The sequence below is a fragment of the Bradyrhizobium sp. OAE829 genome, from assembly GCF_040546575.1.
GTDB lineage: Bacteria > Pseudomonadota > Alphaproteobacteria > Rhizobiales > Xanthobacteraceae > Bradyrhizobium.
In genome coordinates this window covers 4,131,067-4,188,737 of record NZ_JBEPOE010000001.1, presented here as the reverse complement: position 1 = coordinate 4,188,737, position 57,671 = coordinate 4,131,067, and the positions used below count along the sequence as shown (strand labels likewise).

Below are 57,671 nucleotides of genomic sequence, written 5' to 3'. Positions count from 1 at the left end.
TCCGTCATCGCGGCCGGGTCCGAGTTCGACGTTGTAACCGTTCCTTACGAGCCACTCCGCGGTGAGCCCCTCGAATTGACGCCAATTGATCTCCTGCAAGACTTCAGGCTTTGCCGACAGGTAGTTGACAAAGCGCTGATCGAAGAAGCCGCCCGTGATCGGGAGCTGTTCGCTTTCGAACAGCGAGGTCAGGGCAACCGGATCACCTGTTCGCTCGATGCGCGTGAAATAGGGGGACTGCGCCAGCTCGACTGACATTACGGCCAAGAGATCGTCCATGATCGCTTTACGACGCCCGCCGATTACGTTTTCGAGATCGGTATTGAGGGCGTCGTGGTCGAGCTTGCCAGTCTCGTTGCGGCGGTGGAGGTGGTGCAGGGCGACCGCCTCGACTTCGAGCATCGCTTCTAAGTTGAGCCGCGACATCCAATCTGGTCCCAACTTTCCGATCAGGCGCTCCCCGAGGGTCGGCATCCCCGGCTGGTCTGCCGCGCCGAGCGCGAACAGTAGGTCCCCTACCGTGTCCGCATACTCGTCGCTCCCAATGCGCAGTAAGTCGTCTTCTCCAGTGAGGGCGATTTGAAAGGGATGATCCTTGTCGAGGTGCTCGATAAGCTGCTGCCTACTAAGCGCGAGACCAGAGCGCTCACCAGCGTCCTCGCTCAGCGCGACGGCGAACGAGGATGCAAGCATGTTTATGTGTCCCATGACCGACCGATTATAGCAGACCGTGGCGCAACGCCAGCGCAGATGAATGCGTAACCAAGCGCCGAAGTCTGAGAGAAGGCCAGACATCACCACCCGGCTCGCGATCCCGCCACGTTGTTTCTTTTCTTTGGGCTCGCGAGCGAGCCAATATCTGTCTTTTGCTCCAATTCGGTCTGAACCCGACAACGCGACCACCTTGACAAGTTTTCGCGGCCCACGTTGATTTTGTGCATCGCGAGGCGGGGGGGGGCTTTGGTGGTGAAAATGTTGTTCTGCAATATCGGCTGGATGAGCCGCTATGAGGGCCTAGTAGAGCCGGACACGATTGTAGGCGGCGGAAAATGGGTCGATCGCCACAAGACCGGCCTCGAAGTTTGCAATTTTTTGGCTTGCCCCGATGGAAATGTCTACGGTCACGTAGAAACCGTTCGAGGAAGCAAGGAACGACAAATTCGCATTGAAGCCATCGGTGGGAGCGGCGATTATGTCGATGGCGTGGACGTCGTATGGACTGCAACTGATCGGGACAAAGGTGGCCGCAGGGTTATTGGCTTCTATCGACAAGCAAGAGTTTATCGTCGACGGCAAAAGTTTGCTAAGCCGCCTACTCAGCAACATGCACGAGATAGGATTGTGACCTTTCGGATCGTTGCCTTGGCGAAGAATGCAATTCGTCTCGATCTGGAAGATAGAACATTGGTCATGGGCCGGGGGCGCGGCTGGATGGGGCAGACGCCGTGGTGGGTACCATCATCTCAGACATGGCCCGGGGTTCGCAAGTTTGAGAGACAAACGCGTACCCTGTTGGACGGTTTGTCGCGTCCCGGCAAGACGAAGTTGAACAAGAGCAAACCAGGGTTGAACAGCGCCGGTGCAACTGGTGATGACTACTTGCGATATGTGGAAGCACACGAGGTGGAGATCACACCGAGACACAACATTCTACAGGCCAAGTTCGAACGCTTCATTGCGAGCGATGGAGCAACCGAACTTCGGCCCAACGTCGCGAGCGTTGATCTGCGCTATCGCGATGCCGCTAAAGGGCAGGTCTTGGTGGAAGTCAAACCTTGCGAACGACCAAGCGTTCGGTACGCAATCCGAACCGCAATTGGTCAGTTACTCGACTATAAGCAGCGGGCGAATGAAGAGGCGTCGCTTCTGATCGTACTTGAGATAAAGCCGTCGGATGAGGATTGTCTCCTCGCGACGTCCAACGGCTTCGGCATCGCCTATCTCATCAAAACTAGGTTCGAGTTTCTATGGCCGATGGTCAAGACGGCGAGCTGATGGGCGGCGCTGGGATATGCCCCTACGATCCAACCACCACGCCTTCCTGATCGTTGTGAATGGGGGTGCCGGTGCTGTTCACTTCTCGGTACCGAAACGCGTTGGCCGTTTCGGCAAAGAACGCACCATCCTCCTGTCGTCTCATTTGGATCTCCTTGATCGGGTCGTCGCTAGGCTAGAAAAATTACCGTGCCTTTTTCTCGAACGAGGGCGCGCAGTTTCCTTCCGCTCAGCCGTGATCCGCTCCAGCAACACGCTTGCGGGTTCGTCGTTCGGGTCTTGCGGCACAAGTTCGCCACGAAATGCTTTGGCGAGTATGGCTTGGTCGAGGTGATCGATTAGCTTGCGGGCGCTTGTGGCTTCAGAAGCGAGCCGGTCAATCCAAGAGAACGCAACGCCAATAACGCGCACAATTTCGCGCTGCTCGTCCATGCTCGGTCGCAAGAACGGAAGTTCTTGAAGTTGAGTGCTGTTGATGTTGTTAACGCCGCTCGTTGACTTTGCGAGCCGCTCAACCAATTCTCGGACCGTTGTTGCTTGAAGATAGAGTTGTGCGTACTCTGGAATGACAAGGTTGGCGTCAAGTCTTAACCGAATTAGATATCCCGCAAACAACATTCCCACCGCAGCATCATCGACTACCGCTGAACGACCAACGAGATCAAGGCTCCCATTTGAACGGATAATGAGGATATCGCCTTTCTCAAGACGTAGCTTCCTTAACTCGTCGCTGGTGAAGTCCGCAGACTTAAGATCATCGATCTGTAACTTTCCAAGTTGCACATTGGGAATGCGGAGAACTCCGACAGCGCCGCCCTCGTAATCGCACTTCTTTGCAGTACCGTAGCGAATATCGACTAATTGCTGGCCCAGTGTGGTGCTCTCACAATCGAAACGGCGTCCCGTTCGATTTCTCCAGTTTTTCGTCAGTTCGCCCCGAAACGCTGCCGCTAGGATCGCCTGCTTGTACTTCTCAACAAGCCGAGGAATGTGATCGAGACGTTCGCGAGCGCGTCGAGATTTTGCAGACAGGCTGTCGATCGTCGCCACGATCCGCCGCTGTTCGGGAAGCGGCGGGAGAGCCATCAGGGATTTGTTTAAGGCCGCCTGGTTGATTTTTGGCAGCACGGTCCGGCCCTGCTCATGAGCGATCACCTCTCGGAACTCGGGTGACGTTAGCCAGTAGAGCAAATACTTCGGCTCTGCCGTATCCTTTGTCCAAAGTGGGTACATGTCCGCACTACAGACGCCGTCGAAATCCACGAGGACAGATTTGAGCAGATACGGGCGTATCTTGGTGAAGAGTATTTGACCGGGGTAGAAGCGCTGCTTGGAGCTAATAACGGCATCGGCGCGGACGGTCGAATATGGAAGCAATTGGCGGTTACCCGAACCGATGTGGTTGGGCGCGATATGAGGTAAATCCGGTACTTTCGATGGTGAGACTAAGTTCTGTGCAATTTCCGCAACGTCTTCAAAACGGACGCATGCCCACCCTTTCGGCAGAGGCCAACTCTCAAACCGCTCTTGGGTCATTCCGCGGCTTCCCCAATAGATGCGATCTCTTGCACGCCTTCTTGCTCTAATTCATCAGAGAGAGTGTCAACCTCTTCGAGTGCCGCCTTCAGGTGACCGATGATCGCGGCAGCGATGTCTTCCGGCTCTGTTAAGTGTTCCTCGGCATCTACTTCCGTATCTCGGAGCCAAGCGATGTCAAGGTTGTCATTTCGAGCCTTGATCGCGTCCCGGCTGAAGCAGCGCCAGCGACCTTCCTCGCCCTGGTCCTTGCGCTTGGCTCCGCCGTTTGGATCGTTGCCGTAAATCTTCTCGAAATCCGCAAAGTCTTGCACCGTGAGCGGACGAGTTTTGCCAAAAGCTGGAGCATCAGCCCGCATGTCATAGACCCAAACAGCTTTAGTATTAGCTTTGTCGGTCTTTCCACGCTGAAGGAACAGCAGGTTGGTCTTGACACCCTGCGCATAGAAGATGCCGGTTGGTAACCTTAGGATGGTGTGCAGATCGCACAGGTCCATCAGCCATGAACGCAGGCGCTGCCCTGTATTGTCCTCAAACAGAACGTTATCGGGCACTATCACCGCCGCCCGCCCACCCGCTTTCAAGCCGCGCACAACGTGCTCGACAAAGGCCAATTGCTTGTTTGATGTGTCGGCGGTGATGGAAAAGTCTGGGCGCGTTGGCCGCCCGCCGCCTTTCTTAGTTCCGAACGGTGGGTTGGTCAGGATTAGGTCGGCCTTGGGTAGGCGCTCGCCATCAGGGCTGAGTGTATCTCCTACAGACACGCCTGTCCCTTCGATGCCATGAAGCATCAGGTTCATCAGGAGCAATCGATGGGTATCAAGTACGAGTTCCAGCCCGACGAAAGCCTGCGCTCGTTGGAATGCTTGCTGCGTTGGCGTTAAGTTGAACAGGTCGTCTGTGGCGTCCTTGATGTAGCGGTCTGCGGCCACAAGAAAGCCGCCCGTTCCGGCTGCAGGGTCCTGAACAATTTCGCCGGGCTGTGGTTTGAGAAGACGCACGGCGCAATCGATCAAGGGACGGGGCGTGAAATATTGTCCTGCCCCGGATTTCTTTTCGCCAGCGTTTTTTTGCAGAAGTCCCTCATAGAGGTCGCCCAATCCTTCGCGCCGGGCAGAGAACCAATCCAGCTTGTCGATTTCCGAGACCAGCGTTCTTAGGTTCGCTGGCTTATGCAAAGAAGTCTGCGCGTCGGTAAAGATGTCGCGCACCATACCCGTACCGCTGGTGCCGAGCTTGAGCAGTAAGGCTCGGTAATGGGTAAGCAAGTCTTCGCCTTCGCGTTTAGTCAGGTCGCTCCAGCGATATCCCTTGGGAAGAGCGTCCTCGCGCTTCGTTTCCTGCATCATCTTTAAGAAAAGCAGAAACGTAAGCTCAGTTACGTAGGCTTGGTACGTGATACCGTCATCGCGTAGAACGTTGCACAGGCCCCAGAGCTTCTGCACGATATCGCGTGTCACGTGCCGGTCGGTCATGCGGATTTGCTCCAAAGTTCGCTATTTATGTCGCCCAGGATGGCGTCAAGTTTTCCATCGAAGATGCGGTTCAACCTGGTGAACCCACCAGTGTCCTCGCGAAATTGCTCTTCATCTAGCACAGCACGATCAGCAACGCCCACCTGTGCAACGGCCTTGCCAATACGTTCAAGCCATTTGCGTTGCGGCTCGGTCCAGTTGCCGCGCTTCACAATCCGATCCATCGCCGCCTTGACGCGTTCCGTCCACGGGACCAGCGGGTCACCAATTGCAGCCTGTCGGATGAAGCCGACAATCGATGCCGCAATGTCCTCATTCTTCGTTTGCTTCCATGCATTGCGTAGCGCGGCTTCGGAGAACCCTTGGCGGTCAAGCTCCATTCGGACGGCCTTTAGTGTTTCTCTGGTCAACTCCCGTGGACGCTGCACGACAGCTTGTAAAGCCGCGACCTTGTTGATGTTATCCCGGATAAACTGAGTAAATGAACTGAGGAAGTCCTCAGGCCGGACCATCGCCGCCCCATACCCGATTGTTGTGGAAACAATCTTGTCCGGGTGTTCCGAGATCGGCAGCGGAATTGGTCTTCCGCCTTCCGGCTTCCAATCCAAGATCGGGCCAATTCCTGGCTTGTCTTTGAACCAATTAGCCATTGCGTCCAGAGGTTCATTCCGGAGACGAGTGGCAGTTTCTTGGACCGTTTCGCCCGCCAAGTTCTGGAAAGCCTCTTGCGCGTCGGCGGTTAACTTACCGATCCTTCGGCCCAATTTGACAAGTATCTCATCACGCAATTGGACCCGATGGGCAGGATCGGTAACGCGTGCGAATTGTTCAAGCAGCTGTGTCAATGTAATCGTGGGATTGACAACAACCGGCTTCATTGCGGTCAAGGGCTGCAATGCGTCGTAGATACCGACAGCATCGAAGATGCGGAACGTTTCCTTCGTGATTTCGGGGCAGAGCCGTGTCGCGCGGCCCAGCATCTGCTCGTACAAGATACGGCTGTTTACGCGGCGAATGAAAACGAGGTTCACTATCTTCGGAACATCAATCCCTGTCGTCAGCAGATCAACTGTGACAGCCACCGTCGGCATGGCATCGTTCCGATAGCGCCGGATCATTTTGCCGGGGGCATCAATGCTCCCGGTAATCTTTGCCACTGCCGCATCATCGACTTCCCCATAGCGGTCGAAAAAAGCCTTCTTTAGCTCGGCGACAACAATGTCTGCATGCCCATCGGTCGAGGCAAAGATCAATGTCTTACCCGGCAGCGACGGATCGATGTGTTTAGCTAACTCTTCACATACGACCCGGTTGAAGGAACGGGTGATCACTCGGCGATTGAAGTCCTCGATCTCGAAATCGAGGTCATCAGGGGCATGGGTAAGATCAATTTCCCCGGTGATTGGGTTCAGCAAAGGCAGTTGATCACCGCGCGCGAAATGAATGCCGTCGCGCGATAACTCGGTTTCGATGCGTAGGGGCGGTTCGTGGTCGATCAGAAATCCGTCGATCACTGCCTCTCGGTATGGATACATGAATATCGGATCGCCGAATATTTGGGCCGTGTGCAGCGCTGGCGTTGCCGTTAAACCAATCTTTACCGCGTCGAAGTGCTCCAAAACCCGTCGATATTTCGATACGTAATCTGCCTCGTTGCGGAACGACATTTCGGCATCAGACAACTCGCGGTCGAGCAGATAACCGCGATGACATTCATCGACAACAATCAGGTCATACTGATCGACAGGCGGCACATCCTCATTTTCATTTGCAAATAGCACACGCTTTACCAATCCTTGGATGGTGCAGATGTGCACTTTCGTCGCGGTCTCGGGGAAGATGTCGCCGAGTTCCTTCAAGCCAAAGATGTCTGCAAATGTTCGAGCGCTCACGATCCGTGTTGTCTTGAATTCGTTGGCTGCCTGCTCGCCGAGCGCATGACGATCAACGACGAAACAAATTCGACGGAAGCGCTTCGTCTCCAGCAGGCGATACAGAAGGGCAATCGCGAGCTTCGTCTTGCCCGTTCCAGTCGCCATCGCCAGCAGCATGGTGCGGTTGGCATCATTGGCGAGAGTATTCTCGACGGCGTGGATGGCTCGCTTTTGGTAATCGCGAAGCGGAAAGCCAAATTCAATCGGCAGTGATGCAAGGCGTTCTTGGGCAGCCTGCCGGTCGATATTGAGCTGCGCCATCAATCCTTCGGGCGTCGGCCAATCAGTGAGGGCCCGTCGATGATTGGTCGGATTGCGCGCATCGCGAAACCAGATGCCGCTCTGCGTCTCGACTTGCTTGAGATACGGACGGCCATTGGTCGCAAACAGATATGGCACACGAAACGGCGGCTCCTTGGTGCCGCCAGTGCTAAATCGCCATGGACCGCCCTCGGGAAGTTCTACACCGTCAATGGGGTTAAACGCTTGAGCGTAGCGACCTGTCTGGTCGATTGCCGCTTGGACATTCTTGCGCTTACGCTTGGCTTCTACCAGGGCGATGCATGTCATGCCGACGAAGAGCGCATAGTCGGCGGGACCGTTGGAAGTGGGCCATTCGGCAATGGCAATCGATCTGCCCTTGACTGGTCGAGCACCCTTCGCATACCGCAGGTTTACGGTGTCGGCGTCCCAGCCGCGTTGCCGTAGTTGTTCGTCGATGAGCTGACGTGTGTCGGCTTCGTCGAGATCGATGGCATCTGCTGCGGCGGATGCGGATTTGAGAACTTCTTGCTTTTCGGACGCTGGACTGAAGGTTGCAGCTGCCTGCCATTCGACCAATTGTTCGGCGAGTTCGCCGTGTGTCCTGAAAACAGTGCCGCTTTCCGCCAGATGACTTAGAGGTATTTCAAAGCGCTCTTCGAGTGCATCTGATCGGTCGATGTGATCGCGAGCAGCAGGTTCAGTGTACCTCGGAGAAATGGTCCGTTGTAACCGAGCAAGCAGTTGCCCTAGCTCGGCTTTGGCGGCTTCCGCCTCGGCCGCCAATGTTGCATAGATGTCTCGCTCCTCGATGACACCTCGAACCCCGTCTTCAGCAAGCAACCGCGCGGCCTCGGCTTCTTCTGCTCGCTCCCTTGCGCGTTGCGCGTCTGTTAGCGCAGCTTCTTTCTCGGCTCTCAGCCTCTCTAGCTCGATCATAAGTTCGGCGCTTGCATCGACGGGAGCGTGCGGCGGTTGAAACGGGCCAGGCTTCAAATTCTGATCATCGAACGTGCGGTAGAACCAGATAGCCAGCTGACGCGCCATTTTGAGGCACGAGAGTGCGGTGGCATGGTCACCGTCGCGATCATGGGTCGCCGCATTCCCCAACTTACGGAGCTGATGGAATAGGTCCATGACCGAGGAGGGGTAGTTCCCCTCTATCCGGAGCCGCCGAAGTAGGTCTGCTTGCAACTCCCGCGCATCGGTTAAGAGACCGGATCGCGCGGCTAACATTTGGGCCAGCACTTCACCGAACTGGCGAAGCAAAATCAGTGCGACGACGGGATCGTCCGAGAAATAGCGCTCGCTCCCCGCGCCTATCCGGTCCAAGTCCGGGTATCGCTTGGCAAGGAAGCGGAAATTGGCTGATTTCGGCTGCCTGTTGGCATTCATTCGTTTGGCCGACCGCCCCCAAATCCGGCTTGAAATCCCCCCGTCAACAGGTGGGCCAGTTTACGTGTGACGGTCCAGAATGCTCGACTTAAACGTCGGGTTCAATACGAAACCGCTCGCAATCTTAACGTTTAGGTCTAATTGCTTAGCTGATCAGTTGGATTTCCGCATTAGGAGCGCCAAGCTCTGGTGGCCGCGCCGTTGCGTTAGACTGGCCTGATATTCGACAGGCCGGCATAGGGCTAAGTGATGTCCTAATTTGATCTGCTTTGCCAACTTGGTAACTTTGACCATTTGTTCTCAAAGCGATGTGGGGCCGTCCAATTGAACCCGCCGGTTCGACTTTTCTGATTTGGGTGTTCTTCGCCATATTGATTGACTAGGCCATCCCACTCGCTTTGACTAAGAATAAAAAATCGATCATTTGCGCGCGTCGGGCAGACCAAGACGAGGATATAAAACAAATTCTTGCGTGGTGCCTTCGTCCCACCGCCCGGCCATGACGTGGGCTTAGCCAGCCCCTTTACATCAACCCAGAACTGCTTCCCGGTCTCTTCGTGACCCACCATCAAGTCAGCGGCCTTTGTAGCGTGTCCCATTGTGAACGAGACCACATATCCGTTCCGCTCAAGCTCCGCCGCGACGAGAAACTGTGCTGCCCACTGAGTAGTCATCCCCCACCTCGATATTCAACGCACCATAGGCTCTTGCGACCATATTCATGCTGATAGGAAACGAGGATCACCTTTAGCCCATCCAAAATGAAGGGTGCGCCCGTCAGGCAATCGCTTGCTCGCGAGTTGCCCAGGTTGCGCGGCCAGAGCAAACAGGTTGAGAAACGCCGGCATAAGCATCGAACCATTTGTTTTCCGGCGAGAAGGAGTGGACGATCATCGCCGCGTCATCGGTCTTAAAACGCTCGGCTTCGATGACGGCGGACGCTGTGCGGTGAAACAATTGATACTGGACTTCATCCGGAGGTGGGCACTTAACGCCGAGCAAATCGCACAAGAACGCCAACCGCTGTCGCTTTCCGGGAGATGGGTCCACGTACCAATCTTTGATTACCGGCCCGAACGTTTCATTGACCTTGCCTTCAACGGCAACGGCGATTGTGCGATTGTTTGACTTTACCAGAGCGAAAACATCCGTCTGGCTGTCTCTGCCAGTATCGCGAAGAGATACCTTGTGCTCTGGGAGCGCAATTAGCAGTTCAGCGTTTGATCCGAATAGCGCCGCGACCTCCGGCGGCAATCCGTCTGCGGCTTCCCAGCAATGCGCGAGTGTTCGCGCAGAATAGCCAATGCGCCACTGCTTTGCCGGATCAGCGAGAAGAGCTTGCCAGCTTTCAGTCCCTGATGTCGGAATATACAGTTTTGACATAATGATTGTCCCCCGCCACTCCGGAAGATGCCAGAAGGCAACGCCGTTTGCTATCGTGTAAGCTAACAATGTGCTGGCCGGATTAGGATTTAAGCAAATAATGGATCACCGGCTGGAGCCTTCGATCAGGTGGCCGCCCGATGCCAATGCAGCCTGGCGACTTCAAGGATGGCTGGGGAGCGGTCGGCCCAATCATGGCCTCCGCGCGTGAAGCAGCGGACCCGCGCGCCATCCCGGCGCACCATCACCCGGTAGCCGTCATGCTTGATTTCGTGGACCCACAGCGGGCCGGACGGTGGTGGCCGCGCCACCTTCGACGGCTGGCACGGTTCGATGAAGCCGAAGGCCGCCGCTGCTGCTGGACCATGACCGGAGGATAAGGCAGCGGGCGACGGGCGCAATCCGCGAGAAAGCGCCTGCGCGTTAACCCTCAACCTGCGGCGGTGTGGTAGTGCTCCTGTTAGGGGGCTGCTGCAATGGCCAAAAAGGTAGACAAATTCGATCCTGAGGACGGCTTGATCGTCAGCGAAGTCGGCGCTTGGGCAACTGAAAAGCACGAGCGGCTTCGCAAGTATGTCGATGCGTCACGGGGCGCGCGGGCTAAGTTTCTGCCGCCACGAGGCACCGGCGGCGCGACCTACATAGATTTGTTTTCAGGCCCCGGCAGGTCGGTGATTGAGAAAACGTCGAACTTCATCGATGGCAGTCCGCTTATTGCCTACAAGGCAGCACGACAAAGCGACACCCGCTTCTCCGAACTCTACCTAAATGATATCGACCCGGACAACACGGCAGCGCTGGACAGGCGTGTCAAGGCGCTGGGGGGAGCCGCGCGCATCTACACCAAGCCAGCCGAGCGGGCTGTTGACGACATCGTTGCCTCCGTGAACCCGAGCGGGCTGCACTTCGCATTCCTCGATCCATATAATATTGAGACGTTGCCATTTTCGATCATTCGAAAGCTGACATCGCTGACACACATTGACCTGCTTATTCACGTCAGCGTGTTCGATTTGCAACGAAATCTTCGCCGGTATGTTGCACCAGAGGCTCCACAGTTGGATGCCTTCATGCCCGGCTGGCGTGATGCCGTTGATGTTGATGTAAACAGGCCCGATCAAGCGGTACGACACTCACTGTTGCAGTATTGGCTCGGCGAGATAAGGCGGCTCGGCACAAGTCCGGCAGAGGGCATCGAACTGGTGTCGGGACCGGGCGGCCAGCGATTGTACTGGCTCGTTTTTGTCAGCGCGCACGAGTTGGCGCGTCGGTTGTGGGACGACATCAGGAACGTGCACGTCCAAACGCGAATGGACCTCTGAAAGGCGCATCGGCATGGCTGACACCTCAATCGAATGGACCGACGCGACGTGGAACCCAGTTGCGGGTTGCACTGTGCTCTCGCCCGGCTGCACCAACTGCTATGCAATGCGGATGGCAGCGCGGCTCGATGCCATGGGTATGAAGAAATATCGCGGGCTAACGCGCAAGAGTGGCAAGCGGGCGGTCTGGACTGGCAAGGTGAGGCTAGATCACGGCGCGCTTGGCATTCCGGCAGGCTGGAAGAAGCCGCGTCGAATTTTCGTGAACTCGATGTCAGACCTGTTTCACGAAGCGGTGCCAGCCGAGTTCGTCGCCGCCGTCTGGTATACGATGCAGACAACGCCGCAGCACACCTATCAGATTTTGACCAAGCGACCGGATCGGATGGCGGCGATTACCGCCTCGCTGCCGTTGCTACCAAACGTGTGGCTCGGGACCAGCGTCGAGAGCGCCGACTATCTCGGGCGCATCGACAATTTGCGCAAGGTCGCTGCCGCCGTCAGGTTCGTCTCGTTCGAACCGTTGCTCGGATCGGTGGATCGCGCCGATCTGCGCGGCATCCAGTGGGCCATCGTTGGCGGCGAGAGTGGCCCGCGTTCGCGTCCAATGGCCGAGCAGTGGGTCGCTGAGATTGAAGCCGCCTGTCGCAAGGCAAAGACAGCGTTCTTCTTCAAGCAGTGGGGCGGCGTTCGCAAGAAGAGTACCGGCAGGCACTATCGCGGGCGCACGTTCGATGAGATGCCGCGACCCATCGCGATGTCTTGATTAGCAAGACCCCGCGCGTCTGCGTGCTACAGCGCGACCATGGTCGAACCACTGCGCTCGGCGGTCCTTCGTCACGGCGATGCTTATCTGGATGGAAACAGTGCAGCGGCTACATCGCGAAAAATCTGTTCTACCAAATCGTCGTACTGCGAAATGATAGCGGCAGGTTTTACAGGTATCATCGGATACCGAGCGTAACTTATAACGCTCAGTTCGGCGAGATGGGGTAGGTCTTTGGCTATCTCCGGTCGGTCGGTCAGACCATACTTGATCGCGTACGCGTACAGCGCTGCCAGATCGTGATTGTGCGGCTGCGGCCCAACTGGTTGTTGAACGCCGCGTTGCCCGAACGAAACAATCGCTGCCTTCAACGCAAGTTCGATAGCGTGAAAGACGAGCGCCCATTTTGGCCAGTTCGGCTGACTATTGATCATGACCGGCATCGGCATGGCCGCGTTGCGAAACTGCCATGCGCGTGCGAACAGTTCTTCCGGATGAAACGGTAATTGCGGTTCGCTGAATGGAACCCTGTTCGCCATTAGTCTTCCCCTATTTGGTACGCAGCCACCTTGTCTTCTTTATCGGCCCCACGAGCCACGATCCTGAGCGCGTCATCCGGCAACGGCCGCTGCAAAGCCTTTGCCTCACCCCACGGCGCGCGCGTCCATACATCCCGCTCTTCGTCCGTCGTCAGGATCACTGGCATTGCCTTCGGATGGATCGGCTCGACCACCGCATTCGGCGATGTCGTCAGAAACGCATAGACTTGATGTGGTCCGGGTACCGGCTTCGACTTGGTGCCGCGATCACCGTTAAACGTCGTCCAGATGCCCGCGAAGGCAAATAGCGGCCGGTCTTCGTTAAGCGCGAACCAAACCACGTCTTTCTTTTTGGTCTCAGGGTTCGGTTCCGGCGCATATTCGGCAAAGCTGTTGGCCGGGACGAGGCATCGGTTCTCTGGTTTGAGCCAGCCGCGCCAGTGCGGTGATGACGTGTTGCGGATGTTTGTGACCGGCGGGCCTCCCGTGCGCGGAGGTGGCGGCATGCCCCAGCGCATCATGGTCAGCTCGCGGCCAGTGTCGTTTTTGCGGACCACTGGAGCCGGATAGTCCGGAAACACGCCAGGCATCGGCGGGAGGTTGCCGACGTAGCGATTGACGACGCGGAACAGCGCAGCAATTGCGGCTTGGTTCGTCGTGATGCTGTAGAGGTTGCACATCGGTCGCTACGGCTAGGACCAGAACAGTGCGAAGTAGATCACGTATAGCCAGCCCAGAATACCGTGGATGATCGCCCAGAGGATCGACTTGTTGGTGGTGTAGCTGATGGCGATAGCAAGCGCGCTGCCAAAGCCTATGCCGTATTTCGTGCCCTCTGATCGCACCACGTAATAGCGACTTCCGTTCATCGTCGTTCCCTCATCAACATTCACCGCTCGCCCGGCCACCACGTTGACGGCGGATCGTCGGCTGAAATCTTGTTCGGTCGCAACGCTACCAGATGACTGCGCTTATATGGATAGCCTCGAATTTCCGAGCAGTCCTTGCACCGCATGTAGCGTTCCAATTCATGGATTGGCGTCGTCTTCGGCCGTCGCACGATATTCAGCGCAACCGCCTGATGCGTGTTGCAGCCAAGGCATTTGACTTCAAGATAGCGGTAACCGGCGTTGAGCGCATCACCTAGTGCGGGCGACGGCTGCGCAGGACCTTGAAAGCCGAGCATGCGATTATTCCAGGCTACGCAGGCGAGCCGGTCGGCTTGTTTGCGCGCTTCCGTCGCCCGCTCGGCAGAAGCCCGAACCGATGCGCCGTAGATGGTTTCTCGGGATTTGGTGCCCATATAGGACATCAAAGCGCGTTATGGACCCGCGCGCAAACTATCAAGCCCTTGGGCTTGTCGCGACGCGAAACCACTGTGCGTCGTGGCTAAGTATTGTTTGAATTTGCATCAAGGGTTCCGCCCGACTACTAATTCGGTAAAGCGCGGATCGAGCTGCCGTACTGCAAGGCGAATCGTGAATTACATGGTTCATAATCTATTTGGATTTGGCGTGAGAACGCCGCTGCATCTCGCGAACGTTGGAACGCCTGCGAAGGGTCAATCCGGGGAGGCCACGCGGGCGAGCTTACAGGCGTATGTTGATGGTAGCGGGACGGGTGACGCGAGGGCCCTTATCATAGCTGGATATATAGCTGCCCCTGACACTTGGGCGGCTCTTGCCAACGAATGGCGGGCACACCTGGAAGACCTGAGAATGTCGTGCTTCAAGATGTCTGCGACGACCTTGCGCCCGGAGATCGGCGCATCATTTTATCGCATTATCGAGAAGCATAATGTGCTTAGCGGAATTTCCATAACGGTCGATACCGCGGCACTCCGCAAGGTCGTGCACGAAGTTGTGCCGCCGGAAGAGATCAAAGCTCAAAAGCTCGAAAATCCCTACTTCTTTGCAGTGCGTGGGTTGGTCTTGGGCTTGGCTGCGTTGCATCATGAGATTGGAATTTCAGCATCGGTTGATTTTGTTTTTGATGAAGACACTGAAAAGGACGGCTTCTTATCGGTGTGGCCGTTCGTGGTGAAAGACGCCACAGAAGAGATCAGAAGAATGCTGGGCGCGACGCCCGTGTTCGGGCGGGATCATCTATTGATGCCGTTGCAGGCTGCCGATCTGCTTGCGTATTGGATACGACACTGGCATCTCGCGGGCCGTCAGGAAACGAAGATGTCATCGCCGTTTCCGTGGCAACCAAAGAAGCGAATGAATTACTTACACATGCTAATCGGAGAGAAAGAAGCGCGAACGAGTTTTGAGCACGCCAAGAGAGTAATGCCATTTGCGGAGGTGAGAGCGCGGAGAGGCACCAACTTGAGCCTTCCCGATCCCTCATCGCCACTTCAATGGGCTCATTAAAAATAAGCCGACAATGCTGCATTCCATTACTGAGCGCGACGGCTTTATTGGAGAAGTCTGACAGGACTTTTGGCATTCACTGGAATAGGCTTATGCAATTTCGGCGGCGTACTTACGGTGCGTGCCGCACGGCTCGCTCGCCCAGTTTCTGGTCCGATGAACTTTGGTCAGGTGATCTGCCATGCAGAAGTCCGCTATCACGATGATAAGAAATGCGGAGCATACATACGATCCACCAGGACGTTGTATTTATTGCCCGTCAAAAGGCGATCCAAAATTGCACCGAGAGCATATCATCCCGAAGAGGATGCGTGGGAGACTCGTGTTTCGAAAGGCCAGTTGTGCAAAATGTGGGTCAGAAACTCACGCATTCGAAGGGCGTGTGATCAGTCGATTATTTGGCGCTGCTCGTCACGTAACCGGAATGCAGCCTACTAGAGACGGTTCATTGAAAGTGTTTTCCAAGCGCGGCTCCGGAGAACAGCAACAAGCATTTGAAATTCACGACGACCTAAACGAATTCATTGATAGCGATGTCCCGCCAGATGAACATCCCGGCGGATGTGTGGGATACGAGCTGCCTGACCGGGCAGGAATTATGAGAGGCGAACCGCTGAGGGACGATGATGAGTTCGTTATGACGGGTCCAAAGATTTACGTTCCTCATGATTTCCAGCAGCGAGGCCGGGCTCTTGGATTGGCAGGCCGCAGCATCATAATAGGCGGAACGAGCAAGCAACCATTCACGACCGAAGATTTCGGACGATTCCTAGCTAAGATCGCGCACTCCCATGCCGTGGCAGTTCACGGTCTAGGCGCATTCGTCCCATTCTTAACGGATGCAATTCGCGGGATAAGGCCGATGTACCTATCTCATTATATTGGCAAGATTGATCCTCGCGTGCCGCTAAAGGACTACAATCACCTTCACGTCCTTGAGGATGGCTTTGTTCGTAGCGGTAATCGACAGTTGCTGGTCGTGAGAGTGAGATTACTTGCTGTGGATGACTATCCCGCATATGAAGTCGTCGTCGGCGAAAAACCTCTGCTGAATTATTTGCCGAGGTTAGCGGTATGATCAAGCCGCCTGACAAGATGGAATGGAATACGGCAGCTCTTTCAGCCAAGGGGCGGACCTATCTTGATGATAATCTCTCATTTGAGAAGATCGCGGCCCAGGTGATCAAGTACGCAACGGTCATTAGCACCTTGATTGAGCCTTACCACGATGCTCCTCACGGCGAGGAAGATGGGCGCCAGATCATCTTTGTCGTTCACGTAGGGCTGAAAACGTGTGACCTACTGTACAACGCTCCCGATGGCATGCGCGGTCGATACTGGCAAAGTCCTGACCACGGTTTCGCTGCAACCAAACAGCTCATCGCTGGCTTGACGCCGAAGCTGATATCTTGCGCCGATGCACACCGCCCAATGCCTCCCGACGGAGTGGGGCCGATGAGTGCCGAGTGCATCAAGGTTTCGCTTGGGAGTGTTTCAGCAAAGATGTGGCCTCGGGAATACGACGGCAAATGGCTTTTCGAGGACGATCAGCTCGATGTGCCGCGCTGGAAAAACAACGAGGATCGCGCCAAAACTCACGTTGGATGGTGGCGGCAGTCTCCGATCAGCGGCGACCTTGAAGTTAAAGGTGCCCTTATCGGGATCGATAAGACCGAATACATCCCGCCACGAAAGCGCGACCGTTCTTGGCAGATTTACACATACGGTTTTACCTGAATTCAAAGCGTCGAGCGCCCGTGCCTGCTCTGAGTGTATGTTGAGGTGTATGTAGATAGAGCAATTGATTAAAAAACTTAGAAAGTACAGTGAGATAGTCACCTATTGGGCGGACTCCCTCTCCGCCACATTAAAACGGCTTTGAGAAAGCCCCGTAAAATAAGGCCTTTTTGCACAACCGGAGCTGCCGGTGTAGCCCCTAGGTGTAGCCCCAAGGGTGGCTCGTAATCTGTCACGGCGCGGGTCCCCGTGGCAACAGTTCTCTTCAGCACATTGTCGAGGCCCGGGTTGAACCGGGCCACGAAGCGTCGTTCTGAGGACCTCCTCAGGAGCTACTTCCCGAAGCCAGCAACGGGCTGCGAAAAGGACGACCGCGGCTGAGGGCGCAGTCGCGCCGTGCGGAGATTCAAAAGGAATTTTCAGAGCCGAAGGCGCTCAGCCCCTCGCGGTCTCACCGTACACTTCCTCCCGAACCACTCCGCGTCGGCTTTCTCGTGGCGGAGTATGAGGCACCAGACTTCGAGGCCCTCGCGCCTTACAAGGGTTCGCACCGCACGGAGCACGGATACTCGATGCTTCTTCTGCACCCTTTGTCTTGGATAGACGTGTCGGCATAGTTCCGAAGTCGAAAACGACTGGCTCGGATGCCTGTCCCATAGCTGCTTCAGTCGAATTGCGACCGTTCCCAATCCTCTGCTCACTCGTGCGTCCCACGTTAAGTGTTTCCCAACCCTAGCGAGTTGCCAGTAAGTAGCACAGCTGTTTGATCGCTCGATAATGGGCGCCGATGCTGAGCAATGGGGGGAGAATGCTACAACTGATCCGAGACACGGAGTGCCAGACCTTCAAAACCTTCGAAGAAGCGGGGCACTGGTTGCTTGCGCAGGCCGGCGTGAGAAGCGTGCGGACAAAGCGGCTTGGAGGAAGATGGGCGCTTTGCGAGGACCTCGCAGACGGTCCTTGCTCAGTTATGGCTACAACCAGCGTGGACGACACTAGGCCAATTCAGGCCCGGCTCCTGCAGTTGTTCTGCGAAGAATGGTCCACCGCATTGGGCTTTGAATTGGCCGGAATGCCGATCAAAAGCCCTTCGCCACGGCCATCGCTGCGAAGTTCCAGGCTGCCATCGTATATGATCAGCGAGCGGGCGCATATTGCAACCTTTGGTTATTGACCTCACCTGCCTATTCAGTACTCCCTAAAGAATGAACCCTTCTGACTTCGACTCTATAAAACCCGGCAGCGTCGTCCTGGGACTGGATGCCGCTGGCCCTGCGGATATCGTTCAGGTCTCGGACTTTGGTCCGGACGCCAAGAACATCACATTCCGGGCGGCCGGTCGTGTCGGCGAACGGCTGCTCTACAGAGGCGAAGAAGCCACTCTTGAGCTGGTCAAGCAGGGACGATCGTACGCCTTTGACGCAGACGGCAACCTTTTGCGTCTTGCCTCAGAAGCCTATCGCATCCGCTTGGCACATCTCTTCGATCCGTATCTGGCTGTCAGTGCATCGCAGATCGAGGCCCTCCCTCACCAAATCACTGCCGTCTATGGCGAAATGCTGCCACGCCAACCGCTTCGATTCTTGCTTGCCGACGATCCGGGTGCAGGCAAGACGATCATGGCCGGCCTGCTCATCAAGGAGTTGATGATCCGCGGCGATCTCGATCGATGCTTGATCGTTGCGCCGGGCAGCCTCGTCGAACAATGGCAGGAGGAACTGGCTGAGAAGTTCGGTCTGGGTTTCGACCTGCTGACAAGAGATCAGATCGAGGCTTCGATCACCGGTAATCCTTTTGTGGAAAAGCACCGCTTGATCATGCGGCTGGACATGGCCGCGCGGTCGGACGAGTTGAAGACTAAGTTGGCCGCGGCACCGGATTGGGACCTCATCATCTGCGATGAAGCCCATCGCATGGCAGCTTCCTATTTCGGTGGTGAAGTGAAGGAAACCCAACGTCACAAACTTGGTAAGTTGCTGGGCACGCGGACACGCAACTTCCTTCTTATGTCGGCTACTCCTCACAACGGCAAGGAAGCCGATTTCCAGCTTTTCATGGGCTTGCTGGACGCAGACCGCTTCGAGGGGCGATTTCGCGAAGGAGTTCACAAGGCCGACGTGTCCGACATGATGCGACGGCTTACCAAGGAAGAACTATACAGGTTCGACGGCACACCGCTGTTTCCGGAACGCCGTGCCTATACCGCCAGCTATGCACTGTCGCCGGTGGAGGCCGATCTCTACCAGGCGGTCACAACCTACGTGCGCGAAGAGATGAACCGCGCAGATCGAACCGGCGACGACAAGCGAAGGTCGAGCGTGGGCTTCGCGTTACAGATTTTGCAGCGGCGATTGGCGTCATCTCCCGCAGCCATTCATCGCTCGCTTGAGCGGCGACGCAAGCGGCTGGAAGAGAGATTGCGGGAAGAGACGTTAATGCGGCAATCCGGTTCCGCTTCTCTGCGGCGCACCCCCGAATTGCCGAGTTACGACCCCGACGACGCCGATGAAATTCCAGGCGCCGAGGTTGAAGAGGCGGAGGATCAAATTGCCGATCAGGCAACCGCAGCTGCAACTCTGGCTGAGCTGGAAGCCGAAATCCTTACCTTGAAGGACCTCGAAGGGCGCGCTCTTCGCCTCAAGCTGTCTGGCCTAGACGCCAAGTGGCGTGAACTGGAGTCGATCCTCGATGAGCCGATGATGCTGGATCAGGCAACAGGCCTTCGGCGAAAGGTCCTGATATTTACGGAGCCGAAGGACACACTTGAATATCTGCAGCAAAAGATCGTCGCCCGGGTCGGCGATCCGGCAGCGGTGGTTGTCATCCATGGCGGCGTTGCCCGTGAAGCCCGTCGCGCTGCCATTGCAGCATTCAATTCTGATCCGGTGGTCCGCGTCATGATCGCAAATGATGCCGCCGGCGAAGGTGTAAACCTTCAGCGCGGTGCGCACCTCATGATCAACTATGATCTTCCTTGGAACCCCAACCGACTTGAGCAGCGCTTCGGCCGGATTCACCGTATCGGTCAAACAGAAGTCTGCCATCTATGGAATCTCTGCGCGGCGAATACGCGCGAGGGCGAAGTCTATCGTCGCTTGCTTGAAAAGCTGGAGGAGGCGCGCACCGCTCTTGGCGGCAAGGTCTACGACGTTCTCGGCGAACTCTTTGAGGGCCAAGCCTTACGGGACCTCCTCGTTGACGCAATTCGCTACGGTGATCGCCCCCGAGAAGAAGGCCGAACTACTTCGGAAGGTGGACGGGGCGGTTGATGTCGAGGCGATTGAAAAGCTCGTCGCTGAACGCAAGCTTACGTCCGAAGGCATGAGTGCCAGTTCCGTCGCTGAGGTGCGAGAGCAGATGGAGCGTGCACAGGCACGCCGGCTTCAGCCGCATTTCGTTGGCGCATTCTTTCGTGAAGCCTTCACCTTGCTTGGCGGGCGGATTGCGGAACGTGAAAAAGGTCGTTTCGAAATCCTTCGTGTGCCCTCGATCCTCAAGGAGCGCGACAGGCTGATTGGCCGATCTGATCCCGTGCTCGATCGGTACGCGCGGATCACGTTTGAGAAGGCGCTTATCGTTGGCAAACCGCAGGCTGAGCTGGTTGCGCCCGGGCACCCGCTTCTGGAAGCGCTTGTGGATGTCGTTCTCGAACGTTTCCAACCTTTGTTGTCCCAAGGCGGCGTCCTTGTGGACGAAGCCGACGAAATCCAAGCGCCACGATTGCTCGTATATCTTGAACACGCCGTCCGTGACGCGCGGACAGGTCGCTCAGGAGAGCCGCACACGATCTCGCAGCGGCTTCAATTCCTCTTCTTGAAGGAGGACGGGACTGCGACCGACGGTGGCCCGGCACCTTATCTCGATTGTCGACCCATTACGCCCGAAGAGCGCTTGGTCGTTGCAGATTCGATTTCCGCGCCGTGGTTGGCGGGAAACGTGGAGACGCAGGCGCTGGGCTATGCGGTGCGAGCGCTAGTCCCGGAGCACTTGAATGAGGTCCGTTCGCGCCGGATTGCCGAAATTGACAAGGTTGAACGAGAGGTGCGCGCCCGACTCAACCGGGAAATCAACTACTGGGATGCCCGGTCCGCGCGATTGCGGGAGGAGGAGCGTGCCGGCAAGGAGCAGCGTATCAATGCGCAGAACGCGGAAGCGACAGCAGCGCGGCTCGTGGAACGGCTCCATCGTCGTCAAACTGAGCTAGATCGAGAACGTCAGATCTCAGCCTTGCCTCCCGTTTTGAAAGGTGCCGCCCTCGTGATTCCCGGAGGTCTCCTGAGGGTGCAAACCGCAAGCACGCCTGCGGCGCAGCCGGATGGCTTCTCGGAGGATCCGGTGGCCCGCGCTGAAATCGAAAGGCTGGCCATGGATGCGGTGTTTGCGTCAGAGCGTGCTCTTGGTCACGATCCTCGTGACGTATCGGCTGAGAAGAAAGGTTGGGACATCGAGAGCCGCGACCGCAAGGCGGGTCATCTTCGCTTCATTGAGGTGAAGGGAAGGCAGGCCGACGGTCGCGAGGTCATCGTGACCAAGAATGAGATACTCGCATCACTGAACGCGGCTGAGGCCTTTATTCTTGCAATTGTTCAGGTCGATGGAGGCTTCGCGCGAGAGCCGGTCTACGTCAGGCGCTTCTTTGGCAGGGAGCTGGGCTTTGCAGAAACGGCCGTGGTTTTTGATATTGCAACATTGATGGCATCGGGTTTGCCGCCTGGATGAGATAACTATCAACGAAGGGAAGTAACGCTGAGCATGAAAGCAATCGTAATTCGGGAGCCATATGTCAGTCTCATTCTCACGGGTGAGAAAACATGGGAAATGCGCAAGGCTGCCTGTCGCTATCGAGGACCTGTCGCCTTGATTAGCAAGGGCAGCGGCACTGTCGTGGGGACAGCCGAGATTGTCGATTCGCTTCCGATTATCGAATCCCCCGAGGCATACGCTGAAGCTGAGCCAAAGCACTGTGTTCCTCCGAATCTACAACCACGGGCGTTTTCAGATGGCTGGCGAACCCCATGGGTGCTGACCAAGGGACGTCGTCTGGCTTCTCCGGTTCCTTACAAGCATCCTTATGGAGCGGTAATCTGGGTCAGCCTTGAAGAGAATGTAGCGGCCCAGGTTAGCGCTCAACTTGAGCAAGAGACCCCAAGCTCGGAGCCTTGTATGGCGCACGAGACACCGGAGAAGGTCGAGCTTCCTTCTGGCTCGATGCGGTCGCACACGGTAGCCTTGAATGAGGCCCTTACTCTCCCGCAGCGCGCTTTGAAGGAAAATGCTGTTGGAAGAGGCGATTTGTCTGACGAGATAAGAAAGGTGACCGTCACCGGCGGAAATATCCGCAATAATCATATTTATTTGCCGCTGGATTTCTTTCCTCAGGAAGTCATTGGTGGCAACAACAAGTTCGAATCAGCTGCGCGGACGATTTCGGTGACCTTCAGGCCCGGTCAGGCAATCGAGACCGATATTGACCGTACAAAGAGAATCTTGCGGGCGCGGAGTGCCGTTGGCGAGTTTTTCGCTGCAGCGGATGTCGTAGAGGGCGACGTGGTTTGTATCCTGAAAACCAGCCACTTCTGCTATGAAATATCGAAAGAGGCCAATGGCTGACATACCGCAGCGCGTGCGCAAGAAGCTGATCGAAGTTTCTATTCCCCTTGAGGCAATAAACGTAGCCTCGGCTCGGGAAAAATCGATTAGGCACGGACATCCGTCTACCTTGCACCTGTGGTGGGCGCGGCGTCCGTTAGCGGCGTGCCGGGCGGTGTTGTTCGCGCAGTTGGTGGATGATCCATCAAGCTGGCCCGATCGTTTCCAAACCGAGGAAGCTCAGGATATCGAACGGCGACGTCTACATCGCGTCATCGAGGCGATGGTGCCGTGGGACGCTTTGAACAATGAAACGATCCTGAACGCTGCACGCTGGGAAATCGCGCGTTCAGTCGCATGGGGCCTCGGCGAAGAGCCGCCGCCCAAAGGCGATGGCGGGGCAATCCTCAAGTATCTGCAAACCAATGCACCTCCGGTCTATGACCCATTCTCTGGTGGAGGCTCTATTCCACTGGAAGCGCAACGCCTGGGGCTTCGCGCGTATGGTTCGGATCTCAATCCGGTCGCGGTCCTCATCGGGAAGGCGCTGGTAGAGATCCCTCCGACATTTGCCGGTTGTCAGCCGATCAATCCGATTTCTCGTGATGAGGCAAAGAATGGCTCGCTTCGTGGCTGGAAGGGCGCGCAAGGTCTGGCCGAGGACGTGCGCTATTACGGCCAGTGGATGCGTGACGAAGCCGAAAGACGTATTGGTCATCTCTATCCGAAAGCAACGTTGACTGACGGCTCGGAAGCCACCGTTCTCGCTTGGATTTGGGCCCGCACGGTACGCTCGCCCGATCCTGCGGCAAAGGGCGCGATGGTCCCTTTGGTCTCGACCTTTATGCTATCGACCAAAGAGGGAAAGAAGGCTTGGGTCGAGGCGGTAATTGACCCGAATGCTCCTAGCGGCTGGAGATTTGAAGTGCGGACAGGCGCACTGTCGAAGTCTGACGAGGAGCGCCTTAAGAAGGGTACGAAATCGGCTAAAGGGGCTGCCTTTGTTTGCGTTCTGACTGGATCTGCGATCGACCGGAAGTACGCGCAGATCGAAGGGAAGTCTAATCGATTGGGCCAGAGATTGATGGCTATCGTTGCAGAGGGAAGACGAGGGCGACACTACATAAGCCCCGAAAATGCGGTCGAGGAAATTGCAAAAGACGTTAATAACTACCCTCAGGTTGGCGATACCCGAAATACCTTCCTTGGTGAGTCCACTCCGACCCGCGCGATGATAACAGGCGGAGTATGCTCCGCCTACGGACTCCGGACTTGGGCAGACCTTTTCACAGCAAGACAGCTGCTTGCCTTGAACACGTTTGTAGAGTTGATTGACTCTACTAGAGAACGAGTTCGTTTGGACGCATCGGCTGGCGGCCTAGCGAGCAGCGCAGAACGTCTTCGTAGCGGCGGTCGCGGCTCCGCCGCTTATGCAGATGCTATCGCTACTTATCTGGGCTTAGCTATTGATCGGGCAGCAATGGCCGGCAACAGCCTAGTTCGATGGAATGCTGTCGGAGAAAAGGCGCAGCACGCCTTCGGTAGACAGGCGTTCGGAATGGTTTGGGACTTTGCTGAGCCCAACTTCTTCGCTGACGCGACTGGAAGCTTCTCATCGTGCTATGAAATGGCCGCTAATAGTCTCATGTTCGCGAATGTCACTCCTGGCAGCATTTCCGCTCTTGCCGCCCAGAAGAACGGGTACCCTGCTCGGCCTGTCGTTATTTCTACTGATCCACCATACTATGACAACATTGCTTATGCGGAACTCTCTGCATTCTTCTATCCGTGGCTACGGAGATCGGTATCGAGCATATGGCCAGATGAGTTTCGCCGACTGACGGTGCCGAGGGATGATGAGCTTGTTGCGGCTCCCTTTAGGCATGGAGGCAAGAGCGAAGCTGAGACATTCTTCATGCAAGGCATGGGCGACGCGCTCAAAGCGATGCAAGACGCAGCGTCTGACGATCAGCCGCTGGTCGTCTATTATGCTTTCAAACAATCTGAGGCCGCAGAAGATGGCGTTACCTCTGCAGGCTGGGCCTCCTTCATACAAGCAATTGTGGATGCTGGATTAGGAATTGACGGCACTTGGCCCTTGCGCACAGAGATGGCGACTCGCATGGTGGGCCAGGGAGCCAATGCTCTCGCCTCTTCAATCGTCTTGGTCTGCCGAAAGCGCGCTCTGTCCGCCTCAGTCATAATCCGCGCGGATTTCATTCGTGCGCTCAAACGCGAAATGCCGAAGGCTATTGAAGATATTCGACGGGCTGGCGTCGGCCCGGTGGACATGCAGCAATCAGTGATCGGGCCCGGTATGGGCATCTTTACGCGCTATTCCAAGGTGCTTGAGGATGACGACAATCCTATGCCGGTGAAGACGGCGCTGTCGTTGATCAATCGTGTCTGGGAGGAAATTGATCAGGAGCTTGATGCCGCCTTCGATGCGGAAACACAGGTAGCGCTCGCTTGGTTTGCGACCTACGGCTTTGACGCGCGAGCCTCCGGTGAGCTTATTACACTCGCCAATGCCAAGAACATTGCCTCCGACACGCTCTTTGAAACTGGCGTGTTCAAAGATTTGAGGGGCAAAGCGGCGCTTACACCGCGCGACGAATTACCGAAGGGTTGGACACCTGCCACAGACAAGTCTCTCACCGTTTGGGAGTGCGTTCAGCATACTGCTCGCGTACTAAGCGCGGAGGATGGTGGTGGAACGGCGGCGGGACAGCTTGTTGCTGGGATGGGTTCCAAGGCGGCGGAAGCTCGGGCGCTTGCCTATCGCCTGTTCGAAATCGCTACGCAGAAGGGGTGGGCCGCCGAAGCGCTGATCTATAATGAGCTGGCGCAGGAATGGCCAAAGCTCGAGGATCTTGCAGCGACGGCTGACGCGCGACCTTCACCTGTAGCAGAACAGGCGGAACTCTTTTGATCGGGCGGGAGGATCGTATGTCGGCCGAAAAGGAAACGCTGCAACGAGTTCAAGGTGGCCTTTATCACCTTCAAAGGGGACTGGCTCCGTTCGTTGAAGCGCGCATGAAGACGGTTCATGGCGCAGGCTGGCTGAATTATGCAAGTCGCGCTTCCGGTGGGGCGCCAAATGCTCCGCTGGATGCGTACGGTCTCGTCAAGACGATGATTGATCGGTGGCGCGAGACCTTTGACGATGCGTTTGGTCGTGGTGACAAACACAAAGCGCGCAATTTCGCGTCCATGGCACTTGAAGCACGAAACGCCATCTCACATCTCGCCATTGGCCTGCAGGATGATGAGGCGTTGCGATACATCGATGCTATGCATCAGCTTCTCAAGCTTGTGAAAGCGCCGGCCGCTGAGGTTGCTGAGCTAAAGAAGTTGTACGATGCGCAACGCCAGTCGGGATTGGCCAGAGCACCAACCCCGGATGCGACCGTCCCGCCTTCTGCGGCCTCCAAGCCTACCCAAGCTACGTTGACTTTGCCGCAAGCGAATCCGCCTGAGGACCGTTTAGGCAAGGCGCTTAAGCCTTGGATTGAAGTTGCGCTGCCTCATCCAGATGTGATCGCGAACAGATTCAAAGAGGCTGAGTTCGCTGCGGACCTTTTTGCGGTGGATACGGGTCACGCAAGCGACGCTTACTCTACTCCCACAAACTTCTTCGGCATCACGTTCCTAACTGAAGGACTGCGGAGGGTGCTAACCTCGGCGGTGCAGCGTCTGGGCGACACTGGTGGCGATCCTGTGATTGGTCTTCAGACGTCGTTCGGTGGCGGCAAGACCCACACGATGCTCGCGATTTTTCATTTGGCGCGCCATCTCAGTGAAGGTGGTGACCCCGGTCGTCTAGCGGGAGTGGCCGAGATCGTGGAGAAGGTCGGTGCACAAACGTTGCCGAAGCCTAAGATAGCGGTCTTCGTGGGCTCGGCTGACGGGCCAGATGTGAGTTTGAAGATAGACAAGGGACCCAAAGTTCACACAGTTTGGGGTTACATAGCTTGGCGACTTGCGGGGGATAAAGGGTTGGCGCTCGTCGCTGAGGCCGAGGCGGCCCGGACCAGCCCGGGCTCGCGAGTTCTGGTTGAAGTCTTCAAACTTGCCGGGCCGAGCGTTATCCTTCTCGACGAACTCACGATGTTTGCCCGACAACTTGATGATGATCGGTTCGAAGCCTTCTTGTCCTTCATTCAATCGCTGACTGAAGCAGCGAAGATGGTGCCTGGTATTTTGATTATTGGTTCTTTGCCGGAAAGCGATGCTGAGGCAGGAGGCGAGCGCGGAAAAGCCGCACTGCGGCGACTTGAGAAAGTTTTTGGTCGTGTGCAGTCGCCATGGCTGCCAGCTTCCGGTGATGAGACCTACGAAATCATTCGCCGTCGCCTCTTTCAGGCGCTCGACTCCGAAGGAGAGAAGGCGCGGGAAGAGACCGTGAAGGCCTTCCACGATTTGTACAAGAAGAACGCAGCGGAGTTTCCGCCAGAAGCGAAAGAGCAGCGATATCTGGAGCTATTGCGTCTTTCTTACCCAATTCACCCCGAGCTTTTCGATCGGTTATCGAAAGATTGGGCAAGTCTAGAGAAATTCCAGCGAACACGAGGCGTTCTCCGTTTCATGGCCAATGTGGTAGGTGTTCTCTGGCACTCACAAACACATGATCCGATGATCACGCCAGCCCGCATTCCCGTGGCGCATGAGCGTGTTCGCGCAAGCGTACTGTATCCGCTCGATCCCCAATTCGGTTCCGTGGTTGACAAGGAAGTCGATGGTGACGGTTCTTTACCCAACCGGATGGAAGCAAATCCGTCACGCAGGATTTCACAGTTGCGAGCAGCCACTCGTTCCGCGCGGGCGGTTTTTCTATGCTCAGCGCCATTGGTGGGGCAGCCAAATGCAGGACTTACCGGTCAAGGTCTTCGGCTGGCGTGCGCCGAACCTGGGGATCAGCTTGCCATCTTCGGGGAGGCGCTTCGGGAACTTAGCGAGCGAGCCACCTACCTCTATGAAGAAGCCGGTCGCTATTGGTTCTCGACGCAGCCCACGCTGAATCGTCTCGCGGATGATCGTGCTAAGGCGTTAGCAGATCATGACGTCGACGAGGCCATTGCCGATGTCCTTCGCAAGGATGCGTCTACCAAAGGCGGATTTGATCGCGTCCACGCGGCACCGGACGACCCGGTGACGATTGACGAAGCCCAGGCCTTGGCTCTCGTGATACTCGCTCCTGCCACGCCCCATGCTGGAAAGGGACCCTCGAAATCGGGCGCGACGGATGCCGCGAGCGACGCCTTGATGCGTTGTCGTTCATCCCAACGGCGGTTCCGAAATACGCTCGTCTTTGTGGCGGCCGACGAAGCCGGCCTCGGAACAGCCCGAGACGTCATGCGCAAGGCGATGGCGTGGAAGCAAATTGTCGAGGACAAACGCCTGCACGATGCCATGACGACTGCGCAGATTGCAGACGCAGAGGATAAGGCAAGGACAAATCGGGATTCTGCCCAGAAGGCCGTTCGTAGTGCGTGGAGCCATGTCCTCTACGGCGTTAAGAGCGAAACAGCGGGCAGGGCGTTCGAACTAGAGCACAGCTTGATCTCGTCGCGCGACCGAGCCGCCATTCCATCCGTTGTCTACGATAAGGCGAAGGCGGACGGAATCGCGCTGGAGAAGCTGGGGACGGAACGCCTTTGGCACGCCCTGAAGCCGATCTGGCCAGAGGACAAGGAGCAACTGCCTGTATCGGAACTCACCGATTGGTTTGCGTCCTACGTTTATATGCCGAAATTGCGTGATCGCGTGGTCCTGGAAACGTCAATCAGGGATGCCGTCGCAAAGCTGGATCCTCAGTTCGGTTACGCCGACGGATTTGACGAGACGAGTGGAAAATATCGTGGACTGATCTGGGCGAAGGACCCGCCCCAGCCGTTTCCTTCAACGGCGGTGCTGGTCAGTGACGCCGCCGCGAAGAGGCAACTCGCCGAGAAGGCAGCTGCTGACCACCCTGCACCCGCCGGAGCGCCTGATGCACCAACGGGCTCACCGAGCCCATCCGACAGTCCCTCGGTGCCTGCGCAGCCCCGCAAGTCCCGCCGGTTCTATGGATCGATCGAACTCGATATGGTGCGACCGGTGAAGGCCTTCGACGCGGTTCTAAACGCCGTCGTCATGGAGCTTCAGCGAACCCAGGGAGCGAAGGTGAAGCTAACGCTGGAGATCGAGGCGGTGGCTGACGAGGGATTTGCTGACAACGACGTGAGCGTGGTGAGGGACAACGCCCGGCAGCTCAAGTTCAAGGCGGAATCGACTGGGTTCGAGGAGTGAAACGGCACGGACGTTCATAAGAGCGACTTCATAAATGTAATCAGGTGGTTACATAGAAAACTAATTCCGGTAAAATTCTCGAAAATTCCATTTTTGGCTAACCCCCTTTGGCAATTCTTCCTCTAATTGGCGCGGCCCGCCGCGTGTGCGTTCGGCTCCGCGAGTCCAGGCGCCTGGGCCCGTCGCAGTGCTAGGCGCACATCATCTGGATCGGCCAGAACAACATGTTGCTCTCTGGCTGGCCGATTCTCCTCATAGAAATCAAGATTGAGCCGCTTAAGCAGATAATAGAGAAGCGCAAGACGGGTCTTAATTTCGATGCGCCCGCCCTTCATCCCGAAATCCTGCGCGACGACGTGCTTCTGGTCATCGGACAGGCCGGGATGAGGCTTCAGCGCGACAGTTACAATTTCATTCCAGACCGCGTCCCGCTCAGGCGTTGCTTCCGCCGGCGCGGTTGCCCGCGTCTTCAAGAATCGGGGCAGCAGGAAATCTTTAAACGAGTGATCGATGTGGCAGAATGCCCGGACATGCCAGCGCTGCCCGTCGTGAGCGACCGCATGGGGCGATATCCAGCGCCACGTCGCCTGCGGACGGCTTCCGGATAAAGACTGGTACCGAACTTCCAGCGCCTGATGTTCACGAATCGCCGCGAGCGTGTGCCTCAGCACTTCGGGATCGACATGGCGGCGCGGCATCGGGAGCGTCTCGAACGGAGGAGGGCGGGATACCCAGCTCTCTTCACGGCTGACGGCGCCCTCGGCGATCATTCGCAACTGCGACAGGTAGCGGTCGGGGTCCGGTTTCAGGAAGCGCGGCGTGAAATTCTTTGCCGCGAAATACCGCTTTTCACTGCGGTCATAGACGACGTTATCTGGCGCCAGTTCCTGATACTGGCTCAGGTCCTTGGAAGCCTGCGGCACGGAGACGCCGAAGTAGCGGGTGATGTCGGCCCGATTCAGCCGACCCTCCCAGAAGAGTTGGAATTCGATGAATTCGAGGCGCTGCTCAACGCCCCAGCGCAGATCGGCTGCTTCCTTGCCCATGAGACCCTGTAGATACGGATAGAAACTATATTGACCGCGAAAGGCGATCCGTATAGTTTCTTAGCTAACAGACGGAGAATCGTCAACGGCGAAAGCCGAGTTACCCACAACAGGCCCGCGGGCCTGATCCATGGAGACTGCCCAAATGGTTGCGAAATTTCACTTTTTCCCTCTCGGCAATGCCGATACGCTCCGCCTCGACCTCGCAGACGGCCGCAAGGTGCTGGTCGACTACGCCGACATGCGCTGCGCTGACGACGATGAAGACCTTCGCTGCGACCTCCCGTCGGCGCTCCGGCGCGATCTGGCGAAGGCGCGGCGCAATCACTACGATGCCGTTTGCATCACCCACCTCGACGACGACCACTGCTGCGGCTTCGGTGAATTCTTCTGGCTTGAGCATGCGAAGGTGTACCAGGACGACGACCGCGTCCGCATTACCGAGCTTTGGGTGCCTGCCGCGGCGATCTGCGAGGAGGGCCTTGATGGCGATGCGCGGCTGGTGCGCGCGGAGGCCATTCACCGGCTGAAGCAAGGCAAGGGCGTTCGGGTGTTTTCCCGTCCCGAACGTCTCAAGGAGTGCTTTGCGAAGCTGGGCATCGACGTCGAAAGCCGCAAGCATCTGATCGTCAACGCCGGCAAGCTCGTGCCGGGCTACACCAAGGAAGGGCCGGCGCAGGCCGAGTTCTTCGTCCACAGCCCGTTCGGCTGGCGGCAGGACGAGCAGACGGTGATCGACCGCAACCAGGACTCCATCGTCATGCAGGTGACGTTCCGCGAGGGCGGCAACGACACCTATGCGATCCTCGGGTCGGATGTCGATTACGAGAGCATTTCGACGATCGTGCAGGTAACGCGCGGGAAGGGCAACGACGACCGACTGCTCTGGGATTTAATGAAGCTCCCCCACCATTGCTCGTATCTCTCGCTCGGCCCGGACCGGGGAACGGATGAGACCAAGGCCGTCCCGAACGTGAAGTGGCTGTTCGAAACGCAGGGACGGAGCGGCGGAATCATCGTATCGCCCAGCTGGCCAATCCCGGCGAAGGGATCGAAGGAAGATGATGACGTGCAGCCGCCTCACCGGCAGGCCGCCAATCACCATCGCCGCGTAACGAGCAACATCGGCGGCCAGTTCACGGTCACGATGGAGTATCCGTCGAGGGCAAGGCCCGCACCGTTTGGCTATGAGATCACCGCCTACGGGATCGCGATGATCATCGCGGCGCCGATGGTCAGCACCTTCGCCGCAGCGAGCACGCCGCGGGCCGGCTGATGACCATGGAATCCTGGCTGGCCACCTTCGAGGAGACGATCGACGGCTCCGGTTTCCGCCATGCGGCAGCCGGAGCCGTTGCGGACTTTATGCGCCGCTACGGCGCGCCCGCCGGCGCCTTTGTGGAAGGCCGCCGCCGCGGCGGGCAGGAACTCGTCATTCTCAATCTTCTGACGGGCGCGCCGCAACGACCCGTCTATCCGATCCTGCATAGCGAGCGCGTCGGTGTCCTATTCGCGCGGGAGAACGCGCAGCCCCTTGTCACGATGTTGCGCGAGGACTTTCCCGACACCGAACACCAGCAGCTTGTGCCCGAGGGCTTCCCGGCCACGATCTGCATCGACGATCGGCCCTGGGCCGAGGCGCGGTTGACGTGGACGCCGGCGGAACTGATCGAGCGGATCGTGTCTTGGTTTCGCCGGGCAGGGCGCGGCGAGCTGCACGACGCCCGCCAGCCGCTCGACCCGGTGCTGATGGGCAGCCCTCTCAGTTTCTTCATTGCCCGGTCGGTGCTCGATGCCGGCCAGGCGCAGGACCTTATCGCCGAGCATGATCCGGGCGACGGCGCGATTCTGCGCGTACGCAAAGCGGAGCCGGGCGAACTTCCGTCCACCGCCGAGCCATTCTGCATCGTTACCTACAAGGTGCCGCCCGAGCACATGAAGCGCCTGAAGTTTGCGCCTCATAGTCTTGCCAGCCTTGCGGCGATGCTCGGCGAACGCCGAATCAATCTATTCGATGATCTCAGGACGCGGCTTGGCGCCTGGATTGCCGAAGGACCTTCCGCGGCATGGCGTCTCAATGGCCGTTTTGCCGTGATCGTGGAAATGCCGATCGTCTCGCCGCGCGGGGTGCAGCAGGACGGGCTGGATCACCGCGCCTTTGTCACCGCGCGCAGCGCGGGCGACATCGCGGTGGCGCTCGGCATCGCGCAACCGTCCCAGGGACTCGGAAAGGTCGGCTACGTAAGAATGATCGGGGGGACGACTCCCGACGAGGCGACTATCGCGGCCATAGAGGTACAGATCGCCGAAGTGCATCTCGCATTCGAGGCTGACTTCGCGGCGCGGCTCACGGGCCGCAGCTCACCCGACGAAAGGAACGCGATTCTCGCCGGCGCGGGCGCCATCGGCTCGCATGTCGCCGATGCCCTTGCGCGCGAAGGTCGCTTTCGCTGGACGGTGGTCGATGATGACCGGCTCCTGCCGCACAACCTTGCGCGACACGTTGCACGGGGAGACGCGGTGACCCGCCCCAAGGCGAGAATTCTCGCGGACCACATCAACGCCACTCTTGCCGGGCCACCGCGCGCGACGGCGATCCCGGCCAATCTCTTCGCGGCAGGAGACAAGGGCGCCGCAATTGAAACCGCGCTTCGCGGCGCGGACCTGATTATCGACGCGACGGCCTCCGTGGTCGCCGCGCGGCATCTCTCGGACCATGCGGCGCCGGGCCGGCGGGCGAGCGTGTTCTTCAACCCGGCAGGCGATGCGGCCGTGCTGCTCGCAGAACCCGCGTATCGCGCACTCACGCTGCGCGACCTCGAAGCTCAATATCTTGGGCTTGTGCTGCGAACGGAGCGTCTTGCCGATCATCTCGGCAGGCCGGCTGAAACCATCGCCTACACCGGCGCGTGCCGCGCCATCACCAACCGGATTCCGCAATCGCAGGCGGCAATCCTGAGCGGCTTGACAGCTTCCGGTCTGACTGCCGCCATCGACGGTGAATCGGCGGCGATCCGCATCTGGACTCTCGCGCCCGATGGCGGGGTCAGGGTCGAGACGATGACACCCGAACCCGTCGCGCGCTTCCAGGCGGGCGCTTGGGAAATCGCCATCGACGAGGGGCTCGTGCGGCGCGTCCGCGCGATGCGCGACGCCCGCGTTCCGTCCGAGACCGGCGGCGTTCTCTTCGGCCTCGTCGATATTCCCGCGAAGTGCATTCACCTGGTCGATGCCTCCGCCGCGCCGCCGGACAGCGACGAGCAGCCGGGCAGTTTCGTCCGCGGAGTCGACGGCGTCGAGGAGCTTATGGACAGCGTGCGCCGGCGCACGGCTGGGCAGGTGCGCTATGTCGGCGAATGGCATTCGCATCCGCCGCGCTCATCGGCAAGGCCAAGCGCCGTCGACGGCAAGCAGATCGACTGGCTCGCGGCGCTGATGGGGATGGATTCCATGCCGGCGCTGATGCTGATCGCCGCGGAACACGAGCTGGCGGTGATCTTCGTCGACCAGCAGGCGGAGCGGTTGCCGCAGCGACGCGCGGCATGAGGGGTAGGGATGCAGATGACGAAATCGACGATCGGCCTTGCCCTGTCCGGCGGCGGCGCGCGCGCCATGGCCTTTCATCTTGGCTGCCTGCGCGCCCTCAACGATCTCGGAATCCTTGAACGGGTGCAGATCCTGTCGACGGTCTCGGGCGGCAGCGTCATCGGCGCGCTCTATGCGGCGAACGACGAGCCTTTCCCGGCTTTCGAGGCGCGCGTACGCGCGGCGCTTGCGCGTGGGCTCGCAGGCCCCGCGATCCGGACGGCATTCCGGACAGGGGAGGGTTTGAAGGCCGTTCTTTGCGGCATGCTCGTCGGAAACGCCAACCTGTTCTTCGTTGTGTTCACGTGGCTGTTGTGGCTCGGTTCGTTTCTCCTGCCCGCCGGGGTGCGGCCCCGCTGGCAGATGGATACCTGGCACCTGCCGTTCCGCCGCTTTGCGAGCCGCACCACGATATTGCGCAGGGCAATGGACGACGAGCTGTTCAAAGGGAAGCGCCTCCGCGACCTGCAAGGCCGAAGGCCGCTCCTAATCGTCAACGCCGCCGAGTTGCGCACGGGCTCGGCGTTTTACTTCACCCCCAACGACTCAGGGTCCTGGCGGCTCGGCCGGCTGGCGTGTCCGGATATCACGCTCGCGCATGCGGTGACTGCCTCGGCGGCCTATCCGATGTTCCTGCCGGCGCTCGATGAAGAGCTGCCCTTCGACAAGCGCGACGGCACAAGGCGCTCCGAGCGCGTGAATCTCACCGACGGCGGCGTCTACGACAATCTCGGGCTCGCGCCGCTCTGGCCGAACCGCGATCCGTCCATCAGCCTCAATGTGGAGCCGGTCGACACGATCATCTGTTGCCGGGCGGGATACGGGCTGCGCCACGACCCGCCGAGCCAGTTCATGATCGCGCGTCTGAAGAGCGCCATCGCCTGCATCCACGACCGGGCCCAGAACGCGGCGATGAAGCGGCTGTTCGAACTGCGCGGCGCAGGCAAATTGCGCACCGTCGTCCTTCCCTATCTCGGGCAGGATGACAGTAGGCTCAAGCACCGGCCTCCCGGTCTGGTCACGAGAGAGGAGGCCTATGCCTATCCCACCGACTTCTCGGCGATGAGCGAAGAATGGATCGAGCGCCTCGGTAGGCGCGGGGAGCAACTGACCAAGGCGCTGATCGCGGAGCATGCCCCGGAGCTGGCGGCCGAGCCACCGTCCGGGGCTTCTGCGGAAGCAGGTGAAGACAACGAAGGACGGCGGCATGCCTCAATCGCTTGCTCGCCTTAGCCCCCGAAGCACACAACGCAACGTGAACTGGTTTGGCGGACGCGCGGCTTTCCAGCCGGCTTTTCCGACTGATTCATCGCACGGTCCGCGGCAGCGGCCAAAGATGTAGGCGAGGGAGTCGTAGTACCCCGCGAGACACGTCCCGCTAGAATCATGCCCGCATAGATACAGCTGCGATTGACATCATAACTATATCCGTATAGTTTCTATACTCATTATGAGTAGCTGAATTTCATAGGGGCGACCATGACCGAACCAACAATGACCTGTCCGTCTTGCTCGACCGAGATCAAGCTGACGGAGTCGCTTGCGGCTCCGCTCATAAGGGCGACACGCGAAGAATATGAGGCGAAACTTTCTCGCAAGGAAGCTGACGTTGCCAAGCGCGAGGCCGCCTTGCGAACGGAGCTGGGGCAGATTGAGGAAGCCAGGCGATCGATTGAGGATCAGGTCGCGGAGAGGCTGAAAGTGGCGCGGGCGGCCATAGCCGCTGAAGAAGCAAAGAGAGCTCAGGTAGCCGCAGCTGCAGATCTTGAATCAAAATCAAGAGAAGTTGCCGACCTCCAGGCTCTCCTGGGGCAGCGGGATGCGAAGCTGCAGGAAGCGCAAAAGGCGCAAGCCGAGTTGCTGCGCAAGCAGCGCGAGCTGGACGACGCGAAGCGCGAGCTCGATCTCACGGTTGAAAAGCGAGTCCAGGATTCAATCAACGAAATCCGCATGAAGGCAAAGACGGAAGCTGAAGAAGGCTTGAAGCTCAAGGTCGCGGAGAAGGAGCACCAAATTGCATCGATGCAACGCCAGATCGATGATCTGAAGCGTAAGGCAGAGCAAGGGTCGCAACAATTGCAGGGTGAAGTCCTTGAACTCCAGCTTGAAGCAACGCTTCGATCTCACTTCCCCTGGGACACCATCGAGCCGGTTTGCAAAGGAGAATTCGGCGGGGATGTAACGCAGCGTGTACATGGAACGCTTGGTCAAGCCTGCGGATCAATCCTCTGGGAAACCAAGAGAACAAAGAACTGGACAGACGGCTGGCTTGCCAAATTGCGCGCTGATCAGCGCGCTTCCGGCGCCGAAATAGCCATCCTTGTTTCCAGCGCGCTTCCGAAGGAGATTGAGACCTTCGGACCGATCGACGGCATCTGGATCACAGATGCTCAGTTCGCTATCCCGCTTGCCGTCGCACTTCGCCAATCGCTAATCGAAATCTCCGGCGTGAGGCACGTTCAGGAAGGGCAGGAGACGAAGATGCAGCTCGTCTACCAGTACCTCACCGGCCCGAAGTTCAAGCATCGCGTTGAAGCCATCGTCGAGAAGTTTTCGGATATGCAGGCTGACCTTGACAGAGAGCGCAAGTCAATGATGCGCCTGTGGGCAAAGCGCGAAGCACAAATCCATAGTGTCATCGAGTCCACCGTCGGAATGTACGGCGACTTGCAGGGCATAGCGGGTAGGGCCCTTCAGGAGATCGAAGGCCTTCAAGTTCCATTGCTGGAGGTGAGCGTTCAACAAGACGGCGTCTGAGCCGCCTTGACATGCAACGAAGTATATCGGCGATAGAATGCATTTAGCATTTAAGCTCCGGAACACTGAGGAGGGGACGACTTGATCGAAGCGATAAGAGCAGCCACTTCCGCGCTGGCTCAATTCCTGGAGCTGAAAATGCCCACCCTGTCGCCAGATTGGTGGGAAAAGCACGTCGTGGATCGGTTGAGCTTTCAGCAGCAACGCGCCGTCGAGGAACGCGGATACAGAACCCTACGTCAGCTCGACTTTGCCGCATTGCTGCGGGTGCTCGATCAGAACTGGTACGAGTTTTCGAACACTATGCGCTTCCCTCGTGAAGGCAGGAGTTGGGTCAAGGAATTGCAGACCGTGCGGAACAAGTGGGCGCATCTGTCTTCGGAGGCTATGCCGGCCAGCGAGGTGTATCGTGATGCCGACACTCTCGGCCGCTTTCTTGAAATGATCAGCGCGGACGCGGTTTCACTTGATGCCGTCCAGTCGGTCAAGGCGTCTGCGCTGGCGGCAATGACTCCGGACCGGAACGCTCATGCTGCGAAGGCCGCTGACGAGACTTTGCATGCTGCGCCGGGGGCTAAAGACGTCGTTCCGGCTGCCGTTTTATCGGGTTTTAACGTGGGCGACCTCGTCGCCCTGCGTTCAAATCCAAGCCTCCACATGCCGATTCTGGAGGTCATCACCGGTGGACCAGAGTGTCGGTATAGAGTTTTTGAGAACAACACGAAGGCAACCTATTACGAAAGCCAGTTGCAGGCGATTGCGGCGCAAACGGACGAGCGCGAAGCGCTTTCTGTGAAAAGCCTGCACGCGCATCTGACCAGCCTGCAAATTCTCTCGCCCTCGACGGCAAATCTCTTCTCGCTGCGGTCCGGCCGAGTGCAGTTTGTACCCTATCAGTACCGGCCGGTTCTCAAACTCATCCGCGCAGATCGGCCTCGCCTGTTGGTTGCCGATGAAGTCGGCGTCGGCAAGACAATCGAGGCGGGACTCATAATTAAAGAACTGCGAGCGCGGATGGACATCAACTCCGTTCTTGTCATCTGTCCCAAGGCGCTGGTCGCCGAGCGGAAATGGTACGCCGAGATGAAGCGGTTCGACGAGCACTTCACGGCTTTCGACGGGCCGCTGCTTCGGCATTGCCTGAAGGAAACAGACCTTGAAGGCGAATGGCCCGAACAGTATGCGAAGGCCATACTCCCTTTCTCCTTGTTCGACTCCGACCTTGTCTTAGGCCAGGGCGGACGGGCGAAGGACCTGGGGCTTCTCAACCTCAATCCGCCGCCACAATTCGATCTGGTCATTGTCGATGAGGCGCACCACATCCGCAACAGCGAAACCTTCCTTCACCAAGGCGTGCGGTACTTCTGCGATAACGCCAAGGCGGTCGTGCTATTGACGGCTACCCCTGTCCAGCTGGGCAGCGAGGACCTTTTCACTCTGCTTAACGTGCTGCGGCCCGATCTGGTGATCGATCATGCCAGCTTTGAGCAGATGGCAGAGCCGAACCGGCATATCAACAGCGCTGTCCAGCATTGTCGGATGGCCAAAGCCGACTGGCAGCAGGAGGCGCGCAATTGTCTCGCCGAGGTTGCGCAAACCGAATGGGGACGGATGTTCCTTCGCGAGGCGCCGGCGTTTCAAGCGGCCTACGATAAGCTTCAGGACAGCGGTCTCGGGGATGCGGACCGGGTCGCGCTCACTCGGTCCATCGAAGAGCTTTATACCTTTAGCCCTCTCATCAACCGAACACGGCGCCGGGACATAGGCGAGTTCACAACGCGCAAACCGGAAACTGTGACGATCGACTTCACAGCCGAGCAAAGCCGCCTTCATAACGGCTTGCTCGACGTAATCGCACGTATACTCGGCCGCTGCCACGGGCAGCAGAATGTCAAGTTCATGATGACAACAATTCGCCGGCAGGCAGCAAGCTGTCTGTACGGGCTTGCACCGATGCTCTCCGAAATCCTAGCCGGCAAACTGGACCGCCTCGAAGCGATGGAGGCGAGCGACAGCGATGCCGATATCGACCTCAATTTCATCAGCCAGGTCCGCGAAGATATTGAAGACCTGATCAATCAAGCGCGCAATCTCGATCCCCGCGACGAGAAGGTCGAGGCATTTATCAAGACGCTTACTGAAAAGAACCGCCTTCCCAATAACAAGGCGCTTGTTTTCAGCACGTTCCGCCACACGCTTCGCTACCTTGCTGAGCACACCCAGCGGGCTGGACTACGCTACGGCCTTGTTCACGGCGATGTCCCCGATGATGAGCGGGCTGATCTACGCCGCCGCTTCGCGTTGCCGAAGGAAGACGGCCAAGCGCTCGACGTTCTGCTCTCTTCAGAGGTGGGCTGCGAGGGCCTCGACTTCCAGTTCTGCGACTTTCTCGTCAACTACGACCTGCCGTGGAACCCCATGAAGATCGAGCAGAGGATCGGCCGCATCGACCGTTATGGCCAAAAGAGCGAAGCGATCGCGATCATCAACTTTATCACACCGGGAACGGTCGATGCCGACATCTATCAGCGGTGCCTGTGGCGTATCGGCGTATTTCAGCACGCGGTGGGCGGCAGCGAGGAGATTTTGGGCACAATCACGCAGGAACTGCATGACATCGCCGAGAGCTTCACGCTCACGCCTGAAGAGCGCACCCAGCGGCTTCAGCAGCTCGCGGACAACGGAATCCGCCAAGTCCGCGAAGAGCAGGAGCTCGAATCAAAGCAGTCAGAGCTGTTCGGCCTGAATGTGCCCAGTCAGTCCTGGCGGGATGATATCGCAGCCGCAGAGACCTATTGGCTTTCGCCTGCCGCGATCCAGCGCTGCGTTGCGAGCTATCTCGTAGCGCGCCTCGGAGGCGACGGGGAGTACATTCTGGGCGAAAAGCCGCTTAAGACCTTGCGGCTTAGTCAGGAAGCGCGAAACAAGCTGCTCGACGACTACAAGCGGTTACCGCGCTCAATCGACCCAGTCGCGCGCGAGTGGGAGAAGTGGCTCAAGGGTGCGCAGCCGCTGTTATCCGTGACCTTCGAGCAGGAAGCCGCCGCCGAAAACCCGAAAGCCGTTCACTTAGCCGTTGTGCATCCGCTGGTCCGCCAGGCTGCGGGCTACCTGGACCTTTCCGAGACCAAATACTGTGCCCTCACGGCGCAAAGCAATGCGGTGAGAGCAGGAACGTATCATTTTGGCCTGTATCGATGGACGAAGCATGGCATCAAGCCGGACGAATCTCTTGTCGCTGTCGCGGACGACCCGCAGCTTGAAGCGGCGCTGTTCAACCTGTTGCAGTCCGCAAGCGAGACCGGCACAGCGCCGCTGCCGGATGCGGCGGCATGCGATACACTGGATGGGCGTCACCACGCGAAATGGTCCGAAGCCCAAGCCAACCACATGGCGCAGAACCGGGAACTGGCGGACCACCGCGTTCAGAGCCTGACAGCCAGTCATCGCGCGCGCTGCAAGACCATCGAGGATCAGATTGCGCGGGCGACCAATGAAAAAATCCGTTTAATGAAGGAGAGCGAACTGGCGCGCGCCAATGCCGATTTTAACCGTCGTATCAAGGAGCTTAATCTTGCGGCGGGAAGCGGGGACATCCGGACAGCGCCGGTCGTTTTCGGGACGATAGCGGTGACGCAGGAAGCCGCAGCATGACCGTCACAAAGCAAGCGGGCGCGATCATCGGCCATGAGCAGGACATCATTGAAGAGGTGCGCCGCGACAGGGAGGACCTTGCGCGGGTTTTGAAGAAGCACACAGGAATCCGGAAGATAGTGGAAGAGCTCTATCCGGACAGTGCTCATTTTATTTACGAACTCTTGCAGAATGCAGAGGATACGGGCGCCAACGACGCCAATTTCATTCTGTCGGACACGAGTCTGATCTTCGAGCACAATGGCCGTCCTTTTGAGAAGAAGGATATCTACGGGATCACCGATATCGGAGATGGAACGAAGGGCCAAGACGACGACAAAATCGGCCGGTTCGGCGTCGGCTTTAAGGCCGTATTTGCCTACTCTGAAACGCCCCACATCTGGTCGCCCACGTTTTCCTTCAAGATCGAAGATCTGGTGCTGCCAACGACGATTAAACACAGCCACGATCTCGGGACTAAGACCCGATTCGAGTTTCCCTTCAACAATCCCAAGAAGCCAAAGGAAAACGCCTACGCTGACGTTGAAGACGGTCTGCGCAACTTGGCTGAGACTGCCCTTCTTTTTCTGTCCCATTTGCAATCCGTGGGATGGAAGACCGGCGCAGGCGCATCTGGTCAGATTTTGCGTATTCACCATTCCGACAATCACATTGAGGTTCTCAAGGAGAGCAACGGCGAGCCGACATCCAGCCTGCATTTCCTGAAATTCGACCGGCCGGTTACCGGGCTGGAACGACAACGCGTGGCGGTCGCCTTTGCGCTCGACCTCCTGCCGACAGTGCAGCGGTTTGATGCAAAGCTGCCTCTGGCCAAGCAGTTCAGGATCGCCGAGACGCGGGGTGCGGTGGCAGTCTACTTTCCGGCCGAAAAAGAAACGTCAGGCTTGCGCTTTCATATGCACGCGCCTTTCGTGCCTGAACTCAGCCGCGCCAGCATCAAGGACACACCCGCTAATTTGCCGCTGTTCGAGCAGCTTGCCGAACTTGCGGCAGCGGCTCTGCACGACATTCGCGACCATGGCCTGCTCACGGCAGAATTCCTTGCCGTGCTGCCCAACCGACATGAGCAGATACCTCCGCGCTATGAAGCCATACGGCAGACCCTCATCGAGGCGATGAACACTAAGCCTCTTACGCCGACGCATGCCAAAGGGCACGGTCCGGCCCAACACCTGCTCCAGGCCAAGGCCTCGCTAAAGGACCTCCTTGCCGAGGGCGATATTGAGTATCTGGTCGATTACGACAATGAGCCACCGCGCTGGGCTGTTGCGGCAACGCAGAAGAATACGAACATCGACCGCTTCCTCGGTTCGCTCGCGATAAAGGACTGGGGCATAGAGGAGTTTGTCGAGCTTTTGACGAATAGAGTCGCAGAGGGCACGCGGTATCTTTCCCATCCTCCGTACCATGCGTCCGAGCCCGATCAGGACTTCATGGCGTGGCTTGCTTCAAAGCCCGTGGAATGGCACCAGCAGTTCTATGCGCTCCTCTACACAGAGCTCGCGCCGGAAGGCGATTTGTACCGTCTCAAAAATTGCCAGATCGTTCGACGCAGCGATGGCAGCTTCAGTACAGGCGACAAATCCTTTTTTCCCAGCGATGGTGTCGAACACGATGAAGTCCTGCCGCGCGTTGAATCAGCCGTCTACAGCTCCGGCAAAAGCAAGGTGCAGCAGAGCAATGCAAGAAAGTGCCTTGAGGAGATTGGCGTCCGGATTGTCGGCGAGGCGGAGCAGATCGAGGTCATCCTTGATCAGCGATATACAAAGGAAGCCGAGATTCCAGACGAGAAGACCTATTTAAGGGACCTGAAGCGGTTCATCGCCCTTGTGGAGAAGGAGCCCAACCGGGCCAAGTTGTTCAAAGACTACTACATTTTTGAGTGCAAGGACCAATGGTGCAAGCCTTCCGAGGTTTATCTCGACGCACCATATCTCGATACGGGCCTTAGCGCTTACTACGATGCGATGGGTGAAGACGCAGAACTGTATGCGCTCGCCAGCCATTATCAGGACTGTGGCATTGCCCCCAAGAGATTGATTAAGTTCATCGAAGCAGTCGGTGCGCAAATAAGGCTTGCTGTGCAGGAGAAAACAGTAAACGGGCATCCTTTCGAGCGCCAATTAAAGGCAGACTGGTATAGGGCGTCTGTCCGAAGAACGAACTCGGAAGTCGATGAAGATTGGTACATAAAAAATCTATCACGCCTGCTCGAACGCCCAACTAACGTTCGCGCAAAGGTGATCTGGGACACTGTCCGAGCGGCTGAGCCTGAGATCCTGACCGCGCGCTACCGACCGAACCAACAATACGCAACCCGAACAGCGCCATCTTCACTGATCCTTCTGTTACAGAAGAGCCCGTGGGTGCCACAGCGCAACGGATCTTTTGTCCGTCCCGCAGAGGCCTCTCGCGATTTGCTTCCCGAGGGCTTTGCTTTCGACTTTGGCTGGCTGTGGCTGAAAGCCATTCACTTTGGCGACGAAGTAGCGAAGAAGTCAGAGGAACACCGCCGACGGCAAGCCGTCGCCGTAGAGCTTGGTTTCTCGGACGATGCAACCTTAGAGCGGGCGAGGCGTTTTGCCGCCCTGCCATCTGAAGATCAAGAGCGGATTCTGGCCGATCAGGATTGCCGAGGTGTCGAAATGCCCGAGCATGAACCCGCCAATCCGGAACGTCGCGCCGAGCGCGTCGCCACGCAAGCCTCCGCAGCGCCGGACAGGATCACGGAGGAGCGCACGCGGTCTGTTTCGGTCGGGCGCGAAGCGGTCAAGGAAGAGGCTGCTCAGTATCTTCGTCAGCAATACGCAAGCGACGGCGATGTGGTCTGCCAGATCTGCCAAGGGCCGATGCCGTTCAAGCTCGATGATGGCACGGCCTACTTCGAGAAGGTTGAATTTCTGCCCGAACTGAAGAAGCGACACTACCAGAACTATCTGGCGCTTTGTCCCAATCATGCCGCCATGTTCAAGGAAGCGAACGGCTCCGCTGAATTCATGCGCGATATGTTCGTTGAGCTGTCGGGCAACGAGCTTGAAGTTGTTCTTGCGCAAGAAGACGCCACGATTTACTTCACGCGGACCCACATTGCGGATTTGAAGAAGGTCATAGAGGTTGATCAGGGTGACCGTACGCCAGCCACGCATGCAGATGATTGATCAGCGCGCGAAAGCTCTCCCACCGACCTCAGCGATCTCGGAGGTTAACTTCGAGGCGATTTCACGCCACGGATGCCGAAGTTGCAGACGCCATTTCGACCAGGGGCTCGCTGGACGGCTCTCCGAAATCTTCCACTGTAAAGCCTGACCTTCGACCTTTGGCGCCATAACCTTCGATAGCCCGGGCCAGATGAGTCAAGTTGCCGAATCGTATCGGCATGGTAGGACAGCAAGGTCGCCTTCTTAAGGTGAAGTTGATTTCGAAGAAACCTCCGTGACCCAACGCGCAGACTTATGGCCCGGCAGAGACCGGTATGGTCGTCCAGCGACATCACTACGATAACCGAGCGGCGACGAAGGACAGCATCAGGAAGGAAATCACCGTCGATCGATACGCAGTCTTTGTTGGCAGGTTGAGTTTGTCAAACAGGATGTGATTACGTTTTTGAGCGTCGCTGAGAAGTTTGGCGTAGGAAATTACCTCATAGTAGGCGTTGCGTTAAGGGTCTCGTTGTAGCCCTAGACTAGGCAACCCGGGTCGCTGAAGTGCGGTCCCTGTTTAATAAGACGTCTGTATCCAGTCGATTTGACCCGTCGTCATATAGACTATGGCGCCCCGGCGGGCCCCGATAGCATGCAAATACTGACCGAGTTGTTGCCTGTAGGCGGTTCGGTTGGCATCCCTGGGGGCGACGTCGCTCTTCCAATCGAACGCGACCCTGCTGCCGTCCTCGGATGTTGCGACCGCATCGGCTCGTCCTGCGATCAACTGGTTCGGGCCCGTTGAGGCCGTTCCATAAATGGGAAGTTCCGCTGTTAGTTGACCTCTAAAGGGTTCGATCTCCGGAAGGCGAAGTGTTCGCAGCGCTGTGTTCGCCAATTCATCCGGATTTGGCGCGCTGCTGCCACGCGACTCCGAGGCCAACTGTTCCAGAAGCTGTCTTGCCCGGGAAATCGTGGCGCTGAGATTTTCGTCCAGTTCGCCGGTAATCAACTCTTCCATAAGCTTGTGCAGGACCACACCGCGCAAGCGGCTGCCCTCGACGGTGGGAGGGGGTCCAAGCGGCTCTTCCGGGCCTGGTTCGGGAGGAACCTGGATGGGTACAATATCCGGATCACCATCGCTGGGTCTGATCCACCGAATGATCGGCGAAGCCTCGACGAGCCGAATTTGTTCGGCGGCGAAGACTTCCTCACTTTGCGGATTTTCGACGGTATCGGCGGCCGCCGCCGACTTGCGTGGAAGGCGGGCGATATTTAATTCCGGCACCTCGCCGAGCTGGAAGTCCAGCAATTTAGCCCAGGACGCGTCGTTGCTCCAAGAGAAGTCCGGCACAATCAGCAATTCCATCGCCCGCGTGCATGCGACGTAGAGAAGGCGAAGATTTTCATTGCGCTTTTCGATCTCCTCAGTTTGCAGGGCGTCGCCAAGACTCGGGGGGATGATTTGGCCGAGCGCCCAATGCAGGCTTTCGTCGCTTCGCCGGTATACGAACTTTTCGGCGCGCCGCGGCATCGACGCGCGGTTTATCGGAATGACAACGGGCCACTCCAGCCCCTTGGAGGAGTGAACCGTCACTATTTCGATGGATTGGCCATCGGCCTCGATCATGCCTTCAGCATGTCCAGTACCGCTCGACCATTCTTCGTCGATATCGCGGGCGAACTGAACGAAGCCACGCACGCCGTAGCTACGAGCTCGCTCAAGCAGGCCATCTATGTTTGCGAGCGATCTGACGGCCTGATCGGTGCTGCGGGCCATGATTATCGCCCGCACCCGCAACCTTTCGATGGCTTCGGCAAGAAGGAGCGCGGGGGCAGTACCGTGCACGCGGCGTTGAAGATCGCTCAGGATGGTCAGGACGTCGCGCGCGACCCCATGCTGGATCGCTTCAGGGGCAATTCGAAGGGAGAGCCCGACGGAGTCATGCTCGGCATCCGACGGAGGGAGGCCTTCGGTGATATCGAGCAACTCCTGTTCGGTCAAACCAACCAAGGGCCCACGTAGGAGCGCTCCAAGAGCCAACGTGTCCCGTGTGTCGGCCAACGTCCTCACTAACGCCACAAGATCCTGTGCTTCCTGCCTTTTGAATAGGTTCTTGCCCGCTTGGGAAGCGAAGGGCAGGCCTGCCTCTTCGAGCGCTCTTTCATAGCGCCAGAGATCGGTCGAAACCGGCGCCAGCAGCGCAATGTCACCAGGAGTCAACCGTCGCGTCTCTCCATCGTTTAGCTTCAACTCGACGTTTCCGATCAATCGAGCGCAGACTTCGGCGACTGCACGAGCCTCTTCGTCACGCGAACTGTCAACTCTCGTGTCGGGCGGCAGTTGGAGCGATACTTTTGTAACGCAGGGAAAGCCGTGCTGCGCGGGAGTGCGGGTGCCCTCCAAGGCTACATATCCGGCCTCTTGCGCCGATAGGCGCCTCTCGAAGCAGCGATTAACGTGGTCCAGAATTTCACCGCGCGACCTGAAGTTGGCCGTGACCTGCAGGAGGTTGGCAGGAAACTGCGCCTCGATCGCTCGCCGCACCGTCAGGTAGGTCGCGAGATCGGCTCCACGAAAACGATAGATGGCCTGTTTCGGATCCCCAACCAAGAACAGGTGGCCCGGTTTAAGGAGTCGCTTATGCCAGCCCTCCGTGCCATCGGCCGTGCCGCAAAGCAAAAAGATGATTTCGGCCTGCACCGGATCGGTGTCTTGGAATTCGTCGACCAGAATTCGGGAGAATCGCTCGCTCGCAGCGGCGCGTACCCACGGACTTGCGCGAAGCACATCGCGGCAGGTGAACAATAGATCGTCGAAATCGAGCACGGCCGCTCGCCTCTTGAAGGCCTCGTATTCTGCCAACACGTGGTCGAGTTCGACGGACAGTGACCCAATGATGGCGTTCGCGATCCGGCCCATCAGCGTCCCGTAAGCATCGCGGCAGCGCGCGAAATGACTTTCCGCCTCGTCAGCGAGACGGTCGCCTCTCTCCTTGCCTCCAACCTTTCTCCAAAGCGACCGGCGCCTGTAATCGCGGAGGTCCAAGGAAGCCTTCCGCATGATTGGCAGAGCGGCAGGATGTGCCAATTCCCAAAGCTGTTCGAAACCAGGCAGTGGATCGAAGCGTCCTTCGAAATGCAACGCCAGCGTCTCGAAGGCGACGATGTCCTGATGGGCATCAGGAGGCGCGCCGATGCGATCGCACCAGCGCCGGAATTCGCGGACGCTTTCCAAGAAATCAAGGTCGGCCTTGGTTTCGAGGTCGGGAGGAGGAGGACAAGCCGTCCTGTAACGTCGGCGGAATTGGGCGAACCCACGCAACAGTTCTTCTGCGCCCCTCGGGTCCCGTCGCGCTACCGACGCCACCGGATCATCACCGGGAGTCGGCGTGTCGAGCCGATCGCGCCACCACTGATCGAAGGTTGCGTCGAAGATAAAATCCGCTTGCTCGCTATCGAGGATTTCCGCACCCGGATCGATCCCTGCTTCCACTGAATACGTCCTTAGGAGATCGTGGCAGAACCCATGAATCGTCGAGCAAGTCAGCTCGTCGAGCCGTGCGGCGGCCTTGTGCAGGGCAGTCTTCTGCGCCTCCGCCGGGCCGTTGGGCAGACACAGCAGCAGTTCGTCGGGGACGGTATCGGACAGCAGCAAATCGAGATATCGTGCGACGCGTTGCCGAAGCTCACCGGCCGCAAGTTCCGTGAATGTGATGGCCGCTATCGATGCTGGACTGATGCCTGTACCCAAAAGCATGATGACGCGGCCGGCGAGCAGGGATGTCTTGCCCGTGCCAGCGGCAGCCTCCACCAACAGCGTGGAATCGAGCTCGGTCAGCGCTCTTGAGCGCGCGGCTTTATCGCTCGTCGTCACGGCACGCTCCAATAGCGAGAGACGCCCTTGCCGGCTTTGTCGAAGGCGATGAGCTTGCGACGCTCGTAGCCGGGCGAGGCCGGCAACGCTAGGCGCAGATCGTTCGACTGATCGAATGAAAGACGTCCGGGTACCGTCGATCCATTTCGGAGCATCGCGACGGCCTCGTTGATGAAGGCAGCGATCTGTTCGACCGCGGCGTCGAGGTCGTTCAACTTGGGGGCCTGTGGCTCGCCGACCAGATAAAGAAGGCGAGCAATGATTCGAGTTTCTTCCTCAAGCAGTTGGCGGCACGCGAGCCCATAGAGTGCACGTTGTAGTTCCGCGCCCCCGCCTATCACTATACGCGCTGCGTTCCTGGGCGCCTCGCTCGTCTTGTAGTCGGTCACACGCACCGCCGACGGCGCGCTCCGCAGGTCCAAGCGATCGATAGTTCCACGCAGACGTATCGGCGTATTTGGCACCGTAACGGGAGCAGTCGCATCCCAAGGCAATTCTCGTCCGGCGACGAAGCCAGCAGGTTGGCCGAAGGGAACTTCGGTCCAACTGCGCGTACCATCTTCCGCGATGTCCTTTCGCCGGAGCCCCACGGAGGCCAAAGTCGCGGCGAAGTCGACCGTGTTGCTCCACAATAGTTTTGGCGGCACGGGACGTTCTAATGGCCAATCCTCGTGCACGGTTTTGACCGCCGCCCTTAGAGCTTTGTCTATCTCCTCCTCGGATGCTTTGGCGTAACCGGGATCGGGCTCAAGGGTATCCACCGCGCGACGTAGCAGGTCATGAACCAGCTTGCCGAAATCGTCGGGAGCGATGGAAAGCGATCGTTCCCGTTCTTGAGGCGTGCGTAAACCCAGGCCGTAGCGCCAGACGAAGCCCAAAGGATCTCTTAAGAGCTGTTTCAGAGAGGTTGCCGATTGGACACGTTCGATAGCCTTCACGACGATCGGATGATCAGCGGAAAATTGTCCGTCGTGGGGCGTGAGGTTGTCGATGTGCCAGTTGCGCCAGCACGCTTGCGCCGACTTGAGTCTCGGAACTCTCGCCGCATCTCCGGGACGCGCTGCTAGTCGATCCGATTCGCTGAACGCGTTCTCCGGGATGCGCGCTCTGGACAGTGGGATCTCGGAATAGTTCTGCAGCAGCGGACTGCGCCCTACGCGGCTACCCTGAGCGCTACGACGGCTCCGCGATAGGACCACGTCGCCGGTCGCTGCGTCCAAAATCACCTCGAAGTGCCGGCGGTCAGCGCGCGCGATGGGATCGTCGAATTGATCGGCAGAAAGCACGTGGCCAGGCAAGAGAGGGTCGTCGCCGGTTTGTCGTGGCCAGCCTCGATTCGTCAGACCAAGCAAACGGACATGCGGCCGTGGGGCCGCTGCAAGATCTCGCGCGGGGGCCCAAGCGATAGAATCGGCGGCGTCCGTTTCCGACGCGAGCCGGATACCACGCAAGGAGAGTTCGATCGCATCCACGGGAGCCGACCGAGCGGCAGCCTCCCAGATTTGCAAGGCGCGCCCCCGCAGGAAGAGACTAGCTGCCGCGCTTGATGCTGCAATCCCTCTGGAAAGTAGATCCAATAGCGGCAGCACGGCCTCAGCCCCGGCGATCGAGCCATCCTTCTGAGCGGCTGCCGAAAGGGCGCGGCGCCAATCCTCCACCTCGACCAATGTCGCTCCACGCGGCAAGGAGGACATCCATCGGTCCGGCAAAACATCAAGCGGCACTCCCGTGCCCCGGCAAAGTGAGACAAGCCTCCGCATGCGTTGCTGGTTCAGCCCGTGCTGCAAAATGTCCGCCAATGCGGCGCACCGCTGGCCATCGCGCGTCGCAAGCGCGGGAATGCCATGCACGAAGTGCACTCGCAGACCGGCATCGGCGGCTAAGGCGAATACGTGGTCGTCCCAGGGAGCAGTGCTCGCCGACGCAATGGCGATCTCGGAAGGCCTTGCCGTGCCAGATGAGAGCAGCCGCCTTGCCCAGCGCAGTGCCTCGACCACCTCGTGCCGCGGGTCCGCGCATGAGATCGCTGCAGGCGAGCTCAAGGGTCGATCCGGGCCGCTGCCAGTCAGCGAGCCGGTAAACCAGTCGGTCTCGGCCTTCGGCGGTGCCCGCCATTCCAAGGAGACGACCTGTTGGAGCGCCATTATCAAGGGCTGCCAAACGGGCGGGATGAAAGAAAGGCTTTCTATCGTCGCTGGCCCGATCAGTCGCGACGCGCGCTCTATTCGCTGTAGTGCTGCGTTGCGAAGGTCCCGGGGGATCAGCATCGCCTTGGGCAAATAGCTTCTCACGCGCGCTTCGATGAGCGCCAATTCGCCAATACGCAACTTTCCGGGGCCGTTGGTTTCGAGTAGTTCGACGTCCGCGTTCCATACCTTGCGCAGGCTGCCTGCAACGGCCCGGGTCATGCCGGGCAGCGTTCGTACAGACTCTAGTTCGACGAAATCGCCGTCATCGAGCGCCCGCTGGATCGCCAGATCGAGTTGTTCCGTCGAGACGGGAACGGTGAACCCGCCGGCCAGCCGCGCAGCAAGCTGCGGCAGCGTCATGATCTGTAGACCGCATTCGTTGGCACGAGCCGCCGCAGCGCGCCGCATCTGGAAGGCGAGCGAGCCCTCGATTACCGTTGTCCGGATATCAAAGGTACGCATGCCATTCACTCGAACTATCTCCCCATCGACTGCACTAGATGGCTAAGACGATTTGTTTGGGACGATGGATATCTTCGGCAGCAAACCCAGATACCGAGACGCCGAGCAACCTAACCGCTTTCTGCATCGGAAACAGCATCTTTAACAGATCGACCGAAACGTTCTGCAATTCATCGCGGCCGCCGACCGCGTTGGCCAACGTTCGGCTCCGCGTTATCAATTCGAAGTCAGCGAACTTTACCTTGAGAGTGACGGTCCGACCGTGGGTGTCCTTTTCTTCGCAATGTCGCCACACCTTGTCGATCAGCGGCTGTAATTCCGTGACCATGGCATTCAATTCGGAAAGATCATTGGGGAAAGTATTTTCGGCGCCTATTGACTTGCGCACCAGATCCGCTCTGACTTCACGGTCATCGACTCCTCTGGAGATCCAATAGTAATATGCGCCAGCCTTGCCGAAGTTTTCCTGCATGAAATCCAGCGACTGGTTGCGCATGTCGAGACCGGTGTAGAGGCCGAGGGAATTCATTTTAGCGCTCGTCGCAGGCCCTATACCGTGAAACTTGCCGACGGGCAGGTTTTCGACGAACGCCAGGCCCATTTCCGGCGTGATGACGTACTGGCCGTTCGGTTTGCGGTGGTCGGAGGCGAGCTTCGCCAGAAACTTGTTGTAGGAGATTCCAGCGGAAGCGTTGAGATCGGTCACCTCCTTGATCTTCGCTCTGATCGCCAGCGCGACATCACGGGCCAGCGGAATCCCCTGCAGGTTCACCGTCACGTCGAGATAGGCCTCGTCAAGCGACAGGGGCTCGATGATCGGGGTGTGTTCAGCAAAAATCTCGCGGATCTGCTGGGAGATCGCCTTGTAGACCTCGAAACGTGGCTTCACGAAGATCAGGTCAGGACATTGGCGCTTTGCGGTCACGGACGGCATGGCCGACCTCACGCCAAATTTGCGGGCCTCGTAGCTTGCCGCCGCGACGACGCCGCGCTCGCGGAATCCGCCGACCGCGACCGGCTTGCCGCAGAGATCTGGATTGTCCCGCTGCTCGACCGACGCGTAGAACGCGTCCATGTCGATGTGGATAATCTTGCGCTGGCGGCCTTCGTTCATTGCACTCTGGTGAAGAGCCCCCTCCGTCCGCAGGAGCATGGTGGATCCGGGGACGGAATCTTTGAGGAGTACGCAGTAAAAAACCGCCGGGGGGCGGGGATCGACAACCTCCACGCAGCAGCCCGAAGGGGGCATTGACAAATCAAAACGGCCGGGAACAAATATAGAACAATATCGTAGCGGCTGCAATCGGCAATCCAGTGTCCTGCCCGCCACGTCCTTGCGTTCGATTCAAATACCGAAGGCCCGAGGGCGCTGCGGATGAAACGGCCAGATCTGCCTGTCTATTATTACCACGACCATTTTGTCGAGATGCTCGCATTCGTCAGAGCTACCTACGGCTCGATCTTGACGGATGAGCATGATGCCTTCGTCACGCGTTTCCAGAATCTTTCCAAGGACGCGCAATGCCTGTTGATACGGATGGTCAATCGGCGGGGCGCGATCTTCAATCGGTCGCTGTTCAGGTACGCCGAGATTTCAGATCTGGAACGTGCGGCTGACGACTTGCTGGCGTGCGGCCAAGCGAGATTGCTGATAGAGGAGGACTACTCCGCGTTCGTCGCGTGCCTGCCTAAGGACGTCCTGGTCACCGGTGCAAAGGCGGCTGGGCGGACGGACATCCGCGCCTCATGGCCGAAAGCGAAGCTGACCGATTACTTCTTGGCACACGTTCCGTTCAAGCTTGCAGCGGAGCATTGTGGGGCGGCAAAGTTCATCGCGTTGGATGACGTCCGGCCGCTCGAATTCCTGCTCTACCTGTACTTTGGCAAGACTGAGGAGGACTTGAAGAAGTTCGCGCTTCGCGATCTGGGCATCATGCGCACCAACAAGGCCACTTCGTTCATGGCCCGTTTCACTGATGGCGACGAGGCAAGGGCCTGCTTCCATTATAGCCAGCTTCTCGACCGGCTAGAGGTAAAATCGCCGAGCATCTACCGAAGGGCAGTCGCCGACATCTTCGGCGGTCCAGATTGCCCAAGCGATTATGCCGTCGATCTCCGCAGCCGTGCCGCTTGGCAGGTTGGTCAGTTCTTCGAGAAGCTGGGCGAGACCGATCTTGCCAGGCAGCTTTATCGCGCAGGCTCGTCGTCGGAATGTAATGAGCGGTTGGTCCGCCTCCTCTACAACGCCGGCAACAAGGCAGACGCGGAAGATCTGCTACGTCGGATGATCGACGATCCTGCGAGCGACGGCGAATTCTTGTTCGCTTCGGATTTCTACGCTCGCAAATTCGGCGGTCGCCGGACTGGATCGTGCACCGAGCTGCTTCGCGCCGGCGTCACCCTCACCGTCGACGACGTTCATCGCGGCAACCCGGAGGCTGGCGTCGTCGGTGTGATGCGCCGCAGAGGCTACCGGGTCTTTTTCACGGAAAACACACTTTGGCATTCGCTGTTCGGCTTGCTGTTTTGGGATGAACTATTCGAGTCCGAGTTGCTTCACAGCAGTTTCGATTGGGTGCCGCATTGCCTCAAGGATCGGAGCTTCGCGCGTAAATTTGGCGCCCACATCGATGACAAGCTGGACGCCGTCCGATCCGGAAGTGCTCTCCATCTGCTGCTGCGCACGATCGCTGCGAACTGGGGTCGTCCGAACGGTATCTTCGCCTGGGATCGTGTCGACGTCGATGCGCTGCGGCTGCTGCTATCGGGAGCCAGCGGGGAAGGCATCGCCGCGATTGTCCGCTCGTTGTGCCAGAACTTCCGCGACATGCGCGACGGATTCCCGGATCTCATGCTGGAGAAGGAAGGAACGGTCTCCTTCATGGAGATCAAGGCCGAAGGCGACGTCATCCGCCGAAATCAACTCACACGGTTGCGACAGCTTGGGAACGCCGGCATTCGTGCGGAAATCGGGCGGGTCGACTACCGCTTCGACCCCGAGCAGGATTACGTCGTGGTCGACGTCGAGACGACGGGCAGTTGGTCGTCCGGCGATCGGATAACGGAAATAGGCGCGGTGAAGATCCGAAACCATCAAGTCGTCGACGAGTGGCATTCCCTATTGAATCCACAGCGGGCTATTCCTGCAAGAATAACGCAGATCACGAACATCACGAACGAGATGGTTCGCGATGCGCCGGTATTCTCGGAAGTCGCGGACAGCTTTATGCAGTTCATGGGCGACGGGATATTCGTCGCCCACAACGTCAATTTCGACTACGGATTCATCAGCCATGAATATGAAAGGCTCGGTCGCCGCTTTCGATTTCCAAAGCTCTGCACCGTCCCGGGAATGCGTCGGCGTTATCCCGGGCATAAGTCGTATAGCCTTGGGAAACTCTGCGTGCTCTATGGGATCGAACTTGAAACGCACCACCGTGCGCTGTGCGATGCTCGTGCGACAAGCTATCTCCTAAATCTCATCAATCAGAAGCGTGAGGTAGCCGAACCGTCAGTGTTTGAGGACGCGGCTTGAACGCGTGAGCGCATAAACTTCGAACGGCCAGGCGGAAGTAGCTTTCGTGTTGCCGGCTCAACCGGTCGACATGCAAAGTAGTAGCGTTCTTGACGGCGCCAAGGGTCGGGCCGCTGCTTTCGCGCCGAGCGGGCAGCAGGCAACGAAGGACGGCATGCCGATCAGGTCTGCTGTGGCGACAATAGATCCAACGTCCTTTGGTCCGGCTTTCCGCCGTAGAACTTCGCGATGGCTGCAGAGAATTCCGGATCCGACGATACTGCACTGAACAATGTCATCGAAGATTGGAATTTCATGTCGTCCGGACTGCCGAGGATTTCGCGGACCGATCGGCCCTCAACAGCCCTGACGAGCGCCGTGCATTCTTTAAGCCGAGATCCCAGGACGGTATGGCTAAGATAGGCGACGGCTTCTTCGCGAGAGGCGATCGCGAAGCGATGGGCCATCGCGCTATGTCCAAGTCCGGCAAGCTGCGGGAAGATGAACCACATCCAGTGGCTTTGCTTCTGACCGCGACGCAATTCGGTAACGACTCGCGCGTAGATGGGCGCCTGCGCATCGAGGAAGCGCTGGAGATTGAAGGGATCAGTCATGCGTCGGCCTCTTTTCAGGCTGATTCACGAATCGGGCGAGCCCATCGAGAAGCGGTCGCTGGCCCTCAAGGATCTTTGCACGCGCCGCTGGCAGGTCGAACCACTCGGCACGATCGATCTCGGGAAAACTCCGCATCCGTCCACTTTTCGGCGGCCACTCCATTTCGAAAGTGTTGCTTCTTATGGTCAGGACGTCGACATCGCCTTCGACAGCGAATGCGATCACCAGCTTGCCGCCACGCTGTCGGATTTCGCCGAGCGGATCAAGCAAACCCGAGAGGGCGACGCCAGTCTCCTCCAGGAATTCTCGGCGCGCAGCAACTTTGGCGTCCTCGCCTTCATCCAACTCGCCCTTGGGAATTGACCAGGCCCCTTCATCCTTCTTGCGCCAATATGGGCCGCCTGGATGCACAATGAGCACCTCTAGATTTGTACCGGCGTGCCGGTACATCAAAACTCCCGCGCTCGAAACTGATCGGCGTGACTTCAGAGGCAACATGGTCACGGAGCCGATCCGGCTTGGTCTTCCTTGACGCCGCGGGCGACGATTCGAAGCGCACCGTCCGGCAACGGCCGCTGCAACTTCAGGGCCTCGTCGACAGGCGCCGTCATCCAGGACTCGACTTCGTCCGGGGTCGTCAGGATCACCGGCATCGCCTTCGGATGGATCGCACCGACCTCGGCGTTCGGCTCCGTCGTGAGGAACGCGTAGAGGTCGTTGTTGGTCTCGCCTTCCTTGACCTTTCGGACGGACGTCCAATTGCTCCAGATACCGGCGAAGCAGGCGAGAGGACGGGTCTCATCGAGCGCGAACCAGATATCGCCGCCCTCGGCCTTTTTGAACTCGCTGAACGAGTTGAACGGCGCCACGCAGCGGTTTTCGGCTCCCAGCCATCGTGTCCAGTGCTTGCTGTTCACGTTGCGGATGTTGGTCGTGCCGCCGTCCGGCTCCATCCGTAGCAGTTCCGTGAAATTGACGGTCTTGCCCTTGGCCTGAAGCTTTTCGGCCCGTTTCTTCGTGGCATCCATCAGCGCCTTTGACGACGACGGCATTCCCCACCGCGCCGTCGCGAGTTCGCGGCCCTCGGCCCCGTTGCGCACGATCGGTGCCTTGTAATCGGGAAAAACCCCTGGCATCGGCGCCAGATTGCCGACGTATCGGTTAACGACGCGAAACAGCGCGATGATGGCGGCCTGGTTTGTCGTGATCGAATAGAGATTGCACATCGGTCAGGCTTCGGTTCGGGGGTGGCGCGGCTGCCACGCCAATTGTAGCAGAGTCGCGGATGGACGCCGGCCCGCCTTGACGCATTTGCGGCAGCGCAGCCGGCTGGCGAGATCGTGCACAAAGGTGGTCGGCGGATGCTTCATCGCCGCAAGGTCGACGTCGCTCGGTGTCTTGCAGCGCGAGCACCTGATTTCTAGCCAGGGGAAGCCTCCATTCACGGCCTGGTCGATGGTGGGTGACGGATCGACCGGTTCGCCGTCGCTCCACATCCGCTCGTTCCAGCTTTCGCAAAGCAGCCTGTCAGCTTGCTGGATCATCGCCTCGCCTTTGGCCCGCATCTCCGCCGATTGGGCGGTCAGGATGTTTGCCATTGCCCGCGCCTTGCCGAACTCTTTCGCCAGAGCCTTGCGATCGCCGCCCGACAGCGGCGTAGGGTGATATTTCGGGGCCATCCGGACATCCAGGCGCAAAGAGATCGGATCGGCGATCCGGAGCGGGTTACGGCGTCTCGAACGCCGGCCAGCACCCGTCTTCCTCATGCCTGCCGGTGCGCTGCTGGCAGGTGTTGTCGAGCAGCCGCTGCGCAACGTCCTTCCAGACCGCGTTGCCACCATACAATCGGACTGCATCGGCGGTCTGGATTTCCACGGTGCGCTCGCAGCGGCTGCAGGAGATGCGCAGCACGTGACGTTGAATCTCGGCAAGACGCCGTTGCCGCATCTGGGCTCCGGTCGCATCGGCGCGAGGATCTTTGAGTACCGATTCCCAATATTCGGCCGGGAGGGGCGCATCCGAAGCCGCAGCGGAGGGGCTTGGCCTACGGGCGGCTTCGGCGGCCAGCTTTTCCATCTGTTTAGGGGTCGGCATGCGCCAGCTCGCGGGTCGGTCGGTCATTCCGAATTAGAACATAAAGAGAACAAAAGTCGAGTCCGCTCAAGCCCGTGTACGAGAAAAAATCATCCTGCGGGGAGGGGCGCGGTGTCGGAACCAAGCCGGGCCGTTCGTCTTGAATCCGGCATCAGTATTGGAGTTCCCCCGTCATGGCCCCCCGCGCTAACTGGAAAGGCTTCCTGCGTCTTTCCCTCGTCACCTGTCCGGTCGCGCTCTATCCGGCCACGTCGGAATCCGAAAAAGTCTCCTTCAATCAGCTCAATCGGAAGACCGGCCATCGCATCAAGTACGCAAAGATCGATGCCGACACCGGCGAGGAAGTCGCCAACGAGGACATCGTAAAGGGCTACAAGGTCGACACCGACACCTTTATCGAGGTGACCAAGGAGGAGCTCGAAAACGTCGCGCTGGAATCGACGCGAACTATCGAAATCGACGAGTTCGTCGACCGCAGCGAGATCGACCCGCGATATCTGATCCGCCCCACTATCTCGTGCCGGACGGCAAGGTCGGCCATGACGCCTTCGCCGTCATCCGCGAAACCATCCGTGAGATGAACAAGGTTGCGATCGGACGGGTGGTGCTGACCAACCGTGAGCACATCATTGCCCTCGATCCGCTCGACAAGGGGCTGATGGGAACGTTGCTGCGCTATCCCTACGAAGTTCGCTCCGAGAAGGAGTATTTCGACGATATTCAGGACGTCAAAGTCACCAAGGACATGCTTGATCTCGCCAAGCACATCGTCAACCAGAAGGCGGGTCACTTCGAGCCGGACAAGTTCGAAGACCAGTACGAAACCGCCCTGATCGACCTCATCAACAAGAAGCGCGCCGGCAAACCTATCACCGCGAAAGAGCGACCGCGTGGCGAGAACGTCGTCGATTTGATGGACGCGCTGCGCAAGAGCATTGGCGGCGCAAAGGCGGTAGAGGACTCCAAGCCGGCCAAGAGGGCACGCAAGGTCGCCAGTGGTCAGAAAGAGATGCTGATGCCGATCGCCGGCAAGAAACCAGCGAAGGAGGTCGCAGCGAAGAAGCCGGCCTCCAAGCCGCAGCGGAAGTCGGCCTAGCTGTCGTGAAACACCCGGTGACGCCGGACGGCGCTACTTCGTGGTCCGCGGCAGTCTCTGGCGGATGGCGAATCCCGGTCCGACGAAGCCGAGCGAGCCGAGTTCGTCGGTCGGCTGATGGAACCCGGCGGGCGGTACGCGGCGCCAGGAAAGCGACCCATCCGGACGCCGAAGCAACGGCGCATCGGGCGGTGGACGAGGTCAAGCAGCCGCTCGGCGAGCGCGGTCCCGTGTGGTGGGGCGACGAGTCGCCAAATCTCAACCGGCACGTGGCGAAGAATACACGTTATGCCGAGTGGTATGCGAAACTAGCTCGCTCCGACCAGGGAGGAATGTGAATTGCCAAAAGCCGCTATTTTCGATTTGGACGGCACGCTACTGGACTCGGTCGATCTCCACGCGCTGGCATGGCAGGAAGCTATGCTCAAGTTTGGCCACGATGTGAGTTTCGAACAGGTGAGAGGCCAGATCGGCAAGGGCGGAGACAAGCTTATTCCCGTCTTCCTGTCCGACGATGAACAACTGGACCACGGCAAGGACCTGGAAGAGTGGCGCGGCAATCGTTTCAAGACCGAGTATCTGCCGCTTGTGCGTCCCTTCTCGGCGGTTCCGGACTTGCTCCGGCGCGTGCGCGACGCTGGACTTCAGATCGCAGTTGCATCCTCAGCCAAGAAAGATGAGGTCGAGATGTACCTCGACATCGCAGGCATCGCCGACCTGGTGCATTTGAAAACCTCTTCCGACGACGTAGAAGAATCGAAACCAGCGCCTGATATCTTCGAGTTCGTCCTCAAGAAGCTCAAGCTCGAAGGCGCCGACGCCGTCGCGATCGGTGACACGCCCTACGATGCCGAGGCAGCGGGGAAGGCTGGCATAACGACCATCGGCGTGCTTTGCGGCGGGTTCGCTGAGAGTTCGCTGAGGCAAGCCGGATGCGTCGAGGTGTATCCGGGGCCTGCTGCGCTACTAGCCCTTTTCGAACATTCGTTGCTGCGCAAGTAGCCAGACGTCGCGCCTCAGATCCTGCGCCGTTGCTCAGCTCTT

General features: G+C 58.3%; 38 protein-coding genes and 1 pseudogene (1 of these 39 running past the window's edge). 20 read left to right on the top strand and 19 right to left on the bottom strand.

Features of this window, described 5'->3' with window-relative positions; genetic code table 11:
• On the bottom strand, positions 1–894 hold the 5' portion of the coding sequence (locus tag ABIE49_RS20210; protein ID WP_192739066.1) for a restriction endonuclease. Its footprint begins 294 nt before the window's first position; only the first 894 of its 1,188 coding nucleotides appear in the window; it begins with the start codon at positions 892–894; its stop codon lies beyond the left edge, outside the window.
• Positions 895–966: 72 nt separating this feature from the next.
• On the opposite strand from ABIE49_RS20210, the gene ABIE49_RS20205 reads away from it, so the two are divergent.
• Positions 967–1,995, top strand: a complete 1,029-nt coding sequence (locus ABIE49_RS20205; RefSeq protein WP_192739067.1) for a hypothetical protein — start codon at positions 967–969, stop codon at positions 1,993–1,995.
• Between the two features lie 22 nt (positions 1,996–2,017).
• Here ABIE49_RS20205 and ABIE49_RS20200 read toward each other — a convergent pair whose 3' ends face one another.
• The 5 genes from ABIE49_RS20200 to ABIE49_RS20180 all read right to left on the bottom strand — a co-directional run bounded on the left by ABIE49_RS20200 (position 2,018) and on the right by ABIE49_RS20180 (position 9,979).
• The gene (locus ABIE49_RS20200) at positions 2,018–2,140 is read right to left on the bottom strand and encodes a hypothetical protein (protein ID WP_354066904.1); all 123 of its coding nucleotides are present in this window, start codon (positions 2,138–2,140) and stop codon (positions 2,018–2,020) included.
• On the bottom strand, positions 2,137–3,531 hold the full coding sequence (locus tag ABIE49_RS20195; protein WP_192739068.1) for a restriction endonuclease subunit S: 1,395 nt from the start codon (positions 3,529–3,531) through the stop codon (positions 2,137–2,139). The genes ABIE49_RS20200 and ABIE49_RS20195 overlap by 4 nt, the downstream gene beginning before the upstream one ends.
• Entirely contained in the window at positions 3,528–5,006 is a 1,479-nt protein-coding gene (locus tag ABIE49_RS20190; RefSeq protein WP_192739069.1) for a class I SAM-dependent DNA methyltransferase, read from the bottom strand. The genes ABIE49_RS20195 and ABIE49_RS20190 overlap by 4 nt, the downstream gene beginning before the upstream one ends.
• Positions 5,003–8,596, bottom strand: coding sequence for a type I restriction-modification system endonuclease (hsdR, locus tag ABIE49_RS20185; protein WP_192739070.1), 3,594 nt, complete (start codon positions 8,594–8,596; stop codon positions 5,003–5,005). Before hsdR ends, ABIE49_RS20190 begins: the two co-directional genes overlap by 4 nt.
• A 777-nt stretch (positions 8,597–9,373) precedes the next feature.
• On the bottom strand, positions 9,374–9,979 hold the full coding sequence (locus ABIE49_RS20180; RefSeq protein WP_354066903.1) for a DUF6946 family protein: 606 nt from the start codon (positions 9,977–9,979) through the stop codon (positions 9,374–9,376).
• 476 nt (positions 9,980–10,455) lie between these two features.
• Here ABIE49_RS20180 and ABIE49_RS20175 point away from each other — a divergent pair, with 476 nt between their 5' ends.
• Together ABIE49_RS20175 and ABIE49_RS20170 are read left to right on the top strand one after the other, a co-directional pair.
• The gene (locus ABIE49_RS20175; RefSeq protein ID WP_192739072.1) at positions 10,456–11,301 is read left to right on the top strand and encodes a three-Cys-motif partner protein TcmP; all 846 of its coding nucleotides are present in this window, start codon (positions 10,456–10,458) and stop codon (positions 11,299–11,301) included.
• Positions 11,302–11,314: 13 nt separating this feature from the next.
• Positions 11,315–12,067 carry a DUF5131 family protein gene (locus ABIE49_RS20170; protein ID WP_192739073.1) on the top strand — a complete coding sequence of 251 codons (753 nt, stop codon included), beginning with the start codon at positions 11,315–11,317 and terminating at the stop codon, positions 12,065–12,067.
• An 83-nt stretch (positions 12,068–12,150) separates the two neighbouring features.
• On the opposite strand, the gene ABIE49_RS20165 is transcribed toward ABIE49_RS20170, so the two are convergent.
• Genes ABIE49_RS20165 through ABIE49_RS20150 form a run of 4 tightly spaced genes read right to left on the bottom strand, consistent with a single transcriptional unit; the run spans position 12,151 to position 13,909 of the window.
• On the bottom strand, positions 12,151–12,606 hold the full coding sequence (locus tag ABIE49_RS20165) for a HEPN domain-containing protein (protein WP_192739074.1): 456 nt from the start codon (positions 12,604–12,606) through the stop codon (positions 12,151–12,153).
• On the bottom strand, positions 12,606–13,286 hold the full coding sequence (locus ABIE49_RS20160; RefSeq protein ID WP_192739075.1) for an SOS response-associated peptidase: 681 nt from the start codon (positions 13,284–13,286) through the stop codon (positions 12,606–12,608). The genes ABIE49_RS20165 and ABIE49_RS20160 overlap by 1 nt, the downstream gene beginning before the upstream one ends.
• 12 nt (positions 13,287–13,298) lie before the next feature.
• On the bottom strand, positions 13,299–13,475 hold the full coding sequence (locus tag ABIE49_RS20155) for a hypothetical protein (RefSeq protein ID WP_164934582.1): 177 nt from the start codon (positions 13,473–13,475) through the stop codon (positions 13,299–13,301).
• 20 nt (positions 13,476–13,495) lie between these two features.
• Positions 13,496–13,909: a hypothetical protein gene (locus ABIE49_RS20150; RefSeq protein ID WP_192739076.1), complete on the bottom strand. Its 414-nt coding sequence runs from the start codon at positions 13,907–13,909 to the stop codon at positions 13,496–13,498.
• A 184-nt stretch (positions 13,910–14,093) separates the two neighbouring features.
• Between ABIE49_RS20150 and ABIE49_RS20145 the strand changes: the two genes are divergently transcribed.
• The 8 genes from ABIE49_RS20145 to ABIE49_RS20110 all read left to right on the top strand — a co-directional run bounded on the left by ABIE49_RS20145 (position 14,094) and on the right by ABIE49_RS20110 (position 28,598).
• The gene (locus ABIE49_RS20145) at positions 14,094–14,981 is read left to right on the top strand and encodes a DUF3800 domain-containing protein (protein WP_354067558.1); all 888 of its coding nucleotides are present in this window, start codon (positions 14,094–14,096) and stop codon (positions 14,979–14,981) included.
• A gap of 448 nt (positions 14,982–15,429) precedes the next feature.
• On the top strand, positions 15,430–16,059 hold the full coding sequence (locus ABIE49_RS20140) for a hypothetical protein (RefSeq protein WP_192739078.1): 630 nt from the start codon (positions 15,430–15,432) through the stop codon (positions 16,057–16,059).
• A complete protein-coding gene (locus ABIE49_RS20135) occupies positions 16,056–16,718 on the top strand; it encodes a hypothetical protein (RefSeq protein ID WP_192739079.1) in 663 nt (220 codons plus the stop codon). Before ABIE49_RS20140 ends, ABIE49_RS20135 begins: the two co-directional genes overlap by 4 nt.
• A 1,205-nt stretch (positions 16,719–17,923) precedes the next feature.
• The gene (locus tag ABIE49_RS20130) at positions 17,924–19,987 is read left to right on the top strand and encodes a DEAD/DEAH box helicase (protein WP_354066902.1); all 2,064 of its coding nucleotides are present in this window, start codon (positions 17,924–17,926) and stop codon (positions 19,985–19,987) included.
• Entirely contained in the window at positions 19,914–21,437 is a 1,524-nt protein-coding gene (locus ABIE49_RS20125; RefSeq protein ID WP_354066901.1) for a protein NO VEIN domain-containing protein, read from the top strand. Before ABIE49_RS20130 ends, ABIE49_RS20125 begins: the two co-directional genes overlap by 74 nt.
• Before the next feature lie 33 nt (positions 21,438–21,470).
• Positions 21,471–22,328 carry an ASCH domain-containing protein gene (locus tag ABIE49_RS20120; protein WP_192739081.1) on the top strand — a complete coding sequence of 286 codons (858 nt, stop codon included), beginning with the start codon at positions 21,471–21,473 and terminating at the stop codon, positions 22,326–22,328.
• The gene (locus tag ABIE49_RS20115; RefSeq protein ID WP_192739082.1) at positions 22,321–25,239 is read left to right on the top strand and encodes a DUF1156 domain-containing protein; all 2,919 of its coding nucleotides are present in this window, start codon (positions 22,321–22,323) and stop codon (positions 25,237–25,239) included. Before ABIE49_RS20120 ends, ABIE49_RS20115 begins: the two co-directional genes overlap by 8 nt.
• A gap of 17 nt (positions 25,240–25,256) precedes the next feature.
• Complete coding sequence (locus ABIE49_RS20110; RefSeq protein ID WP_192739083.1) at positions 25,257–28,598, top strand: DUF499 family protein; 3,342 nt, start codon at positions 25,257–25,259, stop codon at positions 28,596–28,598.
• 122 nt (positions 28,599–28,720) lie between these two features.
• On the opposite strand, the gene ABIE49_RS20105 is transcribed toward ABIE49_RS20110, so the two are convergent.
• Positions 28,721–29,644: a BrxR family helix-turn-helix transcriptional regulator gene (locus ABIE49_RS20105; RefSeq protein ID WP_192739084.1), complete on the bottom strand. Its 924-nt coding sequence runs from the start codon at positions 29,642–29,644 to the stop codon at positions 28,721–28,723.
• Positions 29,645–29,789: 145 nt separating this feature from the next.
• Between ABIE49_RS20105 and mblB the strand changes: the two genes are divergently transcribed.
• The 6 genes from mblB (at position 29,790) to ABIE49_RS20075 (ending at position 42,798) form a co-directional block, all read left to right on the top strand.
• Positions 29,790–30,920, top strand: coding sequence for an anti-phage 6A-MBL system MBL-fold protein (gene mblB / locus ABIE49_RS20100; RefSeq protein ID WP_192739085.1), 1,131 nt, complete (start codon positions 29,790–29,792; stop codon positions 30,918–30,920).
• Positions 30,920–33,190, top strand: coding sequence for an anti-phage 6A-MBL system cap2_3 protein (cap2-3, locus tag ABIE49_RS20095; protein WP_192739086.1), 2,271 nt, complete (start codon positions 30,920–30,922; stop codon positions 33,188–33,190). The genes mblB and cap2-3 overlap by 1 nt, the downstream gene beginning before the upstream one ends.
• Positions 33,191–33,199: 9 nt before the next feature.
• Complete coding sequence (locus ABIE49_RS20090; RefSeq protein ID WP_192739087.1) at positions 33,200–34,462, top strand: patatin-like phospholipase family protein; 1,263 nt, start codon at positions 33,200–33,202, stop codon at positions 34,460–34,462.
• Positions 34,463–34,708: 246 nt separating this feature from the next.
• Positions 34,709–35,986: a DUF2130 domain-containing protein gene (locus ABIE49_RS20085; RefSeq protein ID WP_192739088.1), complete on the top strand. Its 1,278-nt coding sequence runs from the start codon at positions 34,709–34,711 to the stop codon at positions 35,984–35,986.
• Positions 35,987–36,067: 81 nt separating this feature from the next.
• The gene (locus ABIE49_RS20080; protein ID WP_192739089.1) at positions 36,068–39,640 is read left to right on the top strand and encodes a DEAD/DEAH box helicase; all 3,573 of its coding nucleotides are present in this window, start codon (positions 36,068–36,070) and stop codon (positions 39,638–39,640) included.
• On the top strand, positions 39,637–42,798 hold the full coding sequence (locus ABIE49_RS20075) for a sacsin N-terminal ATP-binding-like domain-containing protein (protein ID WP_192739090.1): 3,162 nt from the start codon (positions 39,637–39,639) through the stop codon (positions 42,796–42,798). The genes ABIE49_RS20080 and ABIE49_RS20075 overlap by 4 nt, the downstream gene beginning before the upstream one ends.
• Positions 42,799–43,357: 559 nt before the next feature.
• On the opposite strand, the gene ABIE49_RS20070 is transcribed toward ABIE49_RS20075, so the two are convergent.
• The 3 genes from ABIE49_RS20070 to dinB are packed head-to-tail and all read right to left on the bottom strand — an operon-like array spanning position 43,358 to position 50,422.
• Complete coding sequence (locus ABIE49_RS20070) at positions 43,358–46,657, bottom strand: UvrD-helicase domain-containing protein (RefSeq protein WP_192739091.1); 3,300 nt, start codon at positions 46,655–46,657, stop codon at positions 43,358–43,360.
• The gene (locus tag ABIE49_RS20065; RefSeq protein ID WP_192739092.1) at positions 46,654–49,308 is read right to left on the bottom strand and encodes a PD-(D/E)XK nuclease family protein; all 2,655 of its coding nucleotides are present in this window, start codon (positions 49,306–49,308) and stop codon (positions 46,654–46,656) included. Before ABIE49_RS20065 ends, ABIE49_RS20070 begins: the two co-directional genes overlap by 4 nt.
• A gap of 34 nt (positions 49,309–49,342) precedes the next feature.
• Positions 49,343–50,422, bottom strand: coding sequence for a DNA polymerase IV (gene dinB / locus ABIE49_RS20060; RefSeq protein WP_192739093.1), 1,080 nt, complete (start codon positions 50,420–50,422; stop codon positions 49,343–49,345).
• 261 nt (positions 50,423–50,683) lie between these two features.
• On the opposite strand from dinB, the gene ABIE49_RS20055 reads away from it, so the two are divergent.
• Positions 50,684–52,843 (top strand): exonuclease domain-containing protein, encoded by a 2,160-nt coding sequence (locus ABIE49_RS20055; RefSeq protein WP_192739094.1) that lies wholly within the window; start codon positions 50,684–50,686, stop codon positions 52,841–52,843.
• Between the two features lie 161 nt (positions 52,844–53,004).
• Here the strand turns inward: ABIE49_RS20055 and ABIE49_RS20050 are convergent, their stop codons facing one another.
• The 5 genes from ABIE49_RS20050 to ABIE49_RS20030 are packed head-to-tail and all read right to left on the bottom strand — an operon-like array spanning position 53,005 to position 55,558.
• A complete protein-coding gene (locus ABIE49_RS20050) occupies positions 53,005–53,436 on the bottom strand; it encodes a DUF1810 domain-containing protein (protein ID WP_192739095.1) in 432 nt (143 codons plus the stop codon).
• Positions 53,429–53,935 carry an NUDIX hydrolase gene (locus ABIE49_RS20045; RefSeq protein ID WP_192739153.1) on the bottom strand — a complete coding sequence of 169 codons (507 nt, stop codon included), beginning with the start codon at positions 53,933–53,935 and terminating at the stop codon, positions 53,429–53,431. Before ABIE49_RS20045 ends, ABIE49_RS20050 begins: the two co-directional genes overlap by 8 nt.
• 2 nt (positions 53,936–53,937) lie before the next feature.
• Entirely contained in the window at positions 53,938–54,663 is a 726-nt protein-coding gene (locus ABIE49_RS20040) for an SOS response-associated peptidase (protein ID WP_192739096.1), read from the bottom strand.
• A gap of 3 nt (positions 54,664–54,666) precedes the next feature.
• A complete protein-coding gene (locus ABIE49_RS20035) occupies positions 54,667–55,116 on the bottom strand; it encodes a hypothetical protein (protein ID WP_192739097.1) in 450 nt (149 codons plus the stop codon).
• 46 nt (positions 55,117–55,162) lie between these two features.
• Positions 55,163–55,558 (bottom strand): hypothetical protein, encoded by a 396-nt coding sequence (locus ABIE49_RS20030; RefSeq protein WP_192739098.1) that lies wholly within the window; start codon positions 55,556–55,558, stop codon positions 55,163–55,165.
• A gap of 146 nt (positions 55,559–55,704) precedes the next feature.
• Here ABIE49_RS20030 and ku point away from each other — a divergent pair.
• Both ku and ABIE49_RS20020 read left to right on the top strand, forming a co-directional pair.
• Positions 55,705–56,627: pseudogene (gene ku, locus ABIE49_RS20025) on the top strand (non-homologous end joining protein Ku).
• A gap of 339 nt (positions 56,628–56,966) precedes the next feature.
• A complete protein-coding gene (locus tag ABIE49_RS20020) occupies positions 56,967–57,629 on the top strand; it encodes an HAD family hydrolase (RefSeq protein WP_192739099.1) in 663 nt (220 codons plus the stop codon).
• The last annotated feature ends 42 nt before the right edge of the window (positions 57,630–57,671 follow it).

Excerpts from the sequence above, each read along its gene's own strand:
- ABIE49_RS20200 (WP_354066904.1), bottom strand. The coding sequence starts at position 2,140 with ATGAGACGACAGGAGGATGGTGCGTTCTTTGCCGAAACGGCCAACGCG.
- ABIE49_RS20195 (WP_192739068.1), bottom strand. The coding sequence starts at position 3,531 with ATGACCCAAGAGCGGTTTGAGAGTTGGCCTCTGCCGAAAGGGTGGGCA.
- ABIE49_RS20190 (WP_192739069.1), bottom strand. The coding sequence starts at position 5,006 with ATGACCGACCGGCACGTGACACGCGATATCGTGCAGAAGCTCTGGGGC.
- hsdR (WP_192739070.1), bottom strand. The coding sequence starts at position 8,596 with ATGAATGCCAACAGGCAGCCGAAATCAGCCAATTTCCGCTTCCTTGCC.
- ABIE49_RS20180 (WP_354066903.1), bottom strand. The coding sequence starts at position 9,979 with ATGTCAAAACTGTATATTCCGACATCAGGGACTGAAAGCTGGCAAGCT.
- ABIE49_RS20175 (WP_192739072.1), top strand. The coding sequence starts at position 10,456 with ATGGCCAAAAAGGTAGACAAATTCGATCCTGAGGACGGCTTGATCGTC.
- ABIE49_RS20170 (WP_192739073.1), top strand. The coding sequence starts at position 11,315 with ATGGCTGACACCTCAATCGAATGGACCGACGCGACGTGGAACCCAGTT.
- ABIE49_RS20165 (WP_192739074.1), bottom strand. The coding sequence starts at position 12,606 with ATGGCGAACAGGGTTCCATTCAGCGAACCGCAATTACCGTTTCATCCG.
- ABIE49_RS20160 (WP_192739075.1), bottom strand. The coding sequence starts at position 13,286 with ATGTGCAACCTCTACAGCATCACGACGAACCAAGCCGCAATTGCTGCG.
- ABIE49_RS20155 (WP_164934582.1), bottom strand. The coding sequence starts at position 13,475 with ATGAACGGAAGTCGCTATTACGTGGTGCGATCAGAGGGCACGAAATAC.
- ABIE49_RS20150 (WP_192739076.1), bottom strand. The coding sequence starts at position 13,909 with ATGGGCACCAAATCCCGAGAAACCATCTACGGCGCATCGGTTCGGGCT.
- ABIE49_RS20145 (WP_354067558.1), top strand. The coding sequence starts at position 14,094 with ATGGTTCATAATCTATTTGGATTTGGCGTGAGAACGCCGCTGCATCTC.
- ABIE49_RS20135 (WP_192739079.1), top strand. The coding sequence starts at position 16,056 with ATGATCAAGCCGCCTGACAAGATGGAATGGAATACGGCAGCTCTTTCA.
- ABIE49_RS20130 (WP_354066902.1), top strand. The coding sequence starts at position 17,924 with ATGAACCCTTCTGACTTCGACTCTATAAAACCCGGCAGCGTCGTCCTG.
- ABIE49_RS20120 (WP_192739081.1), top strand. The coding sequence starts at position 21,471 with ATGAAAGCAATCGTAATTCGGGAGCCATATGTCAGTCTCATTCTCACG.
- ABIE49_RS20115 (WP_192739082.1), top strand. The coding sequence starts at position 22,321 with ATGGCTGACATACCGCAGCGCGTGCGCAAGAAGCTGATCGAAGTTTCT.
- ABIE49_RS20110 (WP_192739083.1), top strand. The coding sequence starts at position 25,257 with ATGTCGGCCGAAAAGGAAACGCTGCAACGAGTTCAAGGTGGCCTTTAT.
- ABIE49_RS20105 (WP_192739084.1), bottom strand. The coding sequence starts at position 29,644 with ATGGGCAAGGAAGCAGCCGATCTGCGCTGGGGCGTTGAGCAGCGCCTC.
- mblB (WP_192739085.1), top strand. The coding sequence starts at position 29,790 with ATGGTTGCGAAATTTCACTTTTTCCCTCTCGGCAATGCCGATACGCTC.
- cap2-3 (WP_192739086.1), top strand. The coding sequence starts at position 30,920 with ATGACCATGGAATCCTGGCTGGCCACCTTCGAGGAGACGATCGACGGC.
- ABIE49_RS20090 (WP_192739087.1), top strand. The coding sequence starts at position 33,200 with ATGCAGATGACGAAATCGACGATCGGCCTTGCCCTGTCCGGCGGCGGC.
- ABIE49_RS20085 (WP_192739088.1), top strand. The coding sequence starts at position 34,709 with ATGACCGAACCAACAATGACCTGTCCGTCTTGCTCGACCGAGATCAAG.
- ABIE49_RS20075 (WP_192739090.1), top strand. The coding sequence starts at position 39,637 with ATGACCGTCACAAAGCAAGCGGGCGCGATCATCGGCCATGAGCAGGAC.
- ABIE49_RS20065 (WP_192739092.1), bottom strand. The coding sequence starts at position 49,308 with ATGCGTACCTTTGATATCCGGACAACGGTAATCGAGGGCTCGCTCGCC.
- dinB (WP_192739093.1), bottom strand. The coding sequence starts at position 50,422 with ATGAACGAAGGCCGCCAGCGCAAGATTATCCACATCGACATGGACGCG.
- ABIE49_RS20055 (WP_192739094.1), top strand. The coding sequence starts at position 50,684 with ATGAAACGGCCAGATCTGCCTGTCTATTATTACCACGACCATTTTGTC.
- ABIE49_RS20050 (WP_192739095.1), bottom strand. The coding sequence starts at position 53,436 with ATGACTGATCCCTTCAATCTCCAGCGCTTCCTCGATGCGCAGGCGCCC.
- ABIE49_RS20045 (WP_192739153.1), bottom strand. The coding sequence starts at position 53,935 with ATGTTGCCTCTGAAGTCACGCCGATCAGTTTCGAGCGCGGGAGTTTTG.
- ABIE49_RS20040 (WP_192739096.1), bottom strand. The coding sequence starts at position 54,663 with ATGTGCAATCTCTATTCGATCACGACAAACCAGGCCGCCATCATCGCG.
- ABIE49_RS20035 (WP_192739097.1), bottom strand. The coding sequence starts at position 55,116 with ATGGCCCCGAAATATCACCCTACGCCGCTGTCGGGCGGCGATCGCAAG.
- ABIE49_RS20030 (WP_192739098.1), bottom strand. The coding sequence starts at position 55,558 with ATGACCGACCGACCCGCGAGCTGGCGCATGCCGACCCCTAAACAGATG.